A 57,671-nucleotide genomic window follows, 5' to 3' on the forward strand; every position below is an offset into this window, starting at 1 on the left:
AAAAGTTTTTGTCTTTCTTTTTCTATTTATTATGATTATGATAGCAGTTGTTTTATTGATTAAGTCAGTTATTCGTCCTAAAATTAGAGAACAACAAATTATTTCAGTTGTAAATTTAAAAAGTCAACATCAAAAAGTTCAAACGATTAAAGAAAATCAATTACAAAAAATCTTACATGAAAAAGATGACTTTGTATTAGTCATTATTGATGGTAGAGGAAACACTGCGGATAAAGAGTTAATGAATTTCTTAAATAACTCCAATAATTTAAAAGAAATCAAAACACCAATATATATCTATCAACCGATATATAATATTAATCAGATTAATCAAGAATATCAATTAACTGCTAAAAATAATTTATTGTTTATGGAAAATGGAAAAGAGATTCAACGACTAGCTTTTGATTCTTTTGGGAATACTCAAGAAAAAAAAGCAGAACTACAAAAACAGTTATTTACATTGGTGAATCCAGTTATACCGGAGCGTAAACCAATTCGTGTGAAACAAGAAAAACAATTGGATTTTAGTGTTAATCAAGGTGAAGAAGTACCAACTGAAGAAATCACCTTTAATGAGTAGTTGACAAATCAAACGTAAGTCGTTATGATTATGTCAATAAATAATTAAAAAGAGATGAGGAATTGTCATGAATCGTACAGTAACAAATTACAAAAACCAGATTATTAGTCGTTTTTCATGGCAAACTTGGCGTAGATAAGTTGTATGTATGAGTGATAATTCATAGATACAACGTTTAGAGAGCATTCTAACACATTGTATCTATGCACAAGATAAATACTTAGTCCGCATAGATGACTTTATTCATTTATGCGGTTTTTTATTGTTATTTGTCGATATGACACAAGCAGAAACCGTTAGTTAATGGTTTCTGCTTTTTTATTTACTAATAAATTTATGTCAGAATTTATTTTAGGAGGACAAAATGAAAAATAGACGATTAATCTTATCAGTCAGTACCATTATATTATTTTTAGTAGGTGCATTTATCAAAGAAACATTATTCGCTGACTCGCTTCAATCTAAGAATGATAATCAAACCTCGTTACCTGTTGTGGGAGTTTTACAATTTGTCAGTCATCCATCGCTTGATGAAATTTATCAAGGAATGGTTGATGAATTAGCTAAATCTGGTTACAAAAATGGAGAAACAGTGACTCTTGAACGTCAAAATGGACAGGCAGATCAAAGCAAACTAGCAAGTATGAGCCAGCAACTCATTTCAAAAAATCCCAATGTATTAGTTGCGATTGCCACCCCAGCGGCTCAAGCACTTGCTAACCAAACGCAGGATATTCCTTTGATTCTGGGTGCAGTAAGTGATCCAGTTGGTAGTGGTTTAGCAGAGTCAATGGAAAAGCCGGGGAAAAATGCAACAGGGGTGAGTGATATTGCTCCAGTTGATGAGCAATTAGACTTAATACAGATGTTATTGCCAGGTAAGAAAGTCATGGGTATCTTAACATCATCAAGTGAAGATAATTCTAAATTTCATGTAGATAGAACAACTAAAATTGCTGAAGCTCAAGGGTTTACCGTTAAATCTTACACCGTACCTAGTTCTAACGAAATTACACAGATGATTCACTCGCTAGCCACTGATATTGATTTTCTTTATATACCGAATGATAATACCATCGCAAATGCAATGCCAACAGTTGTATCTGTTGCCGATCAATATCAGTTACCTGTCATTCCGGCTGTAGAAGAAATGGTCGCGCAAGGTGGTTTAGCCACTGTTGGGAACAATCAAAAGAAATTGGGTCAGCAAATCGGAAAAATGGTAGTTAAGGTATTAGAAGACGAGTTGGATCCAGCGAAAACACCTATCGAGGTTTTTTCAACTGGTGATCCTGTAATTAACCCAACGAAAGCTACTGAACTAGGTATCACGATTCCAAAAGAATTAGAGAACATTAAAACAATACAAAAGGATGTGAAGTGACATGTTAGTATCGACAATTGGACAAGGCTTTTTGTGGGCTATTCTTGGTTTAGGTATTTATTTAACATTTAGGGTACTTAATTTTCCCGATTTAACAACTGAAGGAAGCTTCCCACTAGGGGGTGCTGTGTGTGTCACTGCTATAACAAATGGAATTAATCCTATATTAGCTACACTACTTGGTGTGCTTGCAGGTATGGCAGCTGGACTCACAACAGGTGTTTTGTACACAAAAGGGAAAATACCTGTTATTTTAGCTGGTATTTTAGTAATGAGTGGCTTAAATTCTGTGATGTTATTTGTGATGAAATCACCAAACTTATCCTTATTAAATCATTCAACAGTGTTTAACTTAATTAAGGTATTTCATGTACCCAAAAATTTTGATGTTGTGCTAATAAGTTTAGTCGTTGTTGTATTAGTGATTATTTTAATGGTTTTCTTTTTAAATACCGAAATTGGACAGGCTTATATTGCCACAGGGGATAATGAAACCGTGGCTAAATCATTAGGTATTGAAACAGATAAAATGAAAATTCTAGGTTTGGTAGTATCTAATGGTGTTATTGCCTTATCTGGTGCATTAATTGCTCAGAGTGAAGGGTACGCAGATGTTAGTAAAGGAATCGGAGTTATTGTGATTGGTTTGGCATCGATTATTTTAGGTGAATTAATCTTTGGCGAATTGACAATGTTAGAACGATTTATTGCGATTGTAGTTGGGAGTATTCTTTATCAATTATTAATTTTAGCAGTTATCAAACTTAACTTTGACACAACTTATCTAAAAATTTATTCATCGGTTATTTTGGCTATTTGCCTAATGATACCGCAACTCAAATATCGGCTATTTGGTCGACTAAACTTATTTAAGGAGGAGAAAAAACAATGATACAACCGCTATTACTCATCAATGATGCTATGAAAATCACAGATTCTGGATTAAAAATTATGAATCAGCTAAATTTAAGTATCTATGAAGGAGATTTTATCACTGTTTTAGGTGGAAATGGTGCAGGAAAATCAACTCTTTTTAATGCTATCAGTGGCACGCTAAAATTAACATCAGGTACGATTTCTTTAAATCAGCTCAATATTACTAATCAAAGTGAAGAAAAGCGCGCAGCATATTTTGCTAGAGTATTTCAAGATCCTAAAAATGGGACTGCTCCCCGAATGACAGTCTTAGAAAATTTATTATTAGCTAGCCAACGTGGCAGCAAACGTCGCCTGAAAAATAGACAGTTGGTAAGTAAGCGTCAAGACTATTATGATTTATGTGCTCAAGTTGGTAATGGTTTGGAGAATCACCTTGATACACCTACTGGAAATTTGTCTGGCGGACAACGTCAAGCATTAAGTTTACTAATGGCGACATTAAAAAAACCGGATTTACTACTATTAGATGAACATACTGCTGCACTCGATCCAAGAACGGGAAAACAATTGATGGCACTGACAGATCAAAAAATTAGAGATAATCAATTAACTTGCTTGATGATTACTCATCATATGCAAGACGCTTTAACTTATGGTAATCGTTTAATTGTTTTAGAAAAAGGACAAATAAAAAGAGATTTTTCTAAGTCAGAGAAAGAAAAATTGACAATGCCAGACTTGCTAAAATTTTTTTAAGTGAGGTTGTGAAAAATGCAAATTGTTAGGTTACATTTAATGAAAGAATCTGATTTAAAAGAATTGGCTAGTTTTAAATCAGATTGTCTTTCAATGAAACAGCCAATTCATGGTAGCTATGGGTTAGGAAATACAAAAGATAACAAAAAATGGGCACAGGATATATTAAAAAATAAATTAAAAAAAAATCAGTATTTATTTTTAGGTAGAAATGAGCAGGGCAGACTAGTTGGCTTAATAAATTATAAATCTACTTTAACTGCATATGAGACTAGAATGGGTGGGCATGTAAGCTATACAGTGCATCCTCTATATCAAGGAAAGGGATATGCTAAAGAGATGCTAGCAACCCTTATTCAATGGCTAAGAGATGGACAAATAACTGAACATATTTTGTTAACCGTTGATAATGACAATCAAGCATCAAAAAAAGTTATCCAAGCTAATAAGGGTAAATATCAGAATAGCATTATACTTGATAATAAAAGAATTAATAGATACACAATAACAATATATTCCGAAAAGTAATAATTATATTAAAATTTTATTAGTCATTAAAGAACGAGCTATGAGTATGATAAAATAACAGTTATTTGACTAACTCAATAATATAGTGTAAATTAAGGAAACGAGCGAATGATAACGTTTGTTTTATATAGAGCGTTTTAAAATAATCATCGCTATATTTTCTATTTTGGAGGAGAATGTTAGTGTCGGAAAAAGAAATTTTTTTAAGATTAGCTATTTCATTATTTTTTTCTGGAATTATTGGTTTAGAAAGAGAAAAAAATCAAAGTAATGCTGGAATTAAGACGCATTCATTAGTTGGGATTTCTGCAACACTTATTGCAATGATTCAAGTTGAAATTAGTCACGATGCTCTTAAAAGTGCGATTGCTCACCCTGAACTTATATCTTTATTTGGCGCAGATCCGTCCCGGTTAACGGCACAAGTCATTTCAGGAATTGGTTTTTTAGGTGCAGGGACAATAATTGTCACTAAACGAAGTATCTCTGGTTTAACAACTGCTGCTTCTATTTGGTCAGTAGCCTGTTTGGGTATTGCTGTGGGTATGGGGTATTTCTTTTTATCATTTGCTTCTTTTTTAGTAATATTTAGTATTTTATTTTTATTCAAACGTATATTACGTATTTCTGTACCAACTAAATTAGTGATTAAATATATTGGAGGTACAGAAACGCTAGAGGAGATAAAAGAAGTATTACAACAACTAAAATTAAAATACACAACGATTAAGTATGATGTGCGAATGTATGGTGATATCCGTGTTTACTCTAATGTATTTGAAATTGAGTCATTAGATCGCAAATATTTTGATAAGTTACTAAATAAATTAGCCAATAATGAGCATATCATTAATTGTGAACAAACAAGAATCGAGCTTTAAGCAAATTCTTGTTTGTTTTCATTATTTTAATTAAACTAAATAAAATTGATAGATTATTAGTTAAAAAATAATAGCCGAAATTAATTTAGAGCATTTTATTTGGTAATATAAAATATTTTGATCGGATTTTTCTTGTAATATCAATTTGTGCCTTATTAGCAGGTATAGGCAGACAAAAGACTACCTCATTTTTAGGTGTTAATTTATTAAGACTTATTGTTTCATTGTTATGTGATTGCATTATCTTTAGCCTCTTTTCTAGTAGGTTACTTATCTTATTAATCGGAATAAGTATTCAATATTTGCTTAAATCAGACCACTTTTTATCTTTCGACAATGTCACACATTTAATATCTGTAAAATAAATAAACTCATTCTCAAGATAAAGCCCTACCTCATTGAAACCTTTAATGTGGCCTGTAATTGATTTTAAAGGTTGTAGATTATCTATAGTCAAAATATTTTTTTGGATTGTAAGTATATCATTTTTTTTAATTGCCAATTGATATAGGGCATACATCTCCGTTTCAGTCATTTCATCCATTCGAATAGTTAAGTCTTGATTTTTATAATTAACTTGATTGGTGTCCGCCAATTAATTTTTCTCGATTAATAGCAGTTGCACCATCTAAAAGAGCATTAGCTCTGACAATTGAAGAGTAACCAAATTTCTGACGTATAGTATCAACTATTGTATCTAGTTGAGCCTCTGCGACTTCTTTTTCGGGTGGAAAGAACAAACTAGTTGGGTAGAGTAATTATCAGATAGCTTGCTATAGCTAATACTAAGTGCTCGAATAGGTAAATCACCCAAATCTTTTGCTCTAAACATTAAAATTAAATTATTACTCAAAGTCTTGGAATTAGAAGTAGGTGTTATGGTTCTTTGGACAGAAAAAACTCTTTCTTTAGTTAGATGTGAGTAGGAAATTGATAATGATAAACAACCTGTTTCTAAATTCTTTTGGCGTAACGTTGTAGCAACTTGGTCTGCCATCTCTCTAATGACTATTTCAATTTCGGCTCTTTTATAATAATCTCTATCTAATATTTGGGATTTACCATAGGATTTCTCTTTAACGATGGTACGTTCGTTTAACAAACTACGATCGATTCCCCAAGCATGAGCAAATAATTGTAAGCCAATCACACCCAATTCTTTTTTTAAAGCAAAAGGATCAGCAAAGGCTAAATCATGAACAGTTTTAATAGCGAATAAGTGAGTTAATTTTTTAGATAACTTAGACCCAATACCCACATATCAGTTAAACAATCAATTTTCCAAAGTGTTTCAGGTATGCACTCGTACGTCCACTGCTCGATAAAATTGGGGTTATGTTTAGCAGCAATGTCTAAACAAACTTTAGCTAACAATGGATTAGGACCAATCCCAATCTTAACGATAAGTCCTAATGTATTCCAGATGTCTTGACGAATTTTTTTAGCAATGTCATGTGTCGTACCAAATAGTAGGTGAGAACCAGAAACATCGATAAAACTTTCATCAATACTGTAAATATAATGGAAATCTTTGGATGTATAGTTTCTTAAAATGTCATTTAATTTTTGATTGAATTTTAAGTATAGAGACATTCGTGGTGGAACAATAATTAAATCAGGATGGCTAGGCAGATCATACTTGCGGGTAACATTAGTTATCCCGAGTTTTTCTTTGGCCATTGGACTAGCAGCGAGACATAAACCTCCAGAATTTTCAGCTTTTGACATAACAACAAGCATTGTAGTCATAGGATTTAAGCCTCTCATACGGCATTCAACAGAGGCATAAAAGCTTGTTACATCGATACACATGATATCACGATTAGGTTCTTGTGAGTAATCGTAGTACATGTTTGGTCATCTCCTTTATTATATCGACAACTTTAATTAACTTAGTAAGAATATTATACGAACGTATGTTCCTTTTGTAAAGGGGAACAGCATTTTTATTTAATTAAAATTAATGATAAACCGAACAGATAGACAAAGTATCAGGTTTTTGAGGCTCTTTGTCAAATTGGACTGATGAGTTAAATTTATCATCTTTTTTAGTTATTTAATTTTTATAAGGTCGCTCATCAAGAAAATTCTTATTCTCATAGTGTTAAACGATTTGAACCCGTATGAAACTCTTTTTAGTGTTTTTATATGGGTATTCTTAGCTTCAATTTTTCCATTGGAAAAATCATAAAGAAGAGCATTACGAATACCATCTTCATACACCAGTAAGTTCTCTAATTTATCTTTAAATAGTGTATCTAAGCCAGTAGATAAGTTTTTCAAAAGTTCAAAAAATGAATGAGCGTCTTTATTTCTAAAGTGATACGTTAATAATTGGAAACTATCATAGGCTTTTTTTAGATTCAAAGAGAATGAGAGTAGTCGATCAATCATCATTGATTCCGTTAAAAGTGGATACTTTGGAGAAGGGAAACTTTTCCAGGTTTTGAATTCAGAAATAGAAACAGTCAATTGATTTTTTAAAAGGAATTTCCAATTTGATTTTAGTTTATTGGCCTCTGATTTTTTCTTAGCGACATTCAAGAGCTTCATTTCTCGTACTCTAAACTCATTAAAAGCGGTGTTTAGGTGTTTTACAACATGGAACCGATCAATAATTAGACTAGCATTCGGAAAGACTCTTTTAGTCAATTGAAAGTAAGCAGCATTCATATCAGTTACTAAGAATTTTACCTTTTCTCGTTCCTCCAACGGAGAACGATTAAAATAAGTTGTAAGTTTGTGGAATGGCAACACTTTTTTTGACAAATATTATAAGGTGTCAAAACATTGGTACTGTTATCCGATTACCCTTGACCATGAGCCTCTCAAACTGTGACTCTTTCGCGGTGTGTTGACTTATAAAAATCAACCCGCTATCTCACACGTATCACAGTTTGACTCATCCTCAAGGGAAGCTATCGCTAATCTCTGAGCTCTGATACTAAGCGGAGTGACATAATTCAATGCTCCGTGTATTCTGAAATGATTCCACCAATGAACATAGTCATAAAGAGCCATAGATAATTCTTTTAGTGTCTCAAACTGATTGGGATAAACGAACTCTGCTTTAAAGGATTTATAAGTTGACTCGGCGACGGCATTATCCCAGGGATTTCCTTTTCTACTCAACGATCGCTTGATATTAAATGTATTTAGTATGGTATCAATCACTTGATTATCAAATTCTTTTCCTCTATCAGTATGAAACAACTGAATGTTTGTTAAGGCGTACGGAATCGTATAAAATGCCTGTTTAACTAATTCGGCATCTTTTGATGCCCCACAACTAAATCCAATGATTTCTCGATTAAATAAATCAAGAATTAAACAGACATAGTGCCAACGATTGCCAACCTTGACATAAGTTAAATCGGTGACAACTTTTTCTAATGGCATAACGGAGTTAAAATGACGTTTTAATTGATTGGTTATTTTAGACTCATTCACATTAGAAGATACCACCTTAAAATAAGCTTTCGTATACACAGAAACGAGGTTTCTGTGTCGCATAATCCTTCTAATTTTTCTTCTACTGAGAATGATGCCTTCTAAACTAAGTGCTTTTTTTATTTTACGAGCGCCATAAGCTTTTTTATTTTGGCGAAAAATCATTTCCACAATTTCTTCTAGTTCACTTTCTAGTAATGGCTTCTTTTCCTGATAATAGTAAGTTTGTCTTGATATTTTAAGGACTCGGCACATCGCTGATATAGAATATTTATGTTTGTTGGCTTTAATTACTTGCCTTTTCGTCCGAATATCAGCGCCGCTTGCTTTAAAATATCATTTTCCATTTCAAGCATTTTAAGTTCTTTTCTGAGTTTGATTAATTCCTTTTGTTCAGGTGTTAAATTATCTTTTTCTTTGAATGAACCTGTGGTTGTTCCTTGTTTTACCCACCTATCAAAAGTTGAAGGAGTTAACTCATAGTCACGAATAATATCTATTCTAGGTTTTCCTGATTGGTAAAGATCTACCATTTGTTGTTTAAATTCTTTGGTAAAAGTTCTTCTTGGTTTACGTTCTAACATGACATTTCCTCCAGTGTGTTTTCTTATTCTCATCACACCTTATTTTTTCTGTCTAGTCAAGTGTAGCCTATCCATTGTTTAATTTCCGGCTTGGTAATATATCAACTAATTCTCCTGTTTTGCCATCGGCACAGATAAAGCTCATTTTATCTTCGTAGCTAGCGTGAGACCTAAATTCGTCTACCATTAAAACTTCAGGGAAACTACGTGGTTTAAGTTGATGAGGTAGTTGAGATTCAACGGACTTAAGAACTCTTAAAACAGTAGTTAATGAGACTTGGCATAGCTTAGCGATAAGTGTCATAGAGATTTTCTCAGTTAAAAGCTCTAAGATTTTTAAGGTGACAAACTTACTAATATGACAGTTCTTTTCAACAATTGAGCATTGTGCAGTCCAATTATGACAGCAATTTTTACAATAAAATCTTTGTTTCTTGAGCTTTAGAATAGCAGGTAGGTTTTGATAAGAATCAAGGCGAATAGTGACTTCCTTTTTTCCGTTTCTGACAATAATAATTTTTCCTTCTCCATCAATAACAGATGAGCCACAGTTTTTACAAGCCGAAGGCATAGGAGAATAAGCTCCTTCGATAACCAAAGTATTTTTCCCTTTAATTTTAGTTTCCTCAGTATTAGTTAAATCTAAATCTGCATCTGTAATTCTCAGCATTTTTTTGATATGATTGTTCATAACATGTCGTACTTTCTACCTAACATTTTTGTGTGGTGCTTAAATTTTACTAGATAGACGACATGTTTTTAAATAAAATAAACTAAAAAGGACTGGTGAATCAGATTTTGATTCATCAGTCCTTTAAATTATAGAGCCATTTTTGATACTTTGTCTACAGTCTGAAATCGTGTTGATAGAATTTAATCTATCAACACGATTTAGTGTACAGACTAAATAATTAGCAAGTGGTTTTTTTTGAATGTATTAAATAATGAACTACTAACATAACTTAAAAGGATTGCTATACGTTCAAAGTATTCCTTTTAAATATTGAATAGGTTACACTTAGTTGAACAAAAAAGATAAGGTGTCTATACTTAATAAAAAACAGATTAGGAGCTTATCTCATGACAACTAACAGAAAACCGAGACGGACCTTTAAAGAATCATTTAAGAAACAAATGGTGGAACTCCATAAATCAGGAAAACCTAGAAAAGATATTTTAAGAGAATATGATCTAACGCCATCAACTTTTGACAAATGGGTCAAACAGTACAATCAGTCAGGATCATTCAAAGAGAAAGATAATTTGACGCCAGAAGAAAAAGAGTTGCGTGAATTACGTAAACTAAATAAAGAATTGATGATGGAGAATGATATTTTAAAGCAAGCAGCGCTGATATTCGGACGAAAGTAGAAGTTGTTAGAAAAAATAAAAAGAAGTACAGTGTATCAGCGATGTGTCGAAAATTAGAAATTTCTCGTGGGGCTTATTACTATGAAGTTAAAAGAAAAAAATCAGAAGCTATTGTTGAAAAAGCAGTCATTGAGTCCTTCACAAATAGCCGTAACTCCTACGGAGCAAGAAGAATTAAAGATGATTTAAACGATCAAGAATTAATTGTTTCAAGAAGAAGGATACGACGAATCATGAATAAGTTCAATTTCATTTCAAGCTACACAACACTGAAATTTAAGCCACAGGCAACGAGTAAAAATGAACAGAAAATCGCTAATGTTTTATCACGTCAATTTGATAGAATGCAACCTATGGAAGCTTTAGTGACAGATTTAACCTATGTTAAAGTAGGTCAAAAGTGGCATTATGTCTGCTTTATTCTTGATTTATTCAATCGAGAAATAGTTGGCTATTCTAGTGGTCCTAACAAATCTGTGGACCTTGTGTTACAGGCAATCGGAACGATTGAACAGCCATTAGATGATGTTGAAATTTTTCATACAGACCGAGGAAAAGAATTTGATAATCAAAGTATTGATGAATTATTAGCTGCGTTTCAGATACAGCGTTCTTTATCACGCCCTGGTTGTCCCTATGATAACGCCGTGGCAGAAGCAACTTATCGAGCATTTAAGATTGAGTTTATTTATCAACAATCTTTTGAATCATTGTTCGAACTGCAATATGAGTTAATGGATTATGTCAATTGGTGGAACAAGTTTAGAAAACATGGCAAGCTTGGGTATCAATCTCCGATTAATTACCGTTTAGATTGGGAGTTGAAACAGGCTATTTAGCGGGACATAATATAACTATCAAAAGAAAATAAAGACCTTATAATTTTTGTACAGAAAAGTGTTGCCAATTCACTCAACAAATCCAACTCCTCGTGTTTTATGTTACCCTTAAGATTATCATAAAACAGAATGAATAAATATAGTTCCATGACATTATTTTTGCTGGTAGAGTAGTTTAACCATTTATTGTACGAAAATTATTTATTATGACAATTCTATAAAAAAGCTAATTATAGAATTGTCATAATAGATAAAATATTATAATAAGTAAGAAAGTCTTAAAAATAGTAAAGTTTAAGTAAATAATTTTAATGTCTTATTTTAATAAATTTGCTAAACTATGTTTTATTATATACTAGATATAACAAAACATAGTTTAGCATGCGTTAAGAGAGTCAATAATCAGATTAACTCGATTTTATATAAATATAAAAATTTTAGTACAGCTAATATTAACTAAATAAATAGTAATATTAGTAGCAGGGTAGTTCATATTTAATTTAATTTTCCTTTGGTTTACATAATATATATTATAGAAAGTTAAATAAAAGAGTACCTTAGACAAAGTTAGCTCACGTAAATTATGATTTACAGCACAAATATAAGACTCGTTAAATTTTTTTCATTCTGTCAATTTATTTGAGTTAGTTTTTTAATTAAGGATTTAACAATAATTTTATTATAAACTAGTGTTAAAAAGTTTTTGAATGATCAGCTTAAAAAAATGTTCTAATTTAGGTATAATTACTTCAATAACAAATAAATTTAAGACATAATAATTATGATTTTAGCCAATATACATAGATTTAAGTGACTTAAAACGTCAATTTGAAAAAAATACTTAATCAAATATCTATAAATCAAATCTAGCTAAAATTCTTATAATCAATAATCAATTAAACCTTAATTCTGATTATTTAGTGTAGTAATTGACTAATGTTAAGTGCTTACTAATGTTTGAATATTCCTATCTTAAAGGTACAGCAACAGTAAAAAATAATTTATCTACCTTTCCTGAAAGTATTATCTTTCAGGAAAGGTGAACTTTTATATAATTTAACACATTAATATTCGTTTTTTAGATTAATTTATATTTTTAATTCCCTTGTTACGACTAAAATTATCCTTTCCTAGTCAAAATTTAATTGATAAGGTTTTTATGTCTTGGTATCATCTAAAAAAATCAATCTCCTCTATCTTATTCCATAGATAAAGGTCACTAACTTCGGAGTCTCCCTTTTTTTAAATACCTACTGCTCCTAAATAACCGTCATTTTATGTGTCTAACCCCTTCCAAAATCTATATGTAAGATTAAGTATTACTATTTAATCTTACATATAGAAAGAAATCTTATTGTTTAGAACATCTTCGAGTATTTAATTTGAATACTACTTCAATTAGACATTGTTTGTACTTAATAATTCTAATTATTTTTCTATGATAAGAACTAAATCATTTTTTTCTAAAAAATATTCACCACTGGCTTTACTCGATTTCAACTTACCCGATATAATACCTTAATGTTATTCAAATATTTACTCGTCCGATGTTCTGTTTTGGTAAATAAATCTTCTGATTTAAGTCAATTAAAGGTAAAGTTTAATAATTTAACGTTGTCCGTTACAATGGTTCACAGTTCTCCAAACTATTTAGTTAACCGTTTAAAGAAAGAGTAAGCAGATTGACTATCACAATTTTCTAGTCACCAAGAATTTCTATCAGAAAGATTCTTTTTTCTACACGTAATAAATAATTTGATAGCACTCAAATGTCTAACAGTAAATAGTTGTGTGACAAATATTAATGTCACGATCAGCAGAGATAGATTTTAAAAATTTTGCAACAGAATCTGATTTTTATATATTATGAACCTACTCAATTTATTAATTATTAGTTCAAAAAATTTATTTTTCCAATACCAACTCTGAAAACTGACCATATCGATTGGTTTCTACAAGATTCCATTGTTTAACTCCCTCTCCTTGCGTAAACAACGGAATCCCCTCACCTAGCAGTACAGGTGCAATTTGAACGTACATTTTATCTACTAAGCCAGCATCTAAAAGAGGGCCTAAAATAGTATTTCCACCAACAATCCAAATATTTTTTTCAATAGATAAGCTTTTAACAAATGTAACTATATCACCTGAAACGACATGAAACATTTTGGACTCTATATCATCTCTATGAGAAAAAACAAAATTTTCAGTATGGTCATAAATGGAATCAAGTTCAGCTAAATGCTCTATTTCAGAAAATGTTTTGCGTCCCATAATAACAATATCGATATCTTTATAAAAATCATTGTAACTGGTTTCTGTTTCAGAACCAATGCTGTGTAACCATCCTAAACCATGATTTTTGTCAGCTAAGTAACCATCTAACGATATACAGCCGTAAAAAATAACGCTCATATTATCTCTCCCATGTTTCATCATCTTTATCACTTTAGTATATCATAATATGTCGTTCTTTGAATTCCTATCTACCCACTGAAAGTTAGTCAAAATAAAAAAGAAGAAGCCGATTTACGAGTTCTTCTTTTTTATAAGATTAGTCATTTTCAGCAAAAATACTCAATAAATTACCGTCAGGGTCTTCAATAATAGCATATCGTTGTCCCCAGAATGCATTCCATGGTGTTTTAAAAATAGTATATCCAGCTGATGACATTTTTGCAGCAATATCATCTACCTCATCAGGTGTGTCACATAAGAAAGCTAATTCAATTTTTTCTCCCTTATTGTCAGGTTCAAAACCATAAAGACTAGTAATCATCTCACGCGTATTTAAAGAAATTCTAACCCCTTGATTAGTCAGTTCCACATATGCCTGAGATTGATCACCAATCGGAGTAAATCCTAGTAATTCATAGAACTGAATGGCTTTTTCCATGTCTTTAACAATAATACCTACCATATCTAGTTTCATTTTCTTTCTCCTTCTCATTTTTGATTAATTAATGTGCTAAAGATTATGTTACAAATACTATTACTAATAATGACTATTTTTTTCTTCAGCTCGTACTCATCAAAATTATTTGTATTCCCGCAATAATTAGTCTTGTATCATTGAATAGCTAACGAAAATAGCCCTCCAAACGACACACAACACTACCATTCTTCTGTGTTAATCTTATTTCTATTCTTAATTATATCAAATGTCATTCGTAATAACGATAATCTATACCTATTAATCTTATAAATAGATTATTAAGCTATTCACTGTATTCTCTTTCTTAAGTCATCTATAATGAAACAGAAGCTAATTTGAGAGAAGGTTATTTTATGTATAAAAATTATGGTCCCTTAGCGGCACAAGTTTACGAACTAACAAAACCTGTTGGCAACATGTTAAACGGTGATATCGATTATTACTGTGAACGATTACAAGGAATTAAGGGGAAAATCTTAGAAGCAGGTGTTGGGACTGGAAGAATGCTTATTCCACTTTTACAAGAAGGCTATCAAATTGAAGGGATCGATCAATCACATGATATGTTAACAATCTGTCAAAATAATTTAGCTAAGTACCAATTGCAAACTGCTATTTATCAAGGTGATTTAGCTACTTTTGAACTTCTAACACGTTATGATGCGATTATTATGCCCACTGCTACCTTTTGTTTGATTGAAACGGAAGAATTAGCTAGTCAAGCATTGATTAACTGTTATCAACATTTATCCCCAGGAGGACGATTGATTATTGATTTAGACCTTCCATTCTATCCTGAAGCTGGTGAAACGGAGACATCAACCTATAGACTCTCATCGCATAAAGGTATCACGTTAGAACGTAAAGTCATTGAGATTGATTGGCTAGCACAACATGTATTAACCCATGTTAGATATGAGGAATGGCAAGATGGTGTTCTAATATCGACTGAGCTTCAACGACTGTTGTTGCGTTGGTATGGTCTAACTGAATTACGCTTAATTCTTGAAAAAGTCGGTTTCGAATCAATTACAATTAGTGCTGATTACGACTACCTTGTACCGCCAGTAGATAGTAACCAAACAATAACATTTGAGGCAACTAAAAAAGGGATCGATTAAATTCGGTCTTTTTTTAATGTTCGGTTATTTAAAATAAAATATTTTAAAAATAGCTTTATCGATTCTATTTATTGTGATAATATACCATTGTTGTTTGTTTTAAGTGTTCTAACACATTAAAAACGCCTAAAAACGAACTAAGTTAATCAAAAGGAGAGCTAAAATGGTTTATTTGACTCATTTAAAGAAATTTACGCAAGATTTATTTGATCATCCGGAATTAGGATTCAAAGAATTTAGAACATCTAAAAAAGTAATTGATGAGCTTAAGGTACTGAATCCAACATGCCAAATTGAAAGGTTCTCAGAAACAGGGATTAAAACATGTTTGAATCCTGGAAAAGAGTTAAACATAGCATTTATCGCTGAACTTGATTCTGTCTATGCACCTAGTCATTTTAATTCAGATAAAGAAACAGGTGCGGCTCAAAACTGTGGACATTATACGCAAGTAGCCATTGCAATGGCACTGTATCAAAAACTTATCATGAATGAGGACTACAAAAAGTGGGACTACACTCTTCATTTTATTTTTGTTCCAGCCGAGGAATATCTAGATTTAGATTATCGACAACAGTTAGTCGATGAAGGAAAAATTGTCCATTTTGGTGGAAAACCAGAAGCTATGCGGTTAGGTATTTTTGACAATATTGATGCAGCCTACTGTGTCCACTCGATTGGAGAAAAATTTTCTGAACCGACGATTGAATTAAATTGTAATCTTGCTGGCTTTCTCTATAAATACTATACATTTAAGGGTAAAGCAACACATGCGGGATTTGATCCTTTTAATGGTGTCAATGCTTATAGCATGTCTACTTTATTTAATACTGGTATTGGCTTAAGCCGGCAGCAATTTAATGACACCCAATCGATTCGTATTAATCCAATTATTATGAAAAGTGATATGTCAACTAATGTCATTCCTAATGAAGTGACAATTGGTACGGATCTAAGGTGTCAATCGATTGACTATATGACACATGTTGCAGAAAAATTAGATAAAATAGCTCAAGGAAGTGCATATGCGTTAGAGGGTCAAGTCGATATTACTACACAGATGGGTTACTTGCCATTTGTACAAAATGACTTACTGAATGATCTAGCAAGAACTGTCTATGAACAAACACCAGCTATTACTCGATTAATTGATGATCGCGGTAGTATTGCTGCGGCTGGTGATATTGGTGACTTAGCATTTATGATACCCTGTGCACAAATCAGTTATGGTGGTTTTGCTGGCACGATTCATGGAGATGATTTCCAATTAGTTGATGAGGATTTTGTTTTAGATACTTTCCCAAATTACTTACTCAATTTGTTTAATCATCTAAATGGAAACCTATCCAAAGAAATGTTGTATAAAAAAACTTATCATGAATATAAAGCGTTAATTGAGTCAATATAAAATTAGAGGAGAAAATAATGAAAAAAAATTGGTTGATTATGGTTGGTTATGTTTTAGTTATTATCGTTATTGCAGAATTAATTGGTATTCGCTTTTTCCAAGTAGGCAAAACAACGATTGGTATTTTGCCCCTAGTATTTGCTGTGGTGATAACCATGATTTTGGGCATCCCCGCTATCCGAAAAGGTTTATTGAAAAAAATCTATACAAAAGAAACGATTGAATTTGCTGGTAAAAATTTATTATTTATTATGTTACCTTTAATGGCACGTTATGGTGCAGATGTTGCACCTGAAATTCGTAATATTTTAAAAGTTGGTTGGGTCTTTCTTTTCCAAGAAATTGGTAATGTTGGAACAGTATTATTCGGACTACCAGTCGCTATTTTACTTGGGTTAAAACGAGAAGCGATTGGTGCTACGTTAGGTTTAGGACGTGAAGGTGAACTAGCGTATATTTCAGAAAAATATACGCTAAATTCACCAGAAGGTCGTGGCGTACTGACTCTCTATTTAATCGGAACAATTTTCGGTTCAATTTTCTTTAGTTTTTTTGCACCAATTTTATTATCATTTGGTTTTGATTATCGTGCATTAGCTATGAGTTCAGGTGTTGGTTCTGCGAGTATGATGACCGCTGCGTCTTCTTCACTAGTGGCTATAATGCCAGACAAAGAAACAACAATTTTATCTTACGCTGCAGCTAGTCAGTTGTTAACGAGTTTCTTAGGAACATATACAATGGTCTTTGTTGCTGTGCCATTACAAAGAAAAATGTATGCACTACTTACTAAAACACGTCAAAAGGAGGTCATCTAATGACAATTAAACAATATACTCAAAAAGGTGCTGTTTTGGGGTTAAGTGTATTATTAATTTTATTTACGCAATGGATAAAATTAATAAAAAATCCAGAATCAACACCAATTACAACGGATACTTTGGTCGGTCTAATTATTTTATGGAGTTTTGCTATGTTAGGTATTTTAGTATCAATGATTTTTAAAAAATACAACTTACCTATCTTAGCTGATTTTCCCATATTAGGTTGGGTATCCATTGTGTCACTAGTTTTTTGTCTAGCCTCTGATTTTTTTGTTGTCAGAATTGGGGCCGTTGACTTTCTCTCTATTACAACCCCTATCTTAGCATTCGCTGGTATTTCAGTGGCTAATAGTCTAGCCGATTTATCAAAAGCATCTTGGAAAATTGGTATTGTTGCCATTTTTGTTTTTATTGGAACTTATCTTGGAAGTTCAATTATTGCGCAAATCGGTTTGATGTTATCTGGCAAGCTATAAAAGTAGACAAGACAACTCTATAAATGTTGTCTTGTCTACTTTTATTTGTTCTAAGTCAGTTGTTCCAATTTTTGAATAGTTTGTTTGACTAATCGAATTGGTGGGCAATATCTATCACGACTTATCGGTTTAGAAGCTATTAAATCTAATCGACCAATACCAGATAGTTGACTAAGTTCATCTACTGATAGTCCTAATTGATCAGATAATCGCCACATTTTTGCTAAGTTTTTCATTTGATTCTCTCTATAGATAACCACACTTACTAATAAAATGAGGTAAGAAAATAAGGAGCCTATACTATTTGTCATCCAGTAAATGCCCAGTAAACCAATGAAAAATATAATCATTAACAAAATACGCTCTTTTTTACTTTTCATCAATTGTTTGAATACCATCGTACATCACCTCTTTTTTATAATTATAACAAATAAAAAAGTTATTTTAAATAAATTATCATTAGTTCGTTCTAAGATTTACAGAATTGCGGTTCTATACTATAATACAAGAAGAACTGACGTTCCCGTTATCTTTTATGAAAGGATGTTACTATGCGAAATGATAAAATTTTAGAAAGATTACAAGTGGAACTAACGACACTCCCATGGTTTGTCCACGAATATTGGAATGGCAACACTTTTTTTGACAAATATTATAAGGTGTCAAAACATTGGTACTGTTATCCGATTACCCTTGACCATGAGCCTCTCAAACTGTGACTCTTTCGCGGTGTGTTGACTTATAAAAATCAACCCGCTATCTCACACGTATCACAGTTTGACTCATCCTCAAGGGAAGCTATCGCTAATCTCTGAGCTCTGATACTAAGCGGAGTGACATAATTCAATGCTCCGTGTATTCTGAAATGATTCCACCAATGAACATAGTCATAAAGAGCCACAGATAATTCTTTTAGTGTCTCAAACTGATTGGGATAAACGAACTCTGCTTTAAAGGATTTATAAGTTGACTCGGCGACGGCATTATCCCAGGGATTTCCTTTTCTACTCAACGATCGCTTGATATTAAATGTATTTAGTATGGTATCAATCACTTGGTTATCAAATTCTTTTCCTCTATCAGTATGAAACAACTGAATGTTTGTTAAGGCGTACGGAATCGTATAAAATGCCTGTTTAACTAATTCGGCATCTTTTGATGCCCCACAACTAAATCCAATGATTTCTCGATTAAATAAATCAAGAATTAAACAGACATAGTGCCAACGATTGCCAACCTTGACATAAGTTAAATCGGTGACAACTTTTTCTAATGGCATAACGGAGTTAAAATGACGTTTTAATTGATTGGTTATTTTAGACTCATTCACATTAGAAGATACCACCTTAAAATAAGCTTTCGTATACACAGAAACGAGGTTTCTGTGTCGCATAATCCTTCTAATTTTTCTTCTACTGAGAATGATGCCTTCTAAACTAAGTGCTTTTTTTATTTTACGAGCGCCATAAGCTTTTTTATTTTGGCGAAAAATCATTTCCACAATTTCTTCTAGTTCACTTTCTAGTAATGGCTTCTTTTCCTGATAATAGTAAGTTTGTCTTGATATTTTAAGGACTCGGCACATCGCTGATATAGAATATTTATGTTTGTTGGCTTTAATTACTTGCCTTTTCGTCCGAATATCAGCGCCGCTTGCTTTAAAATATCATTTTCCATTTCAAGCATTTTAAGTTCTTTTCTGAGTTTGATTAATTCCTTTTGTTCAGGTGTTAAATTATCTTTTTCTTTGAATGAACCTGTGGTTGTTCCTTGTTTTACCCACCTATCAAAAGTTGAAGGAGTTAACTCATAGTCACGAATAATATCTATTCTAGGTTTTCCTGATTGGTAAAGATCTACCATTTGTTGTTTAAATTCTTTGGTAAAAGTTCTTCTTGGTTTACGTTCTAACATGACATTTCCTCCAGTGTGTTTTCTTATTCTCATCACACCTTATTTTTTCTGTCTAGTCAAGTGTAGCCTATCCATATATTCAATCAAAGAGTGTTGTCCCCTACTCAACGGTGACACTCTATGAGTATGCTAAAGAATTCCGTCGCTTTTTTGATTGGCTTTACGAAGAAGGTTTTATCTCATCAAACAATGTGAGTATTGATGATTTAAATAGTTTAACAAAGGAAGATGTTGAATTATATAAAGGTTTTTTAATGCACTCACCTAAAACTGGTTCTGTTCAAGATGGCCGTAATCGTTCTTTTGTAACGATTCAACGCTCCATTACCGCTCTAAGGTCCCTATTTAATTATCTATCAACAAAAACCGAAACGGATAATCACACAACCTATTTAGCGCAAAACGTGATGCAAAAAATTGAAAGTGTAAAGACGGGTAAAACGCTTAAAGAACGATCCCGTTCACTAGAAAAAAAGTTATTACTCGATGATGAGGCAATGAACTATCTTTTATTTATTGAAAATGAGTATGAGAATAAATTGACTAGTCATCAAGCTAAAGCTGCGTTCCAACGAAATAAAGTCCGTGATTTAGCGATTAATGCGTTATTCCTAGGAACTGGCATGCGCTTATCGGAGCTAGTGAACATGCAAGTCTCTGATTTAGATATTCCCAATATGGAAGCAACAATCATTCGAAAAGGCGGATTTAAAGACATCACGCTTATCTCATCTCTTTTTATGGATTATATCATTCAATACGTTAATACACGTGAGTCACTTTATAAACCAGATAAAACAGAGAAAGCACTATTTTTAACGACTTATAAAAATCATGCCCAACGTATTAGCACATCCACAGTTGAAAAGATGGTCGCAAAGTACTCGGAGCATTTTAATGTCCGGATTACACCACATAAATTAAGACACACAGTTGGGACTCAACTTTACAAGAAAACCAATAGCCTCTTAACAGTTTCCCATCAACTTGGCCAACGTGGGACAAGTGCAACAGCAATTTACACTCATATAGTTGATGAAGCACAGCGTAGTGCCATGAACGATTTATGGATTGATGAAAAAGAGTAAGATTCTCAATTGAGAATATTACTCTTTTTTATTTCACATGACAGATAAGACAATTTTATCTAGTCAACGTGTGCTAAGATTATCTGTTGGTCTTTTTTCGTCAATTTTTTAAAGACTAAATCATAGGACTCTTTAATTAATTGCTGTAATAACTGGTTGGTTACTTCATCATCGCTCAATAAGATAGAATTCCAATGTTTTTTATTCGTGTAGTAGCCAGGTGTAATAACTTCTGGAAACATCTCACGCAGCAACACGTTTTTGTCTGGATCATTTTTCAGTGTAATAAAACTTGCTGGAGTTGACTCAGGCGTCATTAAGCCAAATTGTTTTTGATTAACACTAAAATAAACTGTTCCCCAGTCTGGGCGGTAAGTCACTGTTGCTCCTGGTAGAGTTTGACCATATTCTTTACAAAATACTAACTTACTTTCAATTGCTTTTATCATCAATTTCACCTCATTATTTTCATTAATATAGTTATAAAATAGTTTTTTAGTTTTTTAAAATACATAAAGGTGTATAATAACTATTAAAAGGAGCTGATTAGATGAAACTTAAATACTTTATTCAATTATTCTTATGTTTTACTATAGCTATTATTATTCCATTTAGTATCATTCATTTATTTAACATAACTGATATTGCTTTGCAACTCGTACTTTACTTAACTTTAGGTTATTTATTACTAGTCCTACCATTAACAATTATAAAGTTAAATCAAAATAAAGAAATTTAATCTCTGGACACATGGAGAGTCTTTTTCAATAAAATCCGGTCTTTTAAAATTAATTTATTTTCTATAATCTTATCAGGATAATTATCAACAAAAAAATTGGTATCAATACGGTCAAAGCGGAAGCCACATTTTTGATAGAGATAAAGTTGCTTCAAGCTAGTCGTTCCTGTAGCAATATATAGTTCCGAAACATCATAGTCAATTGCAAATTTTTCTAATGTTTCTATCAATCGTGTCGCAATCCCTTGGTTTTCAAACCTTGGACTCACAGATAGGTTCATAATTTCTAATCCATTATTCTGTTTTAGGAGACCAACAATTAGCCCAACACATATTTCCTTATCTAAGCACTCATAGATTAGACTATCAGATAAATAATTCTTGATTTTCATTTCTGAAGGGTCTGCTTCTAATAATAATTGCCAATGTGTATTTGTTAATTGAGTGACCGGTCTAATTTTCATGTATTGGTGTCTCCTTTTCTTGCAGATATAGTTTTTTCCATTTACAGATTTTAGGACGGAAATTAGTAAATGGCGCTACTGTATTAATATGAATCCATTTTGCCACCGACCACATTGCCGTTGTTGATGCCCAGTCTCGTTGCTTTGGAATAAATAACTCCATCTCTGATAACAACTCAATCCAACGGCGTTAAAACAACCTCACCACGGCTTTTAAGGGCTTCCCAATCAAGCAACAAGCTTGTCCAACCTAATTGATAGGCTAAATGCTCATAAGGTGTTTTTAATTCAGTTCCTAAACATTTATTTTTATCGATGTCAGGAATCACTTCAAACTCGTTTATGTATTTCTGAAACGAGATGGTAATTGCTGATATCAACTCTTCTTTTGTTTCGTACGTTCTCATATAGTGTATGCCACCCTTTTTAACTATTATATCAAAATAGTAGGAACAAGAACAAGTGTTTGTTATAATCGTCATGAAGACTATTAATGACCACTTATATTAGGTCCGAAAGCCCTGGAGGAAAACTCATGAAAATGACGGAAGAAAAATTTTTACGAATGAAATTAGATGAACGCTTATTAAATTTTACTCCAACTATGCGCTTATTTATTGAAGATGTTTTACAACATCGGTCAACTGCCACAGCTTATGAGTATACAAAAGATTTATCTTTGCTACTTGAATTTACAAAAATGACAGATAAAACAACAGTAGTATCTGATGATCGAATGTGCCATTTATCTTTTGTCCATTATACCGATTTTTTTCAATATATTAAGTCCTATCGTTTAAGTTTCGTTTCCCCAACTGGCAATCAACTCAATCAAACATTTACTAATTCCACGACTGGAGTCAATCGTAAAATCGCAACGATGCTACGTTGGACTAAATTTATTGAGGAAAACAATTACTCTAGCTTCGTTGTCTATCCAGACTTAGCTTTGTATGACGATACTCGTCCTGCTAAGACCTACCTAATGCCAGAAACGATTCAAACTTTACTACAGGGAGTTAGCCAAGCGCGGGCGGTAACCAATTGGCAAGCGCAGCAATACGCTGAAAAGACGAAGCAGAGAGATTTGGCACTTATTGTTTTAATGTTATATTCAGGATTAAAGGTAGAAGAGTGTCTTAACTTAACCTTAGAAGATATTGATTTAACACGACACCAAGTATTTGTCGAACGAAACCCCACTCGTGAGCAACAAATTATTCTACCATTAGAAAGCCAAGAATATCTTAGAGACTATTTAAAATTACGTACTCATATAGAATTGGGTGACTCGAATCTATTGTTCGAATCACTACATCAAGGGAAAATGCATCAAAAAACAGTGAGATTAATGTTAAAAAAATATTCAGAACGGTTTAATTTAACGACAATCATTACACCACAATTATTACGTAATACATGTGAGCATCAACTTTATCTATTATTTGATAAAAGTAATAATAAAGTTAATTGGGCCGTGGGACGACGTTATAACGAGTTTAAAAATCAAATGGAGCTGCAAAACAGGTGGTTAAACCTAACTTATACAACTGATTAGAATCGAGGTATTAAGAATATGAATGATATTTTTACAACTATATTCAAAGAAATTAAACAAGATCCAATGAATCACTCATTTACGAGTAAAGGGATTGATCCACTTTATTTTGCTGGACCTGAAGCAACAGTTTTAATTATTGGACAAGCACCTGGAAAAAAAGCAGAACAGTCGAGACTCTATTGGAATGATGCCAGCGGGGATCGCCTACGTAATTGGATTGGCATGTCCCGTAAAGAATTTTACACATCTAACAAGTTAGCTATCCTACCAATGGATTTCTACTTTCCTGGCAAAGGAAAGTCAGGCGATTTACCACCGCGTAAAGAATTTGCAAAAAAGTGGCACCCTCGTTTAATTGAAGCTATGCCAAAACTCCAACTAATTATTTTAGTTGGTTCTTATGCTACACACCATTATCTACAGTTAAAAACATCGATTCGTTTAACGGATATTGTGTCAAATTATGATAGGTATTATCCACCTTATTTTCCATTAATCCATCCTTCACCACGCAATCAAATTTGGATGAAAAAAAATCCGTGGTTTGAGAACACTGTTTTGCCTAGTTTAAAAACAGTTGTACAAAAATTAATATAATAATATTATGTAAACTAATCCATCATAACAAAAAACCGTAGACTTCCATGGTTAGTCTACGGTTTTTTTAACATTTCTAAAAATGTTTTATGCTTCTTTAGTCATAACGTCTTTTCCATCGTAATGACCGCATGATGGACATACGTGATGGCTTTTTCTCATTTCACCACAGTTACTACAAGCTGTTAAACCTGGTACTGATAATTTGTAATGAGTACGACGTCTAGCTTTTTTAGCTTTTGACGTTTTTCTAGCTGGTACTGCCATTGATATACACCTCCTTAAACGATAAGACGTGCAATTAGATTACACATATATTCCAATCTTACTCCGTATCTTCTTTAAATAATTCCGATAACTTCGCAAGACGAGGATCAATTGTTGGTTCTGAATCAGTTATAGTTGGTTCAATATAATCTGACTCAGATACGACATGCCAAAAATCTCCTTTAGGCAATTCTGTCGCATGTTGTTCTTCTTCGGTTAGCACCTGTAAAGGTAAGTTTAGAAGAATAAAATCTTCGATTGCTTCTTTTAAGTCAATTAAATCTTTTTCTAAAGGCATAATTAGACTTTTCTCTTCCTCTGATACATCAGAAAGATTGGCTAACTGCTGCTCTGTCATGTAAACTTCGTCAATCACTAAATTTAAAGGCACATCAACTGGTTCTAAGGAACGTGTTGATGGTAAAGTTACAACGGTATCCATTGTAAAATGTGCCACATAACTTGTTGGATCGACATCAATAAATCCGTCAACTTTGACAGGGGTTATCTTTAATATAGATGGTTCACGATTTAGTAAAGAGTCCGAAACGTCTACCTCTTCATTAAAGGTGACTTGCGTTCCTCTAAACTTATTTAACTCCGCTAAAGACCACTTCATCATTTTCACTCCTTAAGCAACAAAAGTAATTATACTAGTCTCGTTTCCCTTTGTCAATGAGTTTCTTACGAGAAATCTGAGATTCAGGTGTTATCTTTTGTTTCATTCTTTTTTTAATAATTTCGTCGGTTTTGACCAATCATATTTACTTCTTTTGTGAGGTAACGTATTCTTTCCATAATTCTTTTGGCTTTCATTGGTTCGTCTTCTCCACGTTGTGTGACACGTAAATGTTCATGTTCTAATTGTTGCCTATCAAAATTAGAAGAAAAAAATGTTGGTAATTGTTCTTGCATGCGATATTGTAAAATGACACCAAGAATATCATCTCGAACCCAACTACTCATAGCATCTGCCCCAATGTCATCAATCATTAGAATTGGGGATTTTTTAATAGTATCTAATTTATCAAATACATTATCTGTCTTAATTGAATTTTTCATTTCAACCGCAAAAGTTGGAAAATGGATTAATGTGGTACGATATCCTTTTTCTGCTAATGTATTAGCAATTGCCCCTAACAAATACGTTTTACCAACGCCAAAGGCCCCTTGTAAATAAAGCCCTTGATGAAAAGCTTTAGGATTATCTTCGTAATCATTAATAAATTTTAAGGCCAGTTGCAATGCTTCTTTACGTTCAGTCGTCATCTCAAAGCCACTAAGAGTTGCTTCTTGAATATCTTTTGGCATGTCCACAGCTTTCACGCGATTTTTAATCTCTTGTTGACGTTTTTGCTCTAGTAAATCTTTTGTTGGAACATACGTTACATCGATATAGTGAAAATTTAAAAATAACTGTGGTTCATAGCCAGGAGCAAACATGGTCGGATCATTTAACTGGAACTTGCGTTTTTCTTGAATAAACTCAAACAATTTGGATAAACTTTTTTCAACATCATCTTCAGTCAAAACATCTCGATGTTTGTCAATAAATGCTTTAACGTCAGCATCCTCAAAGGTAATTTGTCTTAATTTTTGGAATTTTTCCATTCTTGATTTGTTGGTCATTTTTTGTCCAAGTTCTTTCCCTATATTATTCACTATGAATCACCTGCTTTCTTTTCTTGAATTCGTTTAATTTGTTCATCAAAAAATGCCAATTCTTCTTTAGACATTGGAGTATCCTGTTTTTTCACATCAGAATTTGCCCAATCTGGAAGCGTCTCTTTACGCACAGATTGGTTTTTACGATACGTTTTAGGCTTAGGCTGATTAGCTTTTTTCTCTTGATAATTTTTCACCTTAGTCAACGCCAATTCTGGTGAGAAAGTTTCAGATTGAGCCCAGTCATTAGCAATTGAATTCGCAATATTTTGATTTAAAGATGGTTTATCTTGAACAACTAACATATAGTGAATTAACATATTTATCACACTATTCGGCAAACTAGACTGTTTCGTTAAATTTTCTATTAGCCAGCGCTCATTCGACGAAACAAAGCCACCACGTTGTTCTTTAAGTGCTTGTAGAAAAACCATTGGTGGTAATTGGTCACACATTTTTATGACTTCAATTTCCGGTTCACTATACCCTTCCCTAAGTAATGTATTATAACGTAAAGTCGCTTTATCTGCTTCTGTCTTTAGTTGTAAGTCTGACAAAGAAAGATTGGATGGTGTTTCAGTAGCAGAGACTTGTTGTTTTTTGCGTTTATGATACTCTGTATAAACGGCTTGTTTTAATTTTTTTATATCTACTAGATTGGTTACATAATCTGCAGCTTTCATAATAAAAGTTTGCATTTCTAGTTCATTGATACCATAAAGTTGATGAAATGATTCAATCACACGTTTTAATTCACTTGAAAATTGTTTTTTTTCTAGTCCAAGGTTAGCAATGGTTGCCATAAAAAATTCCCAGTCAAATTGACTATCTAGTTTAATTTCTTCTTTTGATGATGGCATGTTTTTGAAAATTGCTTTAACGTTAGCTAGTTCCTGTTCATGGTTGACCATTGATTGGGCAGCAGATGGGAATACTTTAACAAAATTAGCAGTCACATCAACATAATGCGTCAAGTCATCTACAATGCTTTCATAGTGGGCCGTCAACTTATTAAATTCAGTTTGTCCAATTCTATCTAATAACATCATACTTAGTAAATCATCATTTAGAAACTTATCTGGTGTAATAGGTACTTGGACAATATATAAAAACTGATGGTTTGTCTCACTAGTACGCGTATATGCTTTCAAAAGGCCAACTGCTTCTAGTTTTAGCCGAGCTTGGTAAAATGTTGGCAAGCTGATATCTAACTTGTCTAACAAGCTACTGTGCGTTTTCAAGCTATCCGTAGACGATTCGGCTTCAGTTAGAAATAAAGTTATCAAAGAAAAAGCCGTTGCTCCAATAATTGGTAAATATAAAGTGGAAAGTGTGCGGTAGTCTTGACCATTATATAAAGAGATGGCTTTAACTCTGTAATTATCTTTGGGTTTTAATTTATCCCAGGCTTCATGCAAATCATTTCTCTCACTTTCTTACTTTTCTTTATCAATAATTTCTTGTAATTCTTTTAAAAAGACACTCATATCTTTAAATTGACGGTAAACACTAGCAAAACGGATGTAAGAAATCTCATCTAAATTGACTAATTCTTCCATAACGTATTCACCAATTAAAGTCGTTGATACCTCATTTTCTCCTTGGTTACGCACTCTATTTTCAACATGATCAACGACTTGTTCCATTTGTTCCATAGATACAGGTCGTTTTTCAGCTGAACGAATTAAGCCGCGTAATACTTTATCTCGACTAAATTCTTCTCGTGCCCCATTCTTTTTAATCACCAATAAAGGTGTTACTTCAATTCGCTCAAATGTAGTAAAACGAAATCCACACTCTTCACATTCACGTCTTCGTCGAATAGAACGACCTTCATCTGCAGGTCGACTGTCGACAACGCGTGAGCCATTATAGTGGCATTTAGGACATTGCATATTAGTCACCTCTTCATCATTATACTTCTTAATTACTGGTTACATTATAACATGTCGCTTTTCATTGGTATACTATGGAAATAAAATATAAAAAGTCTTAAAGAATAACTAAATTTCACTAATTAGAGTAAGCAAAAAAAGAAGTGGATTTCTCCACTCCTTTATCTAGATTGTTTTATGCTTAAATGAAACTGTCATTTAGCCTAAACGTTCTTTAATATATTTTGTTATATCGACACTGTTTGTTTTAGTTTTTTCTAAATCAAACGGCTCTCCCAGCATCTCGCTATTTAGATAGGCAATAAGCATTGGTAAATTCATACCTGCATAAGCTTCAATTGTTTCTCCAACCATAATTTTATTTGTAATCACATTAGCTGGTGTTCCCCCCAATAAATCAGCGAAAACAACATAATCACCATCTAATTCAGATGTTAGGCGGTCAAATTTGTCTGCAAAATCACTGCCTTCCTCATCAGGTAGTAGTGATACCGTATGAATATTTTCTTGTGGCCCTAAAATCATTTCAACACTTTCTTTTAAGCCTTCGCATAATGATCCGTGACTAATTAAAATAATTGATGTCATTTTTTCGCTCCCCTTACTAATTAACTATTTATTATTTACTAATAATCCCTAGAGCAGATAAAGCAATTGAAACAAACAAGACAATGAAGATTGCTCTAGTAGATGTCATTTTTTTACGTCCTAATAACCAGTAAACTAAACCTACGATAGTTAATGGTACTAGTTTTGGTAAAATCATATCCAAACTATTTTGGATATTAACCGTTAAATCACCAATCTGTGGTGCATAAGCTATTTTAACATTAATCATAGTTGCTACTAATGCTCCGACCATGAATACCCCCATAATCGTTGCTGCATCGGTAATAGCGGTTAATTTATGTTGCATAGTAGTTACTAAAGATACACCTTCCTTATAAGCGAATTGAAGCTGTTTCCACCTAAAAACCATGACTAGCACGTTGGCTAAGACCCAAATTAACATGCCGACAGGATTACCATTTGATGCCATATTTGCAGCCACTGCCCCAAAAATTGTTGGCCATAATGCACCGAAAATAGAGTCTCCAATTGCTGCGAAAGGACCCATTAGTCCAGTTTTCAAACCAGATACTGTATCTTTTGATGCAATACCTTCTTTTTCTTCAATGGCTAAATCAATACCTGTTACTAATGTATTTAAGAAGTTACTGGTATTAAAGAATTGTGCATGTGTTTTCATCATTTCTTTTAATTCTGGTGTACCGTCACCATAAATTTTGCGGAGTTGCGGTAAAATAGTAAATAAGTAACCCGATCCTTGCATTCTTTCATAGTTCCAACCTAATTGAAAACCTAATAGACTACGACGGTTAATTTGATTAAAATCTTTTTTAGTTAATTTATATTTAGAGTTCGTCATCTTCGATTTCTCCTTCCACTACATCAATTGCGACATTATTTGTAACGTTATTAACTGGAACACCTGTTTTGGCACTGTTATCGATAGTTCGTTTATATTGTAGATAAGCAAGACCAAAACCGATTAATGCGATTGCTAACATAGATAAGTTGTTTAAAGGTTGTGCGAAATCTTTTGACAAAGTACCAACGACACCACCGATTGCTTGAATATTGACAAAGACAGTGGATAATAATGCTGTAATAACGAAACCTAGAATTAAGTAAGCAATGTGTTTTTTAACTGGTAAGTAGCGTAATAAAATAGCAAATCCGACAGCTGGTAAAACTGCCCCTGCAGTTGACAATCCATCACCTAACCATTTTAAATCGGTATTTAAATAATTTACAACAGTATTAACCACTTCACCACCGAAACTAATTGCTAAGAAAACTGGTAATGCACGTGAAAGACTCCAAGATAAGATACCCATTAAATAATTGCGTTCAATTTTTTTGTATTCCATATTTTCAATGTGTGTGTCAATACGATGAGCGAAGAAAGTATTGGCAAAGCGACCTAAGATATCCATTTGAATCATTAAACTCGCTACTGGTACCGCAATAGCAGCAATAGCTTGTTCAGGATTCATACCCAAACCGACTGAGAAAACAGTTGCTAAAATAGTTCCCGAGTTCGCATCGATTCTTGAAGCACCACCAAATGTTCCTACACCTAAAATAGCTAACTGCATACTACCACCGATAATTAATCCAGCTTTCATATCACCCATAATAATACCTGTAATTAAACCTGCAAAAACTGGTGAGCCAGCTCCTGAATAAATTGTTAACTCGTCAATAATTTGATACCCTGCATAAAATGTAATTAATAATATTTGCCACCATAGGATTTCCATGTGTTACACTCCCTTATTTTATGATTTTTTAATAAAGTAATAAAACTACTTTCATTATCAGATGGAACCATTTGATGTACCAACTTAACTCCCTTAGAATCTAGATACTCAAAATCTTCAATATCTTTTTCTAAGACATTCACTGATTTAGTAATTGATTTAGACCCTTCTACTCGTGACATGTTACCTACATTGACAATTTCAAGTGGTACACCCAAATTAACTAATTCAACTAGAACACTTGGTTTTTTTACAACAATTAAAACTTTTTGTGAATCGTAACGTCCTGCTAAAATATTAGTCGCTGCTTTTTCAGCTGTTAACACACTGATTTTAACTCCAGATGGTGTTGCTAATTTTAAACTCTGTTTTTCAATTTGGCTATTAACAATATCGTTGTCAACAACCATCACTCGAGTAATCCCTAGTTTAGGTATCCAAAGATTCGCTACCTGTCCGTGGATTAATCGGCCATCAATTCGTACTCCTGTAATCATTTTGTTTCCTCCTTTTAATTGTTTGTCAATCTAATAATTCAATAATAATTGTTTCAAACGCTTTCATTGGATAAGATAATGTAAAGTTTTCTCCTTCTTTCTCAAAGGTAACATTATCTAATCGTTTTTTCCTAGTGACAATATTAGCAGTGACACTTGGACTATTAATATAATCATGTAAATTAATTTGAATTGATTCGTAATCATCTAATGTAAAATTTGTGATATATAAACGTTTACCATCTCGAATTAATTGACAGACAGGCATATTGACTAAGTAATCAGTTGTCATTTTACCCAAATAATTTTTAATAATCGTTTCTTTATACGTCACATATTGCGCATCCCAACCATATTTTAAATGGTAACTAATTGGTAAAATAAAATGTTTACGATTGATTACACTCATACCATTACCAATCCATTGATTTTTTTCATTATATAGTGATGTTAAAACTGCTGTGTCATCAGAATTCGTATAGGTAATATTTGCTAAATCACCAGTTTGCTGCATAACAGTCATCCGTGCATGTTCAACACCTTCTATTAATTCTGGGCCATTCCATTCTTCATAAGTATGGTAACCAGTGTGCGGTGTTAACCAATTATAAGATTCAGCATGAATTAAATGATTCAGTTGGCGATCAAATAAGATTTCAACGCTTGTACCATCGAGCATCACACGATTGTGAGTAAATAAATGATTAATGTCATCATCTGATAAATTCCGTAGTACTTGATCACTGACTGCAACGACTTGATTGGTTAATCCTGTTACCTTTGTCGTATTGATTAGTTTTGTTGCAATACCAAATGAACCAAGTAATGCCAACCATTCATATTCTCTTGGTAACATTTCCTCTAATTGACCAGTTTTAGATTCTCTAGTGTAAACTGTATCTTGAGAATAGAGAACAGCTACTCCATGTAAATTTTCTAAGTCAATTGGATGCTTAACGGAATAATTTAGTAATGGTTTACTTTCACTTAAAATCTTTTGATGATTGTAGCTAAAGACAACACCGTTACCCATCATATCGTAAAAATTAAATAGTATGCCTTTTGCTCCAATCAATATCACAGTCTCTAGTTGTAATTGGGTGAACTTGTTTGATTTGGCATAAGTTGAATACATATAATTCTCTAACTCAGGCATCATTTGAGCATTTGGTCCCATCATTTGAGCGACTGGTCGGACATTACGGTTAAACTCCCTGACATATTTCAAACCAGGTATTTCATTGTAACTTGGTAAGTGTGGCCGAGATGTGGGTAACTGATTAATTGATAAGTGTTCAAATAATTTATGCCAATCACGTGCCTCTAATGCATGCCACTCCGGTTGTGATGTCATTAAACCAAGATTTGTTGTATCTGATTCTTTTCTCACGGCTTTAGCAATAGTATCTGCAATATCAATCATTTCTTGACGTGATTGATTTAAAAATACGTGTCTTTCCTTTGTAGGAAGTCCTGGTTGGAAGACTTTATCAACAAATTCTTCTCTTGTATAATGACTATCTAAAGTTTCATTGTAAATTGCCATGTGTTGATCACAAAAACAACCAAATACTAATGGCTTATGGTTAAAATGTCTAAAGTCATCATCCATCCAAAGATAAGCTGGTTTCTTTTTGGCATATTCACCATAAATATCAGCAATGTAGTCAATGAATTCACGATCGGCTGGACATGCGACTGCTGTTGCTTTTCTACCCTGGTAATCCACCATTGTTTTAAATTTAAACTCATCACTCAGTATACGACCACGATCACTGTGTAATAAATTAGTCCAAGGATTCATAGAAACAGATATACCTAGGGGTTCTAATTCATCTTTAAAGAATTGGGTTGTTTCTAACCACGGTGTTAATTCTGGTTTAGTGATATGACCAACGTTTAATTCTTCACTGTTAATAATAATATTCACGTCATCTAACTGTCCTTCTGAAATGAATGTTTTTAGGTCAGTCATTTTCTTTTGATCCCAGCTACTAGGATCGACCCCCAAACGAAGTGAATAAAAAAATTCTTTATCTGCCACGTAGTTTCCTCCTTTTATTAAATTATGAATGATTTAGTACTTCATAAGTAAATTCTAATATAGCGCTTACAATTACGGAATGGATAATCAGTTTAAATAATGGACTATTTTACACTGATTAATAAAATTTATAGTGAATTACCTCTCGATAAATAGTATTTTCAGCAAGTCGGTTAGTTCCGAAATATCTTAATCGGTCTACATCAGGGAAATTTTGACATTCTATTGCAACACCACAATATTTTTTGAATTTTTCATCATTAAAATGATTTCCGGTATAGCAGACAGCACAAGGATAAGATGTTGTTATTTCTACTTTCCGACCGCTATTTTTATGGGATAATATCACATTTGATGTAGTATTTTTGTTTAAAACAAATGGATGATTCAAACCATCTTCTAGTAAAATATGTTGATTAGTCAATGATAAAATTGACCCTAAATTTTCTTGATTTTCTGTTAAATATTTTTTAAAGTAAAGCTCCCCCGTTGGTAAATGCTGTGTGTCTAAAGGCAAAAAATAATTGCTGCCAATAGATAAATCATGTGTGTAGATTGTAGATTCCATACCAGCGCTTAAGTTAAAATACACATGATTTGTCGGATTTAGTAACGTTACTTGGTCTGAGATGCCATTGAATGTAATTGTTAAGGTACCATCTAGCTTAACTGTATAGGTAATTGTCATTTCCAAATTCCCCGGATAACCACCTTGACTATCTGGAAAAACCTTAGAAAAAATAATACTCGTACTAGAGGCGTCTGATGTCATTGTAGACTCCCAAAAAACATTATCGAATCCAATAGTTCCACCATGAAGATGATTGATTTCTTCATTTTGTTCTAGTTGTATTTCTCCCCAACATCCGTTTTTGATTCGACCAGCCACTCGTCCAACACTAGCACCTAAAAAACTGCGTGTCTTTAGATAATCAGTCGCTTGTGGATAGTTTACAATAATGCTGCCCCAACAATCGTCTTTATCAGGAGTTTGGATATCAATAATAGAAGCACCATAGTTAGAAACATGCAGTGTCAATTTCTTTGTTATTAGTAGATATGTTCTTAATTCATTCTGATTGTCTACTTTTATCACAGTTTCGTTGATTTCTATCATGTGATTCTCCTTTCTAATTACTTTTCTTGATACTGACTAAAATCAATGAAATCAGATAGGTGTCTCAATCCATCCAATTCCATTGATTAGTCAGATTAATTAATTAAAGTGACTGATTGTCAATTAACCATAAGTGACTTAATGCCCCTTGATGATCTGGAACTTCTGTAACAACGTCCATTAATAAATGTCTGGCTTTTTCTTTATCACCTAATCCCAAGTTACCCAAAGCAATTAGGTACTTGCAGTATATTTGATTTTCTTTAGTTAGATCGCGTTTAAAGACTACTGTTTCTGGCATTGATACAGCAAAATAATCATAAGAAATATCTTTAAAGATATTTGTCTCACCGTAACGAATTAATTGATGGAACCATTTATTAGCCGCTTTAGTATTACCTAATTTGTTTTCAGCCAGTCCACGATATAAAATTGAATCTGCTGGTTGATCATAATAATAAAGGACACTTTCTGGTTGGCTAGTACCAAGAGCTGCTTTTCGATAATATTCAGTCGCTAAATTTTTTTGTCCCTGAGCTTCGTAAATTCTGGCTATAAAATAATCAGAGATATTATCTTGCACATTAGGCAACTTACCTTCACCAAGATTTTCAGGATACGTTTGAGACTGTTTTAATAAGTCAATCGCTAGCTCTGGTTGGTCTACCATCATCTCTTTTGCAAGTTCAATTAAATTAAACATGTACTGACCAGATGCTTTACCTTCTCCACCTTCCCAAGGATGGAATTGTCGTGACATCATTAAATCATACGCTTGCTTAAATGATTTTTTAGTACTTAACAACCCTAAATAAGTTAAGAATAAATCGTCTCGGTCTTTTGTCGTTTCATGATATTGTTCTAAAATTTCTAGACGTGTATCAACTGAAGCTTGGCTGATTTTCAATAAAATATCTTTTTCCAATAAAACACGTGCATCTGTTGTGTCTAAGTTAAATGCAACATCGATCATTGATAGAGCTTTGTCTAGGTCATCTTGACGATTGTAATACGCCATTGATAAATTTCTGAAGACAGTTGGAAATTCCGGGATTTCTCTAGTTGCTTGCTCCCATAATTTGATTGCTTCGTCATACCGTTTTTTATCATAAAACAAGTTGCCTAAATAATATTTAGCAAAGCCAGTATCATTCGGCAATAAATCGATGGCTGCTCCCAAAATTGGTATTTCTAATAATTTATTTGGGAAACAGTAATCAGACGGAGCCATCTCAGCCAATTTGACGGATTGTCTAGCCTCTTCTACTTGACCTAAATTCAATTTAGCGAATGCTAAGTAATAATGTACTAACGGACTCTCTTGTGGTGCGTGTGTTAAAACGGTAATCGCATCATTAAACAGTCCCCAGTTAATATAATCTAGCGCTAGTTCAAGATAATTATTGACTTCATTGCGCATGTATTTTTGCCAATCATAAGTTGTATCAACTAAGTATTTTTCAAAATGGAAACCTAAATATAAAGGATCAATAGCAAAATTACTGTTAAAATCACTCGTAACTTGAGTTAATCGTTGAATTGCAAGAATTAAATGACGCGCTTTCAAATGATGCCAATTTTTTATTAAACTACGATTTAAATGTTTTAATGCTCCTGACCACTTCATTTGTCGTGAATCAATCATTGCTAAATAATAGAATGCCGAAGATTGTGTGTCTTCATTCCAAGTCGCTTTATAAAAACTATCAATCGCTTGATTAATTTTGCCTAATTGAAGCTGAGCTAAACCTAAATTGAATAATGGCTCACCATAGTATGGATTAGGTGATTTCCATTTTTGTTTTGCGACAGCTTTTTCAAAATGTTTTTCACTTTCTTCAATTAGTCCACGTCTGTATAGATTTAGTCCATAACCATTATTCAAACGGATATCTTCTGGATCACGTCTTAAACCTTCTAAGTAGTAATCACGCGCATCTAAAGTCGCATGACGATACTGTTCAATATGTGTCGCAGCTAAGAATAATTCTTCCGTTGTTTTCAATTTTTCAGGAACTGGGAGTGCTTCAGCTGGTTCTGGTAATTCACTAATTGTTTCATCAACACCAATATAGTCGACAATAAGACGATTAGTTTGATCAAATAATTGAATCATTAAATCAGAGGTCATTGTTTCTTGAGGACTTAAAAGCTCTCCTTCATGATATGTTGCAGGAGTTAAATCAAAGCATTCCTCAAAAATGATTGTCTCTTTATGAGTAATAACTAACTTCAAATTATCTTGTTGACTAGTTGTATAGCACGCATAACTTAAACGCCCGTCTTTAATTTCTAAGTTGACAGCACCGTCAATGGTTGCGTTTTTAACTCGACCGACACCCTTATAAGGCATAAAGTATTGTTGAAATTCTTTTTCTTCATAGGGTTTTAACCATGTGAAGTCTGGTTGGTTATCCGTAAAAACACCAGTCATTAACTCTACATATGGCCCATCTTCATCAGTTAAATTACGATCCCAGGCAATACCAAAGTCACTATTTCCCCAAACCCATTGTTTTTTACCTGGTGAAATATGATGATTAGCAACATGTAATAATCCAGCTTTTTTTGATTCATCATAATTACCAATAAAGTCATAATTTGAATGATGTGCCATATAAGAAGTCGGTACTTTGATATTTTTATAGCGAGAGATATCTACGCCATCTGAGTAATCGTATTTATAATAAGTTCCAGTTGCAATCGGAAAATCTGATACTGCTCGTTTACCATGGTCCATCACTGCGTGGACATCTGGTGGGAAAATTGAAGCTGTGTGATCATTAGCTGGTACAGCAGGATTCGCCCACCATAAAAAAGTTTGTGGGGTATCTGTCAAATTATTAACTTTCCCTGTAATTTCAATATACGCTTTATCAGGATATAGTGTGAATCCAGCCATACCTTTTGTCCCATACATTTTATCAATATCACTAACCCAAACTGTTTTACTACCATCTTCATTTTCATCAACATGGTACTCTGTTGGCATATAAGTTGATGGACGATGATGTTGTGGCCAGTTAAATTCAATTCCTCCAGAAATCCATGGTCCGATTAAACCAACTAATGCTGGCTTGATTACTTGGTTATAATAGACAAAATCGTAATTATTAGTTTTATCATAAGCTCTTTGAATACGACCTCCAAGTGTCGGTAAAATGACAACTTTCAGATAATCATTTTCAAGAATTACTGCAGGATAATCGACATCAACTTTTTCATCTAAAATTTTTTCTGTCATAGCATGGGGATAAATTTTCCCGCTACTTCCTTGATAGACTCTTTTTTCAAAGAATAATGGATTTTTATCTGGTTTTGCCGTTAAATAGGTTGGCATACTAATTAGCTCTTCTTTTACAAGTACATTATTCATTATGTTTTCATCTCCTCAATCTTTTTATACCTTTATTCTAATTAGTAACCGCATACAAGAACATAGCATTTTTGATATTTAGATGGATTATCTTCTACTTATATGCTAAAATCCATTCAAAAGGAAGTGACCGTATGTTAGCAATTAAAAAGAAAGATGGCTTTAAAGATGAACGCCATATCATTATTCCAGATAGTTTCGCTGAACAATTATTAGACCATCCATTATCTCACGGTACACAAATTAAAGAGATGGGTTACTATCCAAAAGTAAAATACCACTATCGTGAGCGCTATGACAATTTAACAGATTTCATTCTGATTTATTGTGTTGATGGTGAAGGAGTTGTTTCTTTAAATCAAGAAAAAACCTATCAATTAAAGCATGGCGATATTTTTTGTATCCCTAAACACACACAACATTACTATTATAGCTCTGAAAATAATCCTTGGTCGATTTTATGGATACATTTCGATACACAAAGACCTAATGAGTTTAATTTAGAAAAACAACTTTTAACACAAATATCTTCTCCCGAGAAAAGTCATTTAATTCAAGAGGACTTCATTCGTCTATTTAATTTATCAGAAAAATGCAATGATTTTGAAACTAATCTATGTGTAGTTAGTTTGCTAAATTCTTTATTAACTCAGATTGTCTATTTAAAGAATGAATTGCAACAGGATAAACAAAATATTTATTTAACGCATAGTATCAAGTACTTAACAGACAACCTTCACCGGACACTAACATTACAAGAAATGGCCAATCATTTAAATATTTCCCAAAGTTATTTGAGTACAATTTATAAAAAATATTTGAAAAAATCACCGATTGAGTATTTTAATGAGATTAAAATAGAACAGGCATGTAAGTATTTAAAGATGAGTGATTTAAAAATTTATGAAATAGCGAATCAATTAGGCTTCTCTGATCCATATTACTTTTCAAGAGCTTTTAAAAAAGTCACTCAGCTCTCACCACGAGAATATCGTCAAAAGTATAAAGGCTCAGTCTAATCATCTACTACTAGTCACTTAATCAATAATTGAATGAAGTGACTAGTTTATTTTTCGACAAAAACTTTCATTTCTAAACTAGCTAGTGACGTCTGTAAATGATTATCTTGATAAGTGACCGTTTGTTTACCAGTGAGGCTATATTCATCATAACAAGCTGTTTCATTAACTAGCTGGCATCTAATAGTCTCATAGGATTCAGTAGAAAAATTGGCTACTAGATAATAATTTTTTTGATTTTTTTGATAATGGATTAAATTAACATATGGCATATCAATTGTCAGAGCAAGTGTTTTTGTATTTATCGATTGGTGTAGCAAAACATCTCGAATAATTTCTTCTTTAAACGAAATATACTGACTACTCCAACCAGCTTTTTTGTCCCAGGAAATCGGTAAAATAAAGCTATTTTTAGAAACAGCACATACACTACCCTCATCTTGATCGTATTCATTATAGGCTCTTGAAATAATTGAACTCTCATCTGATTCATAAGTTATATCTAAAAAATCACCCGTTTGTTGCATCAAGGACATACGTGCTTCGCTCACACCATAATAATTTTTATGATTTGTCACTTGTTCATATGATTGTTGCCCTGAGCGCACAGCTTTCCATGAACAGTCTGTCACACCAATTAAATAACCCAACTCTCGTTCAACTAAAATAGCGACGGTTTCTCCATCAATTAAAGTAAAATTTTCTTCGAATAATTGGCAAATTTGTTGATTTGTTAATGTTCTTAAGAATTGTCCAGAAATTGCAATGATTTCTTGGCTAATCTTTGGGTCATAGCGTGACGGTTTCACACTAAAACCAAAAGAACTTAACAATTCTAGCCAGCTATACTCTTGAGAAATTAATTCATTACGTTCCTCACCAATCGATGTTTCTACTTGATAAGCAGTATTAGGTGAGTACAACACTCGAATACCGACTTGTTCAGAGACTTTCAAATCTAATTGACTAATATCATTCAGATAAGGTTTTACTGTAGCCAACATTTCTTGAATATGGTAATCATTTACTACACCAGTTCCCATCATATCAAATAGATTCATCGTTGTTCCTTTTGGATGAAGCATTAGCGATGTCACTAATTGAAATTGGGAGAAATGATTTGATTTTGTATAACGCGAATACATATAGTTCTCAAGTTCTGGAAACAATTCAGCATCATCACCTAATAAATCTGCGGTGACACGACTCACACGATTAAAGTCTTTACTATATTCTTTGGCAGTTACCTCATTATAGGCTGGCAGATGAGGACGAGCAACAAAGGGCTGTTTACCAGAAAGACTTGTAAATAGTTTCTGCCAGTCTCTACCTTCCGTTGTATGCTGATCTGGTTGTGATGTCATTAAGGCCAATTTGGTTTTGGGAGAGATGCTGTGGACCTTAATTTGAATCTTTTTAACTATATCAATCATGGTTTGACGAGCACAATCTAAGTAAACTTTACGTTCATTACTTGCTAGGCCTGGTTGTAAAATTTTAGAAACAAGTTCTTCGCGTGTCAATGTTTGATTATTTAATATTTGACGATAAGTGTCCATGTGTTTTTCACAAAAACAGCCCCATTGAATTGGTTTATGATTAAAATGTCGCAAATCATCTTCTATCCATAAATAGTTAGGTTCAAGTGTGGCATACATTCCATATGTATCAGCAAGGTAATCTTGGAAAATTGGATCAAGTGGACACGCCACAGCAGATGCTTGAACCCCATTAGCGTCTACCATTGTACCAAAAGCTAATTTAGTATTTAGTTTTCTTCCACGATCACCATGCATCAATGTGATGCCTGGATTTAACGAGAATGTTAGATTGTGTTCTATTGAGAAGTCTTTCATCTCACGTGCAAGTCTAATCCATTCTTCCGTTTCATTATTTAATAAGTGACCACGACCAATTTCTTCATGATTAATAAAAAAATTAATATCATCAATTTTAGCATCATGACAAAATTTCGCTAACTCTTTTAAACGTGTCGTATTGTCCCTATTTAAAGCTAGTGCATAGCGTAATGAATAAATATAAGCCATTTAAGTACCCTCTCTCTTTAAATTGTATCAATAATTGGCAACTCGGTGGTTTTTAATTCGGTTTGATAAATCCCTTCTGTTTCAAAAATAATAATGTCGTTAACACCCTGTTTCAATATGGGGGCTGGCAGATAGAGTGAATGAGCTGGACCAACTTGCCAAAAACGACCAAGATTGACACCATTTACAAATATACAGCCCTTACCGAATCCACGACAATCAATATATGTGTCTGCAATATCGGTGGTTATCAATTCGAATTTATGGAAACCCACTCCACCTTGATAGTCTTTTGAAAAATCAATTGTCGCTAATTTAGTAAAGTCTAAACAATAATGTGCCCAATCAGCATGAAAATGTAAGTCTAGCATAACACCGTTTCGGATACCCTTTCTTTGGGTTGGCGAAGTCAATTTAGTACCATAATTCACTCGTCCCATATTCTCAACTAAAATCGCCAGTTGATTATCTGTTTTTTTCGGTAAATTTAATGAAAATTCTGTACCAATTTCTTTTTTTAATTGTGTGATCTGTTCTTTTTGATTTAAATAAACCTTTACCCGATCACTTGCCTCAATAATTCTAACTTTATCGATTTTACGTGCATTACCAATTATCGATTGATATAATATGTAACCGTAGCCATGGTTTAAGTCTTCCATAGGTAATGGCCAACTATTGCGTACAACTGGTTTACTAACCGAATCTAATACATCAAATAAAGAAACCGAGTCAATATATGTTATCTCACTGTATGCTCTTTTTGCATGATTACGAATTTTTTGATTATTCACTTTTCTCGACCCGGTGAATAACTCTTTTAATTCGTAGTATTTCTCAGTTATATCTCCACATTCTGTTAATGGTGCATCATAATCATATGATGTCACTTGATGCAAATCCATTGTGCCTCGGGCTGAGCAACCATTCATAAAACCAAAATTTGTCCCACCATGGAACATATATAAATTTAAACTGCCTAAGTCATACATTTCTTTCACCGAATCACGTAATTCAATTGGATTACGCTTAACAACTGGTTCATTCCAACGATTAAACCAACCATCCCAAAATTCCATACACATCAAAGGAGCAATAATATTTTTTGATGTCATGAATGACTTTAATGCTGCAATATTAACAGATGCGTTCGAACCAAAATTACCAGTTGGAAACACTTGTGAATTAGGTAAATAACCAGCTTCAAGTGCTTCTTCCCAAGATCCATCAGATGTAAAAATGGGCACACTAACATTATTTTCAAGCATGATGCGATGAATCTCTGCAAGATAAGTCTTATCATTGCCATACGAACCGTACTCGTTTTCCAATTGTAATAAAATAATGGGGCCGTTTTTATTCCACTGTAATGGTGTTAACAAATCAAACAAACGAGAATAGTAGCGTTCAACGTATGCAATAAAGTTAGGATCACTCGAGCGTATCTTAAGTTTTTTTGTCAATAACCAATAAGGCAATCCTCCAAACTCCCATTCTGCACAGATATAAGGAGATGGACGAGCAATCACATATAATCCTTTTTGTTCAGCCAATTTAATAAATTTGACAATATTATGTTGAGGTGAAGTAAAATCAAATTGATTCTCTTCTTGTTCGTGAAAATTCCAAGGAATATACGTTTCTACAGTATTACACCCCATTTCCTTTAACTTTTCTAAACTATCCTCCCAATAATCTTCCATAATACGAAAATAGTGTATCGCACCAGAAATTAATTTGACTGGTTTACCATTAATTAAAAAATCTTTTGAAATTTTTATTGTGTTCATCGCTAACTCCTTTTAGTTAATATGTTAATATATTAAGTTGTCATTACTATAGCATAATGTGTTTAATTTATCAACCGCTTTCATAATCATGATGACACTTCATATATTAAGTGGTACTATTACATTAAAATCAACGGAGGTTTGTTATGAGTATTCCAAAATATGTTCAAATAAAAAATACACTACTTAACCAGATTAAAAATGGAGAATTTGAACCTGGTGATAAATTTTATAGTGAAGCAGAATTAATTGATATCTTCAAAGTTAGCTCGATTACCGTCATTCGCGCGTTAAAGGAGTTAGTCAATGATGGTTATTTATTTAGTGTACAAGGAAAAGGACGCTTTGTGTCGAAAGGAAAAATCGGGCAGAAAGTTCGTTTTACTGATATTAATCGATTCCCAGATGAAGAAATAGAGACAGTCGTACTAAGTATTAGAGAAATTGATGATGAGCGTATCCGCAAAAAACTCAACGCTGAAGCGACTAAAAAAATCTATTGTTTTGAGCGACTAAGAAAAAGTGCGGGTGTTCCTTTTTTCTTACAATATTCTTATCTAACATCAGATTTTATTCATGACGAAGACCTAACTAATCCTGATTCTTTTGTTTCAATTAATGATAAAATCAAACATGACTTTAATATTCAATTAAGCACATCAACTTCAGTCGAATTTTATGCCATACAATTCCCCACCCCAAAAAAAATTGCTGAATTACTTGAGATTGACGAAATGGCACCTACTAGTTTTGCTAAACGAACGACCTATCTTGATCATGAACGTGTGATTGAATATGTAGAGAGCTATAAACATTGGGAACATTACGAAAGTAAAATTGAAACAATTTAAAAAGTCACCTAAAGAGATATCCAGCAATTACTAGTTTTGCTGGACATTCTCCTTAGGTGACTTTTTTAGATAATTATATCAATGTTTCCTTAAATTTTTCTAACCAACCTAATAATTGATGATTAGTTGCTACTATAGTGTCATTATTATCAATGACATAATCGGCCAGTTCGACTTTTTTATCAATTGACCATTGACTATGAATTCTATTTAGTGCATCGACTTGTGACAAATTATTTCGTTGCATCAAACGTTCTAATTGCGTTTCTTTTGATGTGTAAATAACCATAACTGCATCAACCATTTTATCGTATGATCCTTCATAAAGTAATGGAATATCCACCACTACTAATGGTTCATTTTTATTCGCTAGTTCTGTCATTTGCTCAATCATTTTCTTGTAAATGAATTGACTAAGTAATTCATTTAACTGCTCTTTTTTTTCTTTATCACTAAAGATAATATTACCTAATTGCTCTCGATTTAATTCACCATTAGGTAATAGAATATCAGGACCAAAAAAATTAACAATCGCTTGCAAACCATCTGTACCTGGAATAACGACTTCTCTCGCAACTAAATCCGCATCAATAACTGGAATATTATGCATTTGAAAAAAACGGCTAGCCGTACTTTTACCTGTCGCAATGCTGCCAGTAAGACCTAAAAAAAATGTCATGAGGAATATCCTCCAGAATTCTGATAGAGTGGTTGACATTTAGGGCAATAGTGAGTTCCTCTTTGGGCAACTTTGATTTTTTTGATTGTTGTTCCGCAAATAGGACAAGGCTCTTCATTATGACCATAAACGGCTAATTCAACCTGAAAAGTACCAGCATTACCTAATGCATTTTTATATGTTCTAATCGTTGTCCCTCCTGCTTCAACTGCTCTAGCTAACACATCAATAATTGCTTGATGTAAAAGAGTCATTTGTTTTTTAGACAATTGATTAGCTGGGGTCTCCGGATGAATTTTGGCTTGAAATAGAGCTTCATCAACATAAATATTTCCTAATCCTGTTACAAGAGTTTGATCTAATAACAAGGGTTTGATATTTTTTTTATATTTTTTCAACTTTTCGGAAAAGATAGATAAGTCAAAATCGGGTACGATTGGTTCTGGGCCTAATTTTAAAATTCCTTTATAAGTCTGGCTGCCGTTTTTAGGTAATAGCGTAAACCGACCAAATTTCCGAACGTCAAGATAGCGTAATTCAGTTCCATCAGTGAATTTAAAAAGTACGTGTGCATGTTTCGTCACCTCATCATCTTGCGTTGGATGGTAATCAAACTTACCTTCCATCCGTAAATGTGACACCATATCATAGTGACTTAATTTAAAAATTAGATATTTTCCACGACGCTCAATAGATTCAATGGTTTCGCCGATTAACAAATGGCAAAATTCATCGTCAGATGGCTGTTCAATAATTCTTGGCCATCTGACAATTACAGATTGAATCGTTTTTCCATTAACTAATTTAGTTAAACCCTTTCTGACTGTTTCCACTTCAGGTAATTCAGGCATTTAACGACACCTCTTTATATTTATTTTGCATCATACCATGTATCACCAACACTACTATCAGCTAAAAGCGGGACGTGAAGGTCAACAGCATGTGCCATAGTTTCTTCAACTAATTGTTGTAATTTTTCAATTTCTTCTTCTGGTGCTTCAAAGACTAGCTCATCATGAACCTGTAAAAGCATAGTTGCCTGCATATTTTCTTCTTTTAATCTCTCAGATATTTTAATCATGGCAATCTTTAAAATATCTGCCGCACTACCTTGGATAGGCGTGTTAATTGCCGTTCTCTCAGCAAATGAGCGTAAATTAAAATTTCGTGAATTGATGTCCGGTAAATAACGACGACGGTGGTACAATGTTTCAACATAGCCTAACTCTTTCGCATCACGAACAATTGATTCCATATATGTTTTTACACCAGGATATTTTTCAAAATAACGGTCAATAAACGCTTTAGCTTCTTTACGTGAAATCCCTAGGTTCTGAGATAATCCATAGTCGCTAATTCCATAAACAACTCCGAAGTTAACAGCTTTTGCTTGACGTCGAGTGTTGCCATCGATATCTTCAGGATTAGCAATATCAAAGACACGCATAGCTGTTGCAGCATGAATATCTTCACCGTTAATGAACGCTTGTTTTAAGTGTTCATCATTTGAAATATGAGCTAAAACCCGCAATTCAATTTGGGAATAATCAGATGAAAATAATTTCCACCCTTTTTGACGTGGGACAAATGCTTGACGTATTTTACGACCTTCTTCTAAACGAATTGGAATATTTTGTAAGTTGGGGTCAACAGAACTTAAACGACCTGTTTGCGTCAAAGTTTGTAAGTAACGTGTGTGAATTTTATGATCCGCAAAAATAACCTTTAGTAATCCTTCAACATAAGTCGATTGAATTTTCGCCAATTGACGATATTCTAAAATATAATCAATGATTGGTGCTTCATGTTGTAATTTTTCTAGTACGTCGACGGCTGTCGAATAGCCGGTCTTAGTTTTTTTAATAACAGGTAATTTCATTTTTTCAAACAAAATGACACCTAATTGCTTTGGTGAATTCAAATTAAATTCCTCACCAGCTTCTGTGTAGACTTTTTGTTCAATTTCTTTTAGGCGTTCAGCAAATTCCCCCTTCATTGCCACAAGGCGACTAGCATCGACGGTGATTCCTTCGATTTCCATATCTGCTAAAATTTTAGCTAAAGGTAATTCCATCTGATAAAATAAGTCAACTTGCTCTTTTTCTTCCAATTCACTAGATAATTTATCATATAAATAATCAATGGCTAATACTTTTCGTGCTAAATGCTCAGCAAAGACACTCATATCATCTGGGATGCCTTTTTTAGCTCCTTTTCCATAGATGACTTCATCACGATCAACATCATGATACCCGAATTTTTCAGATACCTCAGCGACATCATCACTATTATTCGTTGAATCAACTATATAAGCAGCCAATAGCGCATCAAATTTCACTTGTTTAAGCTGTTGATTATAACGTCTTAATGCAACATAGGTCCGTTTCATATCATAGGTTTTTTTAGTCATATCAACATTTTCAATCCATTGTTTAAATAGCGGATGATCAAAAATCAAATCATCTGTAGCGACATATAGATGATTCTGTTTTCCCCATGCTACTCCAATAATTGGCGATGTATGATAGTTGTCTTCCAACATTTCAATATAAAGTGACATATCCGATTGAAACATCTCTTCTGTTGGTACATCAACTAATGTATAGACGATATCTTCTTTTTTTTCAACTGGAATATCAATAGATGATGTATCTAGCTTAGCTAAGAAAGAATTAAAGTCCATTTCTTGATAGAAAGACACTAATTTATCCAAGTTCTTCCCTTTATAATCAAGTTCATCGACTGAAATTGTAATGGGACTTTGCGTATCAATCTTAGCTAATCGTTTACTTAATAGTGCTGTTTCTTTTTCATTAATGAGATTTTCTTTCATTTTACTTTTTTTCAAGTCATCAATGTGCTCATAAACTCCTTCAACAGTTCCAAATTGCGTTAAAAGTTTAATTGCTGTCTTCTCACCGATTTTAGTCACACCAGGGATGTTATCTGATTGATCACCAGCTAAGCCTTTCATATCCACAATTTGTTCAGGCGTTAGTGTATATTTTTCTTTAATATGCTCTGGTGTGTAGCTTTCAATCTCACTCACGCCTTTAACCGTAACTTTAACGGTAATGTGATCATCCGCTAATTGGAGTAAATCCTTATCACCAGTTAAAATAACAACTTCGTATTCATCAGATGCGACTTGTTTCGCTAACGTGCCAATGATATCATCGGCTTCATAATTTGCCAATTCATAATGTTGTAAACCAAAACCCTCAATTAAATCTCTTAAATAAGGCATTTGTTCCTTAAATTCACTTGGAGTTTTCGAACGACCACCTTTGTATTCATCATAAAAAGCGTGCCTAAACGTTGTCTTACCTGCATCAAATGCAATCAGTGCATGAGTGGGCTTCTCTGCTTCTAAAATATTTTCTAGCATATTATTAACGGCATACAGCGCATTGGTGTGTAACCCGTGTTTATTTTTAAATCGTTCTAATGATTGGTACAAAGCAAAAAAACCGCGAAAAGCGACGCTATTACCATCAACTAATAATAATTTCTTTTTTTCCATTTAGACACCTCTTCTATCCTTATCACCTTATTCTAACAAAAAATAGGTTGCTTTGCGAAAAGAAAAAACTCATGAGTCAATTTCTCATGAGTTTCTCTTTTAATTACCTAATACAGCAATCATTACGATTGGAAAGACAATAACAACTACTAATAAAAACCAACTTTGCCAATGAGCAAAATTCAATGATAACCCAGTCCCAACTTTTTTCTCAACCCAAATACTTGGATCATTAGTATTCCAATAAATCAAACCAAACTTCCAAAATTTATCATCTTTCATCATATCAAAATTAATATTAGGTGTCAGTTGCTCACCGCTTTGGCGATATTTAATACCTAAATATAAATTAATCCCTATAGTTCCAACTAACGTCCAAATCACAACTGGTAATAATAAACCATAGTTAGCATCAGGAGTAACTGTGACAACTTGAATCATCGTTAGTAAAATTTGGATAAAAATTGAAGATATCAGCAAGCCTATCGAAGAAATGCGTCGAAATTTCATATCATTTGCTAAGTAGATACTAGTTTTCTCACTTGCTAACTGTTGCTTAGCTTGTTTAAATCCGCGATTAGTTAATACAAAAACTCCAAGTAAAAATAACTGTAATATGGGCATCGTCATTACATGTAGTGGTGATTTGGATACAAATGCATCAGGCTCCATTTGAAAATTAAAATTAGTAGGAATTTCGCTAGGAATTTTACTATAAGTTAGCAGTGTATAAACAACTCCCACTAATAAAATCAAACAATTAATCCCCACGATTAACCAGTTTGACACCAAAATTAAATTTTGTCTGAAATTCAAGTCCAGACGAATCGTTGATTGAGAATTACTAACATTTTTTTGACTTAAATAACAGATTAATTTCTTTCTTGTGTCTGCATAAAGAATAAAATAAACAATAAAAATTAGTAAAATAGCTAATCCCAGATAACCAGAAAAAATCATCTCATTCTCTTTTGTTAGAGGTAGATTATTAAAGACAATTAGCGGTAAACAAAGTGGAACGTTAAGCCACAGCATTCCTTTGATAAAACGTTTTCCCATTTTTTTTATGTCAGGATCGTTTTGTAAACTGCTAGGAATGGTAATTCCAAATAGATTACTACGACGGCTATATAAAGGCGTTAATCCCATTGTTACATCAATTGCAATTATTAAAACTGACATGATACTTGTCATCACCATGTTAATCATTCCCCTTCATAATATCTTCCGTTACTTTTGCTTGCCACTCACTGAATTCTTCATAGGATAAATTAAACATGGCTGCATCAATCAAAATTTGACGTAAACGTTCATTAAATTCTTTTTTTAAAGTCCGATTCATTTGTCGTTTAGACAACGCTCCGACTTTAAAACCTTTGGTATCTTTGACTAAAATTCCCTCAGCGACTAATTGTTTATAAGATTTATTAACCGTATGCATATTAATTCCAATATCTCCAGCTAAGTTCCTGATACTGGGTAAAAATTCTCCTTGTCTCAAGCTACCAGTAATGATTAATCGTTTGATTTCATAAATAAGTTGTAGATAAACAGGTATATCTGATTCAATATCAATATTGATAAACAAAGGTTCCACCTCTTTTCGTTATATATATACTATAACAATTTTTGTTATATGTAAAGTATAACAATTTTTGATGCAAAAAAAAGCCCCTAATTACTATTAGGGACCGATTTTTTTAAATTAGTCGCGGCTAAAAATTCTTAAAAAGGCATAGAACAAGTTAATCAAATCTAAATATAAACTTAAAGCACAATAGATAGCTAAGTTTGATGTTGCTTGATCACCCATTTGAGAATAGAGAACTTTAATTTTTTGGTTATCGTATGCTGTAAGTCCAGCAAATACAACAACCATTGCTAATGAAATAAAGAAATCAACAGGGCTACTTTTTAATAAAAATATATTTAGTAATGAGGCAATAATAATCCCTAAAACTAAACTATATAACGCATGTCCAATAGCGCTTAGATCTTTTTTAATAACCACACCAACTACAGACATTGCAATAAATGTTGCAGCAGAAGTTACAAATGCATTAACAATTGTGCCTCCAGAATAAAGTTGTAAAGTAATGGATAATGTGACACCTGTTAAAGCCGAATATGCGATATAACCGATAATCGACTTACCAGAATCACTAAACGCATTTTTACCTAGATAAAAAACTAATACTAATTGCGCGATCCAAATACCCCAAAAAGCAAACGAACTTGTAGCTAATAATGCAGCCATCTGAGCTTTAAAAACTGTTAAAACTAAAAACGATGTCAATGCACTAATACCAATTCCTAAGCCTAAAAAACCGTAAACTTTACTATAAAATTTTGACAAGCCACTTGCTTGTGTATGTTCCATATTATTCATTGTTAATTGTCACTTCCTCTTCAATTTGAGTTGTTTTAATTAATTTTGGAGGATGAACCATAACCACACTATCTAAAACTCGATCATCTTCATAATTATGTGCTTTGATTGAGATAGTTACTACATCTTTCATTTTATCAATTTTAATAACTTCAAAATGAAACGTGAGCGTCTCATAATGATAAACTGGTTGAACTAAATTAAACGAAAAATTAACAATGTTTGATCCAGGTCCGGGCAGATGTTTTGAAATCGTACTAGAAATAATCCCCATCAACATAATTGTTGGTACGATTGGTTGTTCATACTCAGTTTCCTTACCATAATCATGTTGAATAAACAGTGGATTAGCATCATTCGTTAACCCTAAATACAGCAATAACTGACTGTCTTCGATTGTTTCAGTCAAACTTATCGATTGTCCTTCAACTAACTCATCAATTGTTTTTCCGATTTTTCTAGAATAGTTTAGCATTATAATATACACACCTCCAATGATTACATTTTACCAGTATTTGCTACAGATACCTATCAAAATGCTTTTATTACATATTATTTTTACGCGTACTACTTAATAATTTTTCATATGCAGCTTCAAACTTTTGTACGTCGCCTGCTCCCATGAAAATAACTACAGCTTCGTGATAATCAAGTAATGGTGATAGATTTTCAACTTTTAATACTTGTCCACCTTTACTTACTTTGTTACCTAAATCTTCAATTTTTACAGCACCAGCATCTTCACGTGCTGATCCAAAAATATCGCATAAGTAAACTTTATCAGCTAAGTCCAATGATTCAGCAAATTCGTCTAAAAGAGCGATTGTTCGAGTAAAGGTATGTGGTTGAAAGACAGCAATAATTTCTTTACCAGGATACTTTTGACGGGCCGCATCAATTGTTGCTTTAATTTCGGCGGGATGATGGGCATAATCATCAACGACAATCATGTCATTCACTTGTTTCTCACTAAAGCGGCGTTTAACCCCATTAAACGTTTGTAACTCGTGAGAAACTTCTTTCATATTCAATCCTTCAAGATAAGCAATTGAAATGACACCTAATGCATTTAGTACATTGTGTAAACCATAAGCCGGTACAATAAAGTGACCAATATTTTTTTCGTTATGCAAAACATCAAAACGAGAACCTTCAGTTGTACGTTCAATATTAATTGCCTGAAAATCATCTTTATCAGTAACACCATAGTAATAAATAGGAACAGTGGTTTTTAATTTTCTGAGATTAACATCATCACCAAAAGCAACAATACCTTTTTTGACACCAGAACTAAATGTTTGAAAAGCGTCAAAAACATCATCGATTCCCTTATAGTAGTCAGGGTGATCGAAATCAATATTAGTAATAATGGCGTAATCTGGTTCATAAGATAAGAAGTGTCGACGGTATTCGCACGCTTCAAAAGCAAAGAATTGTGCCCCAGGTACACCGTGTCCCGTTCCATCGCCAATCAAATAACTTGTAGGCGCCACTCCAGATAATACATGCGCTAACATACCTGTCGTACTAGTTTTCCCATGTGATCCTGTAACAGCAATGCTTGTATAGTCATTAATAAATTGCCCTAAGAATTTATGGTAGCGAATAACAGGCATCCCTTTTTTAAGTGCTGCCTTAATTTCGACATGGCTGTCTGGAAAAGCATTTCCTGCGATAACGACAAGATCGCCATCAATATTTTTTTCAGAAAAAGGCATAATTGATACATTTTCTTTTTCTAGTTCATGTTGAGTAAAAAAATATTCCTCAACGTCAGAACCTTGTACATTGAAACCTTTTTGATGTAATAGTAGAGCTAAAGAGCTCATACCTGATCCTTTAATACCTACAAAATGGTAAGTATTATTTTTATGAATTTCCATAAAAATCCCCTTTTCTGTTTGACTAACAATTTATAACCATAAAAAGTTACGCAGTCAATATTATCTTACATTTTAATCTATTTTTCAATAAAAAAACTTACATTGATCATAAAAAACAATGCAAGTTTAATCGAAATAATGACCGGCAGACGATGTATTTTCATCAGCCATAATACCACTTAATGATTTATCTAAACGCTGATGTTTATTTTCATTCTTTGGTTCAGTCGCTGTTTCCAAATAATCTGGGTCAAATGCCATTCTAAGTTGATTTTCATCAGCAGTTTTACGAAGTTCTGACATTAATTCCTGCTTGTTTTCGACACTTTTTAGTTTTGTATCATAAGTATCATCAATCATAGATGCTGGAATATGTTTGGGTTTAAAAATTTTGCCTTCGTCGTCGCCTGGCAAATGATAACTCGATTGAAATTGTTGTCTTGAACGTCCACGGTTTTGATAACGTGCTTTACCAAGTCGATCTGTTTCTACTAATCGATTGGAAAAGTTCGACTGCTCAGACTTCAAACTATTGGATTTATTACCCGTTGTATAATTTTTTTGCGCAATTTTTTTATCAGGCAAAGTCAAATGTTTCTCATGAAAAGGTGTTTTCGCCTGAATATTTCGCGATGTTCTTGGTGAGCTATACACTTGTTTCTGACTTTCCATTCGGTCAGATCCAAAATAATCTGGCTCATCAGTCATCTCAACAGGGTCTATTTCTGACTCTTGACTAGATAAGTTAAATTTTGTTCTATGGACAAAACCATCATCTAAGAAATCTTGAAATAAATCACGTTCTTTTTTAGTTTTTAATTTTACACCTTCATCATCATCATATGCAGGAAAACGGAAGTGTTTTCTAGTTCTTGACTGTCTTTCCATCATTATCATTCCTTTTAATTAACTAGTGCTAGTTTATCACAAGTGTATCTAAAAAAAAAGTTTAGCCAGTCACCCAGCTAAACTTTTAGGTTAAACTATGGAATATTTGCCATAATACTGGAATATACACATCAAAAATAGGCGCTAAAATACAAAAAGCTATAACACTGAAAATTAATACACCTATTACTACGCTACTAATTTTACGAGATTTTCTTAATATCATAAATATTAGCAATATTAGCATACTAATAACCAAAATAACCGCAAGTTCTTTTGATGCCACATCAATTACTTGATTATTAGCTAATTTTTTGAAAATTTGAGAATAAAAAAACCACACTAATTCAATCACATAAAACCCTAATATCAAATACAAGATTGGACCATATTTTTTATTAGTATTTTTTTTAACCATTTTCTCTTCCTCCAATGTAATTATAAAACAAAGTATATCAAATAAACTATATAATGTTAATTAAATTTTGCAGTTTATTACAATGTACTTTGGTTAAAACTAATATAATTTTAATTTTTCACACAAGTAAGCGCTTAATATGTTATAATCCTTCTATGAATAAACTATAAGGTGCAAACTCCCCCTCCCCCTAAAAATTTGCGCCTTATGGTTTTACTTTTTTTAATCGACTTCAAAAGCGAATTATTCATCAAAATAATACTAATTAGTTTGTGATAATTCATAAATTTTGCTTTGTTCGTTTTTTTTATGTTATAGTTAAGATGTTAAATAAATATCGAGGAGGATTTTTTATGACTGATCGAGGTTTTACGGATAAGGTAAAAGGGAAAGCAAAAGAAGTCGCCGGTGATATCACAAATGATCGTGAGAAAAAAGCTGAAGGTTTGGCTGATCAAGCAGTAGGTAAGGCAAAGGAAATGTCATCCAATGCTAAAGATACTGCAGATGAATTAGTCGACAAAGCGAAGAAAAAACTAGATAAATAATAAGGCTATATCATTTAAAGGACTGATGAATCAAAAATTGATTCATCAGTCCTTTTTTAGTCTATTTAATTACCAAACCATTTTCTATCCGAAAAAATTTAAGTACCAAATAAAATCAAAGCCAAAATGGGAGCTATGCTAGTATTTTGCCATATTAGAAAATATTATTTATTAAAAATATATTTTTAATAAATAAGACAATTACCGCTTAGGACTAAGTCTTTTTAACACATAAAAGTAGGATAATCAAAGATTTTTAACCTTATAGACTTATCTCATTTTTCTAATTTGACAAAGAATACATGTATCATTGTTTTTTATTTTCAAATCTCTAAATTATCTCTAGCTTTATATCATTAATTTTTCGATTCTATCTTTTATTTCATTTCTTGTTTCACGAAACATGCTCATGATTTCTTCTTCTGTTCCAGTAACTTTAGCTGGATCTTCTAATCCCCAGTGCTGATGTTCGACAGTTGCCGGTATTACTGGACAATTTTCTAAAGCATCACCACATAAAGTAATCACTAAATCAGCTGAGTTAAGATAGTTTGTATCAATAATTTCAGACTTGTTTTTACTAATATCAATATTGATTTCATCCATTATCTTTACAGCTCTGGGATTAAGCCCGTGTGCTTCAATTCCGGCACTTCTAACTTCCCATTCATCAGAATTTAAGATTGATATTGCTAGACCATCTGCAATTTGACTACGACACGAATTACCAGTACATAGGAAATAAATTTTTTTCATTATTATAACAACTCCTTTTGAGTAAACAATTTATCTGGTCATTTAAAAGCTAGGTTAACTAATATAGTCAATGAATGTGGAAACCTTAACTAAAAGACCAATAATTAAAATAAAAGCTATAACTAAATTAATCAGAACTACTCTAACTTCAATAGCATTTCCCAAATTAACCTTACTACTAGTCAATGTGTTAATGAACATAATGAAACAACATACTATCACTATCTTAGACAAAAAGAATGTTACAAAGAACATAATAATTGGCATTACTATTCTAACAGGACTTATTAATAATTCAATATTTTTTTACAATTATCACAGACTAATTATACGAGACTTGAGCCAATTAGAGAGATAACTTAACCTTTAAACAAGCAATTGATATCTATCGTATTTAAGCTAATAGAATCATAACGAATTTCCCTAATAAACATCTGAAAAACGATGATATAAATTAAAGAAGATGATAAATATGAGGGAAATCTCACATTTATCATCTTCACAATTTATCTCATCTATTCGATTTTGACAAAGAGTCTTTTTTACAAATTATTATAGACGTTCATTTAATTCTTTTGCTAGCTCTTCAAATCCTGGTTTACCTAAAAGTGCGAACATGTTTTTCTTATACGCTTCAACACCCGGTTGATCAAAAGGATTGACACTATTTAAGTAACCCGAAATACCTACTGCTATTTCAAAGAAATACATTAAATAACCTAAAGTAAAGGCATCTGTTTGTGGAATAGTTACTACAAAGTTAGGAACATCACCATCTGTATGAGCTAAAAGTGTCCCTTGGAAAGCCTTTGTATTAACAAAGTCAATTGTTTTTCCTTGAATATAGCCTAAGCCATCTAAATCTTGATCCATTGATGGAATAGTCAATTCATGACGAGCTTTATCTACTTTAATCACTGTTTCGAAAATATTACGGCGTCCTTCTTGAATATATTGTCCCAACGAATGTAAATCAGTTGAGAAGTTAGCACTTGATGGGTAAATACCTTTTTGGTCTTTACCTTCAGATTCGCCAAATAATTGTTTCCACCATTCAGAAAAATACTGTAAACTTGGTTCGTAATTAATTAATAATTCTGTTACTTTACCTTTTCGATATAAAACATTACGTAATGCCGCATATTGATAGGCTTGATTTTTTTCTAAGTCATCTACAGAATACTCTTCACGAGCTGTAGCAGCACCAGCCATCAATTCATCTACACTAGCACCTGTTACAGCAATTGGTAGTAAACCTACAGCTGTTAAAACAGAGAAACGGCCACCTATATCATCTGGAATGACAAATGTTTCCCAGCCTTCAACATCAGCTTCAGTTTTAACTGCTCCACGAGCTTTATCAGTTGTTGCATAAATACGTTTGTTTGCTTCTTCTTTACCATATTTTTTAATTAATAATTCTTTAAAAACACGGAAAGCAATTGCTGGTTCAGTCGTTGTCCCAGATTTTGAAATAACATTTACAGAGAAGTCTTTGTCACCAATCACATTAATTAAATCTGCTAAATAAGTTGAACTAATACTATTTCCTGCAAAGAAAATTTGTGGTGCTTGACGTTCTTCCTTATCTAGTAAGTTATAAAATGAATTATTTAAGAAGTCAATTGCAGCTTTTGCACCTAAATAAGAACCACCAATACCAATAACAACTAAAACTTCTGAATCAGATTGGATTTTTTTAGCCGCCGTTTTAATACGTGAAAATTCATCTTTGTCATAATTTACTGGTAAATCAATCCAACCTAAGAAATCACTACCAGCACCTGTACCTTCTCGTAATTGTTTGTGAGCAGCAGTTACTTCAGCTTGCATATAACCTAATTCATGCTCACCAATAAACTTGCTTACTTTAGAAAAATCAAAATTAATGTGTGCCATAATAATCCTCCTATTTATATATAGATAACAACGCAGTTCACTTGTATTTTACCACTTTTCGATTCTTTAATCACTAAAAATTCCAAAATGTTACTGTAACATTCTGGAATTTTTTCAAATTATTTAAACAAGACCTTGGCTAATCATTGCGATGGCTACTCTTTCGAAGCCAGCAATATTAGCTCCCGCCATTAAATCCATAGGTTCAGCATATTTTAAAGCTGTATCACGACAATTTTCATAAATATTTTTCATAATACTGTTTAACTCATCATCAACTTGTTTAAACGTCCACGGAACACGCTGTGAATTTTGTGCCATCTCCAATGCTGAAACTGCTACACCACCAGCATTTGCTGCTTTACCTGGACAATAGACTATTCCTGCTTTTTTTAGCACAGTTACAGCAGCTAAAGTTGTTGGCATATTTGCTCCTTCGGCAACGATTTTCACACCATTAGCAACTAATTGATTGGCTTCTTTTTCATAAATTTCATTTTGTGTCGCACATGGAAGCGCAATGTCGTAATCCAACGAATGATTCCAAATCGATCCCTTTTCATAAAAGGTTGCATTGGGTCTTTTTTCCGCATAATCACGAATACGTTCCCGTCTAATCTCTTTGATTTCTTTCAGTAAATCAACATCAATACCATCTTCGTCAATAACATAGCCAGAAGAGTCGGAACAACCAAAAACTTGTGCACCAAAAGCTTGCGCTTTTTGAATAGCATAGATAGCTACATTACCACTACCTGAAACTAAAACTTTTTTATCTGTGAAAGAATCTTGCGCATCTGCCAATAAATGCTGTACAAAATACACTAAGCCAAATCCTGTTGCTTCAGTACGAGCTAAACTACCCCAGTAAGCTAATGGTTTACCTGTAAGGACACCAGCTTGGTAACCATTTAATCGCTTGAATTCTCCAAAAAGATACCCTATTTCACGTCCACCAACACCAATATCACCTGCAGGGATATCGATATCAGCGCCAATATATTTTTGTAGTTCTTGCATAAAGCTTTGACAAAAGCGCATGATTTCACCTTCAGATTTTCCTTTTGGATCAAAATCACTACCGCCTTTACCACCACCAATTGGTAAAGAAGTTAAAGCGTTCTTAAAAATTTGTTCAAAGCCTAAAAATTTAATAATACTTTGATTGACTGTAGGATGGAAACGAAGTCCTCCTTTAAATGGACCTAATGCTGAATTATATTGGACTCTATAGCCAGTATTAACACACCACTCACCATTATCTGTCATCCAAGGAATCCGAAATTCAATCAAACGTTCCGGTATAATTAGCATTTCTAAAATATTTTTTTCACTATACTGTGGATTAGCTTCCATAAAAGGTGCGACAGTGTGTAAAAACTCATCCACAGCTTGTAAAAATTCCTCCTG

56 protein-coding genes and 3 pseudogenes (2 of these 59 running past the window's edge) are annotated in these 57,671 nt (G+C 33.0%); 18 read left to right on the top strand and 41 right to left on the bottom strand.

Translation table 11 applies throughout. From position 1 onward, the window contains the following. From BW732_RS00530 to BW732_RS00555, 6 genes are all read left to right on the top strand, one after another. Positions 1-583: the 3' portion of a hypothetical protein gene (locus tag BW732_RS00530; RefSeq protein ID WP_077274958.1), read on the top strand. The gene continues 47 nt to the left of window position 1, outside the view; 583 of the gene's 630 nt are visible here — the last part of the coding sequence; its start codon lies beyond the left edge, outside the window; it ends in the stop codon at positions 581-583. A 364-nt stretch (positions 584-947) separates the two neighbouring features. Continuing rightward, on the top strand, positions 948-1,967 hold the full coding sequence (gene trpX / locus BW732_RS00535; RefSeq protein WP_077274959.1) for a tryptophan ABC transporter substrate-binding protein: 1,020 nt from the start codon (positions 948-950) through the stop codon (positions 1,965-1,967). A 1-nt stretch (position 1,968) separates the two neighbouring features. Next, positions 1,969-2,859, top strand: coding sequence for an ABC transporter permease (locus BW732_RS00540; protein WP_077274960.1), 891 nt, complete (start codon positions 1,969-1,971; stop codon positions 2,857-2,859). Continuing rightward, complete coding sequence (locus tag BW732_RS00545) at positions 2,859-3,602, top strand: ABC transporter ATP-binding protein (RefSeq protein ID WP_179946105.1); 744 nt, start codon at positions 2,859-2,861, stop codon at positions 3,600-3,602. Before BW732_RS00540 ends, BW732_RS00545 begins: the two co-directional genes overlap by 1 nt. A 15-nt stretch (positions 3,603-3,617) precedes the next feature. After that, entirely contained in the window at positions 3,618-4,130 is a 513-nt protein-coding gene (locus tag BW732_RS00550) for a GNAT family N-acetyltransferase (protein WP_077274962.1), read from the top strand. A gap of 182 nt (positions 4,131-4,312) precedes the next feature. Continuing rightward, positions 4,313-5,011, top strand: a complete 699-nt coding sequence (locus BW732_RS00555; RefSeq protein ID WP_161485488.1) for an MgtC/SapB family protein — start codon at positions 4,313-4,315, stop codon at positions 5,009-5,011. Positions 5,012-5,306: 295 nt separating this feature from the next. On the opposite strand, the gene BW732_RS00560 is transcribed toward BW732_RS00555, so the two are convergent. From BW732_RS00560 to BW732_RS00580, 6 genes and pseudogenes are all read right to left on the bottom strand, one after another. Continuing rightward, on the bottom strand, positions 5,307-5,606 hold the full coding sequence (locus tag BW732_RS00560; protein WP_077274964.1) for a hypothetical protein: 300 nt from the start codon (positions 5,604-5,606) through the stop codon (positions 5,307-5,309). Positions 5,607-5,708: 102 nt separating this feature from the next. After that, positions 5,709-6,269: a DinB/UmuC family translesion DNA polymerase gene (locus tag BW732_RS11495; protein ID WP_228414948.1), complete on the bottom strand. Its 561-nt coding sequence runs from the start codon at positions 6,267-6,269 to the stop codon at positions 5,709-5,711. Further along, positions 6,236-6,862, bottom strand: a complete 627-nt coding sequence (locus BW732_RS11500) for a Y-family DNA polymerase (RefSeq protein ID WP_228414949.1) — start codon at positions 6,860-6,862, stop codon at positions 6,236-6,238. The genes BW732_RS11495 and BW732_RS11500 overlap by 34 nt, the downstream gene beginning before the upstream one ends. Positions 6,863-7,063: 201 nt before the next feature. Further along, positions 7,064-7,768: pseudogene (locus BW732_RS00570) on the bottom strand (transposase); the annotation flags it as partial. A 111-nt stretch (positions 7,769-7,879) separates the two neighbouring features. Then, positions 7,880-9,045 (bottom strand): IS3 family transposase gene (locus BW732_RS00575; protein ID WP_152023763.1). Its coding sequence is split into 2 segments (ribosomal slippage): positions 7,880-8,766 and positions 8,766-9,045, totalling 1,167 coding nucleotides; the frame shifts between segments, so codons are not numbered across the junction. Between the two features lie 67 nt (positions 9,046-9,112). Next, positions 9,113-9,736, bottom strand: coding sequence for a transposase family protein (locus tag BW732_RS00580; RefSeq protein ID WP_162494393.1), 624 nt, complete (start codon positions 9,734-9,736; stop codon positions 9,113-9,115). Positions 9,737-10,125: 389 nt separating this feature from the next. On the opposite strand from BW732_RS00580, the gene BW732_RS00585 reads away from it, so the two are divergent. Then, a protein-coding gene (locus BW732_RS00585; protein WP_126844579.1) for an IS3 family transposase occupies positions 10,126-11,255 on the top strand; the annotation gives its coding sequence in 2 pieces (ribosomal slippage) (positions 10,126-10,414 and positions 10,414-11,255; 1,131 coding nt in all). Between the two features lie 1,520 nt (positions 11,256-12,775). On the opposite strand, the pseudogene BW732_RS11745 reads toward BW732_RS00585, so the two are convergent. The 3 genes and pseudogenes from BW732_RS11745 to BW732_RS00595 all read right to left on the bottom strand — a co-directional run. Continuing rightward, positions 12,776-12,946 (bottom strand): annotated as a pseudogene (locus tag BW732_RS11745) (IS6 family transposase); the annotation flags it as partial. Positions 12,947-13,160: 214 nt separating this feature from the next. Then, on the bottom strand, positions 13,161-13,670 hold the full coding sequence (locus BW732_RS00590; RefSeq protein WP_077274965.1) for a dihydrofolate reductase family protein: 510 nt from the start codon (positions 13,668-13,670) through the stop codon (positions 13,161-13,163). Between the two features lie 139 nt (positions 13,671-13,809). Continuing rightward, positions 13,810-14,187, bottom strand: a complete 378-nt coding sequence (locus BW732_RS00595) for a VOC family protein (RefSeq protein ID WP_077274966.1) — start codon at positions 14,185-14,187, stop codon at positions 13,810-13,812. 356 nt (positions 14,188-14,543) lie between these two features. On the opposite strand from BW732_RS00595, the gene BW732_RS00600 reads away from it, so the two are divergent. From BW732_RS00600 to BW732_RS00615, 4 genes are all read left to right on the top strand, one after another. After that, complete coding sequence (locus tag BW732_RS00600; RefSeq protein WP_077274967.1) at positions 14,544-15,311, top strand: class I SAM-dependent methyltransferase; 768 nt, start codon at positions 14,544-14,546, stop codon at positions 15,309-15,311. A 163-nt stretch (positions 15,312-15,474) separates the two neighbouring features. Next, the gene (locus BW732_RS00605) at positions 15,475-16,719 is read left to right on the top strand and encodes a M20/M25/M40 family metallo-hydrolase (RefSeq protein WP_077274968.1); all 1,245 of its coding nucleotides are present in this window, start codon (positions 15,475-15,477) and stop codon (positions 16,717-16,719) included. A gap of 17 nt (positions 16,720-16,736) precedes the next feature. After that, complete coding sequence (locus tag BW732_RS00610; protein ID WP_077274969.1) at positions 16,737-17,537, top strand: DUF3100 domain-containing protein; 801 nt, start codon at positions 16,737-16,739, stop codon at positions 17,535-17,537. Next, the gene (locus BW732_RS00615) at positions 17,537-18,019 is read left to right on the top strand and encodes a hypothetical protein (protein ID WP_077274970.1); all 483 of its coding nucleotides are present in this window, start codon (positions 17,537-17,539) and stop codon (positions 18,017-18,019) included. Before BW732_RS00610 ends, BW732_RS00615 begins: the two co-directional genes overlap by 1 nt. Before the next feature lie 50 nt (positions 18,020-18,069). On the opposite strand, the gene BW732_RS11300 is transcribed toward BW732_RS00615, so the two are convergent. Both BW732_RS11300 and BW732_RS00625 read right to left on the bottom strand, forming a co-directional pair. After that, the gene (locus BW732_RS11300) at positions 18,070-18,255 is read right to left on the bottom strand and encodes a hypothetical protein (RefSeq protein WP_126844567.1); all 186 of its coding nucleotides are present in this window, start codon (positions 18,253-18,255) and stop codon (positions 18,070-18,072) included. A gap of 512 nt (positions 18,256-18,767) precedes the next feature. Next, positions 18,768-19,933 (bottom strand): IS3 family transposase gene (locus BW732_RS00625; RefSeq protein ID WP_152023764.1). Its coding sequence is split into 2 segments (ribosomal slippage): positions 18,768-19,654 and positions 19,654-19,933, totalling 1,167 coding nucleotides; the frame shifts between segments, so codons are not numbered across the junction. 110 nt (positions 19,934-20,043) lie between these two features. Between BW732_RS00625 and xerS the strand changes: the two genes are divergently transcribed. Further along, the gene (gene xerS / locus BW732_RS00630) at positions 20,044-21,021 is read left to right on the top strand and encodes a tyrosine recombinase XerS (RefSeq protein ID WP_126844299.1); all 978 of its coding nucleotides are present in this window, start codon (positions 20,044-20,046) and stop codon (positions 21,019-21,021) included. A 59-nt stretch (positions 21,022-21,080) separates the two neighbouring features. On the opposite strand, the gene BW732_RS00635 is transcribed toward xerS, so the two are convergent. Beyond that, positions 21,081-21,470 (bottom strand): MmcQ/YjbR family DNA-binding protein, encoded by a 390-nt coding sequence (locus tag BW732_RS00635; protein WP_077274973.1) that lies wholly within the window; start codon positions 21,468-21,470, stop codon positions 21,081-21,083. Positions 21,471-21,571: 101 nt separating this feature from the next. Here BW732_RS00635 and BW732_RS00640 point away from each other — a divergent pair, with 101 nt between their 5' ends. Beyond that, positions 21,572-21,760: a hypothetical protein gene (locus BW732_RS00640; protein WP_077274974.1), complete on the top strand. Its 189-nt coding sequence runs from the start codon at positions 21,572-21,574 to the stop codon at positions 21,758-21,760. Here BW732_RS00640 and BW732_RS00645 read toward each other — a convergent pair. Both BW732_RS00645 and BW732_RS00650 read right to left on the bottom strand, forming a co-directional pair. Next, positions 21,757-22,224, bottom strand: a complete 468-nt coding sequence (locus tag BW732_RS00645) for a GNAT family N-acetyltransferase (RefSeq protein WP_077274975.1) — start codon at positions 22,222-22,224, stop codon at positions 21,757-21,759. The genes BW732_RS00640 and BW732_RS00645 overlap by 4 nt on opposite strands. Further along, positions 22,214-22,631 (bottom strand): annotated as a pseudogene (locus BW732_RS00650) (ClbS/DfsB family four-helix bundle protein). The gene BW732_RS00645 and the pseudogene BW732_RS00650 overlap by 11 nt, the downstream one beginning before the upstream one ends. Positions 22,632-22,759: 128 nt before the next feature. Here BW732_RS00650 and BW732_RS00655 point away from each other — a divergent pair. Beyond that, positions 22,760-23,782 (top strand): tyrosine-type recombinase/integrase, encoded by a 1,023-nt coding sequence (locus BW732_RS00655; RefSeq protein WP_161485489.1) that lies wholly within the window; start codon positions 22,760-22,762, stop codon positions 23,780-23,782. Between the two features lie 18 nt (positions 23,783-23,800). Next, positions 23,801-24,382: a uracil-DNA glycosylase family protein gene (locus tag BW732_RS00660; RefSeq protein ID WP_077274977.1), complete on the top strand. Its 582-nt coding sequence runs from the start codon at positions 23,801-23,803 to the stop codon at positions 24,380-24,382. An 87-nt stretch (positions 24,383-24,469) separates the two neighbouring features. On the opposite strand, the gene rpmF is transcribed toward BW732_RS00660, so the two are convergent. The 12 genes from rpmF to BW732_RS00720 all read right to left on the bottom strand — a co-directional run bounded on the left by rpmF (position 24,470) and on the right by BW732_RS00720 (position 37,570). Next, positions 24,470-24,649 carry a 50S ribosomal protein L32 gene (rpmF, locus tag BW732_RS00665; protein WP_077274978.1) on the bottom strand — a complete coding sequence of 60 codons (180 nt, stop codon included), beginning with the start codon at positions 24,647-24,649 and terminating at the stop codon, positions 24,470-24,472. Between the two features lie 58 nt (positions 24,650-24,707). Further along, complete coding sequence (locus BW732_RS00670; protein WP_228414950.1) at positions 24,708-25,271, bottom strand: YceD family protein; 564 nt, start codon at positions 25,269-25,271, stop codon at positions 24,708-24,710. A gap of 110 nt (positions 25,272-25,381) precedes the next feature. Next, positions 25,382-26,311 carry a primosomal protein DnaI gene (dnaI, locus tag BW732_RS00675; RefSeq protein WP_077274980.1) on the bottom strand — a complete coding sequence of 310 codons (930 nt, stop codon included), beginning with the start codon at positions 26,309-26,311 and terminating at the stop codon, positions 25,382-25,384. After that, entirely contained in the window at positions 26,311-27,732 is a 1,422-nt protein-coding gene (locus BW732_RS00680) for a replication initiation and membrane attachment family protein (protein WP_077274981.1), read from the bottom strand. Before BW732_RS00680 ends, dnaI begins: the two co-directional genes overlap by 1 nt. A gap of 18 nt (positions 27,733-27,750) precedes the next feature. After that, complete coding sequence (nrdR, locus tag BW732_RS00685) at positions 27,751-28,209, bottom strand: transcriptional regulator NrdR (RefSeq protein WP_077274982.1); 459 nt, start codon at positions 28,207-28,209, stop codon at positions 27,751-27,753. Between the two features lie 198 nt (positions 28,210-28,407). Next, positions 28,408-28,797 carry a PTS sugar transporter subunit IIA gene (locus BW732_RS00690; protein ID WP_077274983.1) on the bottom strand — a complete coding sequence of 130 codons (390 nt, stop codon included), beginning with the start codon at positions 28,795-28,797 and terminating at the stop codon, positions 28,408-28,410. Positions 28,798-28,828: 31 nt separating this feature from the next. Then, positions 28,829-29,638 (bottom strand): PTS system mannose/fructose/sorbose family transporter subunit IID, encoded by an 810-nt coding sequence (locus BW732_RS00695; protein ID WP_077274984.1) that lies wholly within the window; start codon positions 29,636-29,638, stop codon positions 28,829-28,831. Then, complete coding sequence (locus BW732_RS00700; RefSeq protein ID WP_077274985.1) at positions 29,625-30,536, bottom strand: PTS mannose/fructose/sorbose/N-acetylgalactosamine transporter subunit IIC; 912 nt, start codon at positions 30,534-30,536, stop codon at positions 29,625-29,627. The genes BW732_RS00695 and BW732_RS00700 overlap by 14 nt, the downstream gene beginning before the upstream one ends. Next, positions 30,506-31,033 carry a PTS sugar transporter subunit IIB gene (locus tag BW732_RS00705; protein WP_077274986.1) on the bottom strand — a complete coding sequence of 176 codons (528 nt, stop codon included), beginning with the start codon at positions 31,031-31,033 and terminating at the stop codon, positions 30,506-30,508. Before BW732_RS00705 ends, BW732_RS00700 begins: the two co-directional genes overlap by 31 nt. Before the next feature lie 25 nt (positions 31,034-31,058). Further along, a complete protein-coding gene (locus BW732_RS00710) occupies positions 31,059-33,077 on the bottom strand; it encodes a hypothetical protein (RefSeq protein WP_077274987.1) in 2,019 nt (672 codons plus the stop codon). Positions 33,078-33,195: 118 nt separating this feature from the next. Further along, positions 33,196-34,194 carry an aldose epimerase family protein gene (locus tag BW732_RS00715; RefSeq protein ID WP_077274988.1) on the bottom strand — a complete coding sequence of 333 codons (999 nt, stop codon included), beginning with the start codon at positions 34,192-34,194 and terminating at the stop codon, positions 33,196-33,198. Positions 34,195-34,297: 103 nt separating this feature from the next. Further along, complete coding sequence (locus BW732_RS00720; protein WP_077274989.1) at positions 34,298-37,570, bottom strand: DUF5107 domain-containing protein; 3,273 nt, start codon at positions 37,568-37,570, stop codon at positions 34,298-34,300. Between the two features lie 134 nt (positions 37,571-37,704). On the opposite strand from BW732_RS00720, the gene BW732_RS00725 reads away from it, so the two are divergent. Next, positions 37,705-38,589 (top strand): helix-turn-helix domain-containing protein, encoded by an 885-nt coding sequence (locus tag BW732_RS00725; protein WP_077274990.1) that lies wholly within the window; start codon positions 37,705-37,707, stop codon positions 38,587-38,589. 47 nt (positions 38,590-38,636) lie between these two features. Here BW732_RS00725 and BW732_RS00730 read toward each other — a convergent pair whose 3' ends face one another. Further along, positions 38,637-40,637, bottom strand: coding sequence for a hypothetical protein (locus tag BW732_RS00730; protein ID WP_077274991.1), 2,001 nt, complete (start codon positions 40,635-40,637; stop codon positions 38,637-38,639). 17 nt (positions 40,638-40,654) lie between these two features. Further along, positions 40,655-42,427 (bottom strand): glycoside hydrolase family 35 protein, encoded by a 1,773-nt coding sequence (locus tag BW732_RS00735; RefSeq protein ID WP_077274992.1) that lies wholly within the window; start codon positions 42,425-42,427, stop codon positions 40,655-40,657. 146 nt (positions 42,428-42,573) lie between these two features. Between BW732_RS00735 and BW732_RS00740 the strand changes: the two genes are divergently transcribed. Further along, complete coding sequence (locus tag BW732_RS00740; RefSeq protein WP_077274993.1) at positions 42,574-43,278, top strand: GntR family transcriptional regulator; 705 nt, start codon at positions 42,574-42,576, stop codon at positions 43,276-43,278. A gap of 73 nt (positions 43,279-43,351) precedes the next feature. Here the strand turns inward: BW732_RS00740 and coaE are convergent, their stop codons facing one another. The 10 genes from coaE to BW732_RS00790 form a co-directional block, all read right to left on the bottom strand. Next, positions 43,352-43,957, bottom strand: a complete 606-nt coding sequence (gene coaE / locus BW732_RS00745) for a dephospho-CoA kinase (protein ID WP_126844301.1) — start codon at positions 43,955-43,957, stop codon at positions 43,352-43,354. Beyond that, positions 43,954-44,808, bottom strand: coding sequence for a DNA-formamidopyrimidine glycosylase (mutM, locus tag BW732_RS00750; RefSeq protein WP_077274995.1), 855 nt, complete (start codon positions 44,806-44,808; stop codon positions 43,954-43,956). The genes coaE and mutM overlap by 4 nt, the downstream gene beginning before the upstream one ends. A 20-nt stretch (positions 44,809-44,828) precedes the next feature. Then, on the bottom strand, positions 44,829-47,480 hold the full coding sequence (gene polA / locus BW732_RS00755; RefSeq protein WP_077274996.1) for a DNA polymerase I: 2,652 nt from the start codon (positions 47,478-47,480) through the stop codon (positions 44,829-44,831). Positions 47,481-47,579: 99 nt separating this feature from the next. After that, positions 47,580-48,680 carry a DUF1648 domain-containing protein gene (locus BW732_RS00760; protein ID WP_161485490.1) on the bottom strand — a complete coding sequence of 367 codons (1,101 nt, stop codon included), beginning with the start codon at positions 48,678-48,680 and terminating at the stop codon, positions 47,580-47,582. Between the two features lies 1 nt (position 48,681). Further along, positions 48,682-49,068 carry a GntR family transcriptional regulator gene (locus BW732_RS00765; protein ID WP_126844303.1) on the bottom strand — a complete coding sequence of 129 codons (387 nt, stop codon included), beginning with the start codon at positions 49,066-49,068 and terminating at the stop codon, positions 48,682-48,684. Positions 49,069-49,185: 117 nt separating this feature from the next. Continuing rightward, complete coding sequence (locus tag BW732_RS00770; protein WP_077274999.1) at positions 49,186-49,869, bottom strand: Bax inhibitor-1/YccA family protein; 684 nt, start codon at positions 49,867-49,869, stop codon at positions 49,186-49,188. Further along, positions 49,862-50,344, bottom strand: a complete 483-nt coding sequence (locus BW732_RS00775; RefSeq protein ID WP_077275000.1) for a MaoC family dehydratase — start codon at positions 50,342-50,344, stop codon at positions 49,862-49,864. Before BW732_RS00775 ends, BW732_RS00770 begins: the two co-directional genes overlap by 8 nt. Positions 50,345-50,414: 70 nt before the next feature. Beyond that, complete coding sequence (gene murC, locus BW732_RS00780; RefSeq protein WP_077275001.1) at positions 50,415-51,752, bottom strand: UDP-N-acetylmuramate--L-alanine ligase; 1,338 nt, start codon at positions 51,750-51,752, stop codon at positions 50,415-50,417. Positions 51,753-51,878: 126 nt separating this feature from the next. Next, positions 51,879-52,643 carry a hypothetical protein gene (locus BW732_RS00785; RefSeq protein WP_126844305.1) on the bottom strand — a complete coding sequence of 255 codons (765 nt, stop codon included), beginning with the start codon at positions 52,641-52,643 and terminating at the stop codon, positions 51,879-51,881. Between the two features lie 82 nt (positions 52,644-52,725). Beyond that, positions 52,726-53,058 (bottom strand): hypothetical protein, encoded by a 333-nt coding sequence (locus BW732_RS00790; RefSeq protein WP_077275003.1) that lies wholly within the window; start codon positions 53,056-53,058, stop codon positions 52,726-52,728. A gap of 353 nt (positions 53,059-53,411) precedes the next feature. Here BW732_RS00790 and BW732_RS00795 point away from each other — a divergent pair, with 353 nt between their 5' ends. After that, positions 53,412-53,606, top strand: a complete 195-nt coding sequence (locus BW732_RS00795) for a CsbD family protein (RefSeq protein WP_077275004.1) — start codon at positions 53,412-53,414, stop codon at positions 53,604-53,606. A 348-nt stretch (positions 53,607-53,954) separates the two neighbouring features. Here the strand turns inward: BW732_RS00795 and arsC are convergent, their stop codons facing one another. From arsC to gdhA, 3 genes are all read right to left on the bottom strand, one after another. Then, positions 53,955-54,362 (bottom strand): arsenate reductase (thioredoxin), encoded by a 408-nt coding sequence (arsC, locus tag BW732_RS00800; protein WP_077275005.1) that lies wholly within the window; start codon positions 54,360-54,362, stop codon positions 53,955-53,957. 552 nt (positions 54,363-54,914) lie between these two features. Continuing rightward, a complete protein-coding gene (locus tag BW732_RS00805) occupies positions 54,915-56,261 on the bottom strand; it encodes a glucose-6-phosphate isomerase (protein WP_077275006.1) in 1,347 nt (448 codons plus the stop codon). Positions 56,262-56,384: 123 nt separating this feature from the next. Further along, positions 56,385-57,671 carry the 3' portion of an NADP-specific glutamate dehydrogenase gene (gene gdhA, locus BW732_RS00810; protein ID WP_077275007.1) on the bottom strand. Its footprint extends 63 nt past the window's final position, so 1,287 of the gene's 1,350 nt are visible here — the last part of the coding sequence; its start codon lies beyond the right edge, outside the window; its stop codon occupies positions 56,385-56,387.

Origin of the sequence: Vagococcus penaei (assembly GCF_001998885.1) — a bacterium.
Taxonomy (GTDB): Bacteria; Bacillota; Bacilli; order Lactobacillales; family Vagococcaceae; genus Vagococcus; species Vagococcus penaei.

Excerpts from the sequence above, each read along its gene's own strand:
- trpX (WP_077274959.1), top strand. The coding sequence starts at position 948 with ATGAAAAATAGACGATTAATCTTATCAGTCAGTACCATTATATTATTT.
- BW732_RS00540 (WP_077274960.1), top strand. The coding sequence starts at position 1,969 with ATGTTAGTATCGACAATTGGACAAGGCTTTTTGTGGGCTATTCTTGGT.
- BW732_RS00550 (WP_077274962.1), top strand. The coding sequence starts at position 3,618 with ATGCAAATTGTTAGGTTACATTTAATGAAAGAATCTGATTTAAAAGAA.
- BW732_RS11500 (WP_228414949.1), bottom strand. The coding sequence starts at position 6,862 with ATGTACTACGATTACTCACAAGAACCTAATCGTGATATCATGTGTATC.
- BW732_RS00580 (WP_162494393.1), bottom strand. The coding sequence starts at position 9,736 with ATGAACAATCATATCAAAAAAATGCTGAGAATTACAGATGCAGATTTA.
- BW732_RS00590 (WP_077274965.1), bottom strand. The coding sequence starts at position 13,670 with ATGAGCGTTATTTTTTACGGCTGTATATCGTTAGATGGTTACTTAGCT.
- BW732_RS00595 (WP_077274966.1), bottom strand. The coding sequence starts at position 14,187 with ATGAAACTAGATATGGTAGGTATTATTGTTAAAGACATGGAAAAAGCC.
- BW732_RS00600 (WP_077274967.1), top strand. The coding sequence starts at position 14,544 with ATGTATAAAAATTATGGTCCCTTAGCGGCACAAGTTTACGAACTAACA.
- BW732_RS00605 (WP_077274968.1), top strand. The coding sequence starts at position 15,475 with ATGGTTTATTTGACTCATTTAAAGAAATTTACGCAAGATTTATTTGAT.
- BW732_RS00610 (WP_077274969.1), top strand. The coding sequence starts at position 16,737 with ATGAAAAAAAATTGGTTGATTATGGTTGGTTATGTTTTAGTTATTATC.
- BW732_RS00615 (WP_077274970.1), top strand. The coding sequence starts at position 17,537 with ATGACAATTAAACAATATACTCAAAAAGGTGCTGTTTTGGGGTTAAGT.
- BW732_RS11300 (WP_126844567.1), bottom strand. The coding sequence starts at position 18,255 with ATGAAAAACTTAGCAAAAATGTGGCGATTATCTGATCAATTAGGACTA.
- BW732_RS00635 (WP_077274973.1), bottom strand. The coding sequence starts at position 21,470 with ATGATAAAAGCAATTGAAAGTAAGTTAGTATTTTGTAAAGAATATGGT.
- BW732_RS00640 (WP_077274974.1), top strand. The coding sequence starts at position 21,572 with ATGAAACTTAAATACTTTATTCAATTATTCTTATGTTTTACTATAGCT.
- BW732_RS00645 (WP_077274975.1), bottom strand. The coding sequence starts at position 22,224 with ATGAAAATTAGACCGGTCACTCAATTAACAAATACACATTGGCAATTA.
- BW732_RS00655 (WP_161485489.1), top strand. The coding sequence starts at position 22,760 with ATGAAAATGACGGAAGAAAAATTTTTACGAATGAAATTAGATGAACGC.
- BW732_RS00660 (WP_077274977.1), top strand. The coding sequence starts at position 23,801 with ATGAATGATATTTTTACAACTATATTCAAAGAAATTAAACAAGATCCA.
- rpmF (WP_077274978.1), bottom strand. The coding sequence starts at position 24,649 with ATGGCAGTACCAGCTAGAAAAACGTCAAAAGCTAAAAAAGCTAGACGT.
- BW732_RS00670 (WP_228414950.1), bottom strand. The coding sequence starts at position 25,271 with ATGATGAAGTGGTCTTTAGCGGAGTTAAATAAGTTTAGAGGAACGCAA.
- nrdR (WP_077274982.1), bottom strand. The coding sequence starts at position 28,209 with ATGCAATGTCCTAAATGCCACTATAATGGCTCACGCGTTGTCGACAGT.
- BW732_RS00690 (WP_077274983.1), bottom strand. The coding sequence starts at position 28,797 with ATGACATCAATTATTTTAATTAGTCACGGATCATTATGCGAAGGCTTA.
- BW732_RS00695 (WP_077274984.1), bottom strand. The coding sequence starts at position 29,638 with ATGACGAACTCTAAATATAAATTAACTAAAAAAGATTTTAATCAAATT.
- BW732_RS00700 (WP_077274985.1), bottom strand. The coding sequence starts at position 30,536 with ATGGAAATCCTATGGTGGCAAATATTATTAATTACATTTTATGCAGGG.
- BW732_RS00705 (WP_077274986.1), bottom strand. The coding sequence starts at position 31,033 with ATGATTACAGGAGTACGAATTGATGGCCGATTAATCCACGGACAGGTA.
- BW732_RS00715 (WP_077274988.1), bottom strand. The coding sequence starts at position 34,194 with ATGATAGAAATCAACGAAACTGTGATAAAAGTAGACAATCAGAATGAA.
- BW732_RS00720 (WP_077274989.1), bottom strand. The coding sequence starts at position 37,570 with ATGAATAATGTACTTGTAAAAGAAGAGCTAATTAGTATGCCAACCTAT.
- BW732_RS00725 (WP_077274990.1), top strand. The coding sequence starts at position 37,705 with ATGTTAGCAATTAAAAAGAAAGATGGCTTTAAAGATGAACGCCATATC.
- BW732_RS00730 (WP_077274991.1), bottom strand. The coding sequence starts at position 40,637 with ATGGCTTATATTTATTCATTACGCTATGCACTAGCTTTAAATAGGGAC.
- BW732_RS00735 (WP_077274992.1), bottom strand. The coding sequence starts at position 42,427 with ATGAACACAATAAAAATTTCAAAAGATTTTTTAATTAATGGTAAACCA.
- BW732_RS00740 (WP_077274993.1), top strand. The coding sequence starts at position 42,574 with ATGAGTATTCCAAAATATGTTCAAATAAAAAATACACTACTTAACCAG.
- coaE (WP_126844301.1), bottom strand. The coding sequence starts at position 43,957 with ATGACATTTTTTTTAGGTCTTACTGGCAGCATTGCGACAGGTAAAAGT.
- mutM (WP_077274995.1), bottom strand. The coding sequence starts at position 44,808 with ATGCCTGAATTACCTGAAGTGGAAACAGTCAGAAAGGGTTTAACTAAA.
- polA (WP_077274996.1), bottom strand. The coding sequence starts at position 47,480 with ATGGAAAAAAAGAAATTATTATTAGTTGATGGTAATAGCGTCGCTTTT.
- BW732_RS00760 (WP_161485490.1), bottom strand. The coding sequence starts at position 48,680 with ATGGTGATGACAAGTATCATGTCAGTTTTAATAATTGCAATTGATGTA.
- BW732_RS00770 (WP_077274999.1), bottom strand. The coding sequence starts at position 49,869 with ATGAATAATATGGAACATACACAAGCAAGTGGCTTGTCAAAATTTTAT.
- BW732_RS00775 (WP_077275000.1), bottom strand. The coding sequence starts at position 50,344 with ATGCTAAACTATTCTAGAAAAATCGGAAAAACAATTGATGAGTTAGTT.
- murC (WP_077275001.1), bottom strand. The coding sequence starts at position 51,752 with ATGGAAATTCATAAAAATAATACTTACCATTTTGTAGGTATTAAAGGA.
- BW732_RS00785 (WP_126844305.1), bottom strand. The coding sequence starts at position 52,643 with ATGATGGAAAGACAGTCAAGAACTAGAAAACACTTCCGTTTTCCTGCA.
- BW732_RS00790 (WP_077275003.1), bottom strand. The coding sequence starts at position 53,058 with ATGGTTAAAAAAAATACTAATAAAAAATATGGTCCAATCTTGTATTTG.
- BW732_RS00795 (WP_077275004.1), top strand. The coding sequence starts at position 53,412 with ATGACTGATCGAGGTTTTACGGATAAGGTAAAAGGGAAAGCAAAAGAA.
- arsC (WP_077275005.1), bottom strand. The coding sequence starts at position 54,362 with ATGAAAAAAATTTATTTCCTATGTACTGGTAATTCGTGTCGTAGTCAA.
- BW732_RS00805 (WP_077275006.1), bottom strand. The coding sequence starts at position 56,261 with ATGGCACACATTAATTTTGATTTTTCTAAAGTAAGCAAGTTTATTGGT.